This window comes from Pseudomonas sp. 44 R 15 (assembly GCF_900004965.1).
Classification (GTDB): domain Bacteria; phylum Pseudomonadota; class Gammaproteobacteria; order Pseudomonadales; family Pseudomonadaceae; genus Aquipseudomonas; species Aquipseudomonas orientalis_A.
In genome coordinates this window covers 1-53,807 of record NZ_CVTU01000081.1, presented here as the reverse complement: position 1 = coordinate 53,807, position 53,807 = coordinate 1, and the positions used below count along the sequence as shown (strand labels likewise).

The 53,807-nt window shown below is 61.4% G+C and carries 23 protein-coding genes; 8 read left to right on the top strand and 15 right to left on the bottom strand.

Annotated features, from left to right (window positions below; all coding sequences use genetic code 11):
* Nucleotides 1-2,711: RHS repeat-associated core domain-containing protein (locus BFP93_RS10225; protein WP_141687963.1), on the top strand; the 2,711-nt coding region annotated here is incomplete at its 5' end.
* Between the two features lie 6 nt (nucleotides 2,712-2,717).
* Complete coding sequence (locus tag BFP93_RS10220) at nucleotides 2,718-3,137, top strand: hypothetical protein (RefSeq protein WP_065892984.1); 420 nt, start codon at nucleotides 2,718-2,720, stop codon at nucleotides 3,135-3,137.
* Between the two features lie 54 nt (nucleotides 3,138-3,191).
* On the opposite strand, the gene BFP93_RS10215 is transcribed toward BFP93_RS10220, so the two are convergent.
* The 5 genes from BFP93_RS10215 to BFP93_RS10195 all read right to left on the bottom strand — a co-directional run bounded on the left by BFP93_RS10215 (nucleotide 3,192) and on the right by BFP93_RS10195 (nucleotide 7,390).
* Nucleotides 3,192-4,421: a M20/M25/M40 family metallo-hydrolase gene (locus BFP93_RS10215; RefSeq protein ID WP_065892983.1), complete on the bottom strand. Its 1,230-nt coding sequence runs from the start codon at nucleotides 4,419-4,421 to the stop codon at nucleotides 3,192-3,194.
* Between the two features lie 48 nt (nucleotides 4,422-4,469).
* On the bottom strand, nucleotides 4,470-5,528 hold the full coding sequence (locus BFP93_RS10210; RefSeq protein WP_065892982.1) for a diguanylate cyclase: 1,059 nt from the start codon (nucleotides 5,526-5,528) through the stop codon (nucleotides 4,470-4,472).
* A gap of 78 nt (nucleotides 5,529-5,606) precedes the next feature.
* Nucleotides 5,607-6,239, bottom strand: coding sequence for a LysE family translocator (locus BFP93_RS10205; RefSeq protein WP_057721872.1), 633 nt, complete (start codon nucleotides 6,237-6,239; stop codon nucleotides 5,607-5,609).
* 71 nt (nucleotides 6,240-6,310) lie between these two features.
* Nucleotides 6,311-7,180, bottom strand: coding sequence for a sugar phosphate isomerase/epimerase family protein (locus BFP93_RS10200; protein WP_065892981.1), 870 nt, complete (start codon nucleotides 7,178-7,180; stop codon nucleotides 6,311-6,313).
* Nucleotides 7,181-7,207: 27 nt separating this feature from the next.
* Nucleotides 7,208-7,390 carry a rubredoxin gene (locus BFP93_RS10195; protein WP_065885035.1) on the bottom strand — a complete coding sequence of 61 codons (183 nt, stop codon included), beginning with the start codon at nucleotides 7,388-7,390 and terminating at the stop codon, nucleotides 7,208-7,210.
* Nucleotides 7,391-7,548: 158 nt separating this feature from the next.
* On the opposite strand from BFP93_RS10195, the gene BFP93_RS10190 reads away from it, so the two are divergent.
* The gene (locus BFP93_RS10190) at nucleotides 7,549-8,961 is read left to right on the top strand and encodes an aminotransferase-like domain-containing protein (protein WP_065892980.1); all 1,413 of its coding nucleotides are present in this window, start codon (nucleotides 7,549-7,551) and stop codon (nucleotides 8,959-8,961) included.
* A 6-nt stretch (nucleotides 8,962-8,967) separates the two neighbouring features.
* On the opposite strand, the gene BFP93_RS10185 is transcribed toward BFP93_RS10190, so the two are convergent.
* Nucleotides 8,968-10,389 (bottom strand): M10 family metallopeptidase C-terminal domain-containing protein, encoded by a 1,422-nt coding sequence (locus BFP93_RS10185; protein ID WP_083205645.1) that lies wholly within the window; start codon nucleotides 10,387-10,389, stop codon nucleotides 8,968-8,970.
* 343 nt (nucleotides 10,390-10,732) lie between these two features.
* Between BFP93_RS10185 and BFP93_RS10180 the strand changes: the two genes are divergently transcribed.
* Nucleotides 10,733-11,404 (top strand): LuxR C-terminal-related transcriptional regulator, encoded by a 672-nt coding sequence (locus BFP93_RS10180; RefSeq protein ID WP_122463985.1) that lies wholly within the window; start codon nucleotides 10,733-10,735, stop codon nucleotides 11,402-11,404.
* Between the two features lie 355 nt (nucleotides 11,405-11,759).
* Here the strand turns inward: BFP93_RS10180 and BFP93_RS10175 are convergent, their stop codons facing one another.
* Together BFP93_RS10175 and macA are read right to left on the bottom strand one after the other, a co-directional pair.
* On the bottom strand, nucleotides 11,760-13,718 hold the full coding sequence (locus BFP93_RS10175) for a MacB family efflux pump subunit (RefSeq protein ID WP_065892977.1): 1,959 nt from the start codon (nucleotides 13,716-13,718) through the stop codon (nucleotides 11,760-11,762).
* 3 nt (nucleotides 13,719-13,721) lie between these two features.
* Nucleotides 13,722-14,873, bottom strand: a complete 1,152-nt coding sequence (macA, locus tag BFP93_RS10170; RefSeq protein ID WP_065885031.1) for a macrolide transporter subunit MacA — start codon at nucleotides 14,871-14,873, stop codon at nucleotides 13,722-13,724.
* Nucleotides 14,874-14,875: 2 nt separating this feature from the next.
* Here macA and BFP93_RS28860 point away from each other — a divergent pair, with 2 nt between their 5' ends.
* On the top strand, nucleotides 14,876-15,196 hold the full coding sequence (locus BFP93_RS28860) for a hypothetical protein (protein WP_065892976.1): 321 nt from the start codon (nucleotides 14,876-14,878) through the stop codon (nucleotides 15,194-15,196).
* Nucleotides 15,197-15,353: 157 nt separating this feature from the next.
* Here the strand turns inward: BFP93_RS28860 and BFP93_RS10160 are convergent, their stop codons facing one another.
* From BFP93_RS10160 to BFP93_RS29200, 6 genes are all read right to left on the bottom strand, one after another.
* Nucleotides 15,354-29,825, bottom strand: a complete 14,472-nt coding sequence (locus BFP93_RS10160) for a non-ribosomal peptide synthetase (protein WP_065892975.1) — start codon at nucleotides 29,823-29,825, stop codon at nucleotides 15,354-15,356.
* Entirely contained in the window at nucleotides 29,822-42,775 is a 12,954-nt protein-coding gene (locus tag BFP93_RS10155; protein ID WP_065892974.1) for a non-ribosomal peptide synthetase, read from the bottom strand. The genes BFP93_RS10160 and BFP93_RS10155 overlap by 4 nt, the downstream gene beginning before the upstream one ends.
* 284 nt (nucleotides 42,776-43,059) lie before the next feature.
* Nucleotides 43,060-43,356, bottom strand: a complete 297-nt coding sequence (locus tag BFP93_RS28340) for a hypothetical protein (protein WP_141687962.1) — start codon at nucleotides 43,354-43,356, stop codon at nucleotides 43,060-43,062.
* Nucleotides 43,357-43,842: 486 nt separating this feature from the next.
* A complete protein-coding gene (locus tag BFP93_RS10140) occupies nucleotides 43,843-44,250 on the bottom strand; it encodes a hypothetical protein (protein ID WP_065892971.1) in 408 nt (135 codons plus the stop codon).
* Between the two features lie 13 nt (nucleotides 44,251-44,263).
* Nucleotides 44,264-45,190: an RHS repeat-associated core domain-containing protein gene (locus BFP93_RS29205; RefSeq protein ID WP_256095195.1), complete on the bottom strand. Its 927-nt coding sequence runs from the start codon at nucleotides 45,188-45,190 to the stop codon at nucleotides 44,264-44,266.
* Nucleotides 45,187-48,927, bottom strand: a complete 3,741-nt coding sequence (locus BFP93_RS29200) for a hypothetical protein (protein WP_256095194.1) — start codon at nucleotides 48,925-48,927, stop codon at nucleotides 45,187-45,189. The genes BFP93_RS29205 and BFP93_RS29200 overlap by 4 nt, the downstream gene beginning before the upstream one ends.
* A 703-nt stretch (nucleotides 48,928-49,630) precedes the next feature.
* Here BFP93_RS29200 and BFP93_RS10125 point away from each other — a divergent pair.
* Together BFP93_RS10125 and tal are read left to right on the top strand one after the other, a co-directional pair.
* Entirely contained in the window at nucleotides 49,631-49,882 is a 252-nt protein-coding gene (locus BFP93_RS10125; protein WP_065892970.1) for a DUF6124 family protein, read from the top strand.
* Nucleotides 49,883-50,162: 280 nt separating this feature from the next.
* On the top strand, nucleotides 50,163-51,086 hold the full coding sequence (gene tal / locus BFP93_RS10120) for a transaldolase (RefSeq protein WP_065892969.1): 924 nt from the start codon (nucleotides 50,163-50,165) through the stop codon (nucleotides 51,084-51,086).
* Nucleotides 51,087-51,294: 208 nt separating this feature from the next.
* On the opposite strand, the gene aqpZ is transcribed toward tal, so the two are convergent.
* Nucleotides 51,295-51,999, bottom strand: a complete 705-nt coding sequence (gene aqpZ / locus BFP93_RS10115) for an aquaporin Z (protein WP_065892968.1) — start codon at nucleotides 51,997-51,999, stop codon at nucleotides 51,295-51,297.
* Between the two features lie 620 nt (nucleotides 52,000-52,619).
* On the opposite strand from aqpZ, the gene BFP93_RS10105 reads away from it, so the two are divergent.
* A protein-coding gene (locus BFP93_RS10105; protein ID WP_122582746.1) for an IS3 family transposase occupies nucleotides 52,620-53,767 on the top strand; the annotation gives its coding sequence in 2 pieces (ribosomal slippage) (nucleotides 52,620-52,875 and nucleotides 52,875-53,767; 1,149 coding nt in all).
* The last annotated feature ends 40 nt before the right edge of the window (nucleotides 53,768-53,807 follow it).

Below are 53,807 nucleotides of genomic sequence, written 5' to 3'. Positions count from 1 at the left end.
ACGGTGCCCGGCATTTCAAATCCTACGACGACAAGGGCCGACTGACCGTCGAGCAGGACCCGCTGGGCGCGGTGACGGCGTATCAGTACGACGACGCCGGACGCTTGGTCGCGCTGTTTCCGGGAGATGATGAGCCGACGTCCTACGAGCATGACAATGGTTTCGTACGGGTCGTGCGGCGTGGTGAGGCGGTTTGGAAATACGAGCGTAATGAGCAAGGCGATGTCATCCGCAAACTTGATCCGGACGGCGACGCGACGGATTACAGCTACGACAAGCGGGGACAACTGACCGGGGTCTGGTATCCCGACCACAGTTGTCATCGGCTGATGTGGAATGAGCGTGGGCAGCTTGTTGAAGAACAGCTGCCCAATGGCGGGATCAAGCGCTATCGCTATGACGACCTGGGGCGGCAGGTTGCGCGGGAGGATGAATACGGCGCGCTGACTCAGTATCAATGGGACGCTGTAGGACGCTTGACTCGCTGGGTACTGCCGGACGGCGCTACGCGGGAATTCAGCTACAACCCCTACGGAAAAATCATCGCCGAACGCGATGAACTCGGCCACCTCACCCGCTACGAATACGCCGACGGCTTGCACCTGATCAGCCGCCGCATCAATGCCGACGGCACCCAGGTCAAGTACCGCTACGACAACGCCCGCCTTTTGCTGACCGAAATCGAAAACGAAGTCGGCGAAACCTACCAACTGGACTACCACCCCAACGGCCTGATCCGACAGGAAACCGGCTTCGACGGCCAACGCACCGCCTACGCCTACGACCTCAACGGCAACCTGCTGGAAAAGACCGAACACGGCGACGATGGCAGTCAGCTTGTTACCCGTTACGAGCGCGACCACGCCGGTCGTCTTGTAAGAAAAACCTTGCCCGATGGCAACACGGTCGACTACATCTACGACCGCCAAGGCAACCTCCTCAGCGTCGAAGACGGCCACTGGGCGCTGGCCTACGAGTACGACAAACAAAACCGCCTCACTGCTGAGCACCAGGGCTGGGGCACTTTGCGCTACGGCTACGACGCCTGCGGTCAGTTAAAAGACCTGCGCCTGCCCGACAACAACCGCCTGACCTTCAACCACGACAAAGGCGGCCACCTGGCCACCGTCGAGCTGAATGGCGCACTGCTGACCTCCCACCTGTTCCACGCCGGTCGCGAACACCAACGCCAACAAGGCCAACTGCTCAGCCACTACCACTACGACGACCAAAACCGCCTGCACGCCCACGCCGTCACCCAGCAAGGAAACCACCTTTACCAACGCCAATACGACTACGACAAAGCCGGCAACCTCGCCCGCCTGCTCGACACCCGCAAAGGCGAACACCTTTATCGCTACGACCCACTCCAGCGTCTGACACGGGCGGATCATTCGCAGGATGTGCAGGAGCGTTTCGGCCACAACCCCGCCGGCAATTTGCTTATGCAAGACAGGCCGGGGCCCGACATCGTGGCGGGCAATCGCCTGATGATCCAAGGCGACCACCATTACGACTACGACGCCTTCGGCAACCTTATCCGTGAACGGCGTGGCAAGGGCCAGCAACTCGTCACCGAGTACCGCTACGACTGCCAGCACCGGCTGATCGGCGTCACCCAACCCAACGGCCAAACCGCAAGCTATCGCTATGACCCGTTTGGTCGGCGCATCAGCAAAACCATCGAAGAGAAAACCACGGAGTTCTTCTGGCAAGGCGACAAGCTGATCGCCGAACACCATGCCGATCAACATCGCAGCTACCTCTACGAACCCGACAGCTTCCGTCCGTTGGCACTGCTGGAAGGCTTCGGTCCAGAAAACGTAAAGCCCTACTACTACCAACTCGACCACCTCGGCACACCGCAGGAACTCACCACCCCCGAAGGCGACATCGCCTGGTCCGCCCACTACCGCGCCTACGGCGAAATCAGCCGCCTCGACGTAGGCAAAATCGACAACCCTCTACGTTTTCAAGGCCAGTACTACGACCAGGAAAGCGGCCTGCACTACAACCGGCATCGCTACTACCATCCGGATATTGGTCGTTACCTGACGCCTGATCCGGTGAAGCTGGCGGGTGGGATCAATGCCTACCAGTACGTGCCCAATCCTACGGGTTGGGTGGATCCGCTGGGATTAAGTTCTTGTCCGGAATCCGCTGAATGCAGACCAGCCTATAAAGCCCAAAGTCCTTTTGATTCCGCTAGAGTTGACTCCGGTGAGCCACGAACTCCCGAGCCGCGGCTGACAGCTAGACAGGCCAGGATTGAGGAACTTACCGAGGCCAATGCGAAGCGTCGAATCCTGGAGTACGAAGAAAAGTACGACATGCATATGGTCGGCAAGCACGGCCCGGAGGTAGAGCATCACAAGGTGGAAAGGCGATCGTTTGATGGAACAGACCCAATAACGGGTAGAACACCAATAAATAGAAGGGGCGTCCCGAGTTCGCAATTTAACAGTTGGAAGTTTCAGCTTCAGGCATGGACAAAAGCCACCTCGCGGACAGAGCGGGGGCTACCGCGCTACACCGGCGTTGATGACAACAGAAACGATATTGTACGTTTAGAATTACCAGGAGCTGGACGAGGCTACAGGCCAAACAGAAGAGACCCAACCAACCCAACCTTTAACCCATCCATGAATGCTGTAGAAATGAAATTTCGAGAAGACGGCACACCTTTCACCTTATTCCCCATTAAGGAATGACAACACATGTTATATCACCCCGGCTCCGACACCGTCCCATTCGACGCCAGCCTTTACTATTTCGTAGGAGTTTTTGATATTTATGACAGGGAAGAAACCAAGGGAAAAGAACTCGCTCGCTATAACCCGAATGACAGTAAAGACAGAGAAAATCTCATACTAAAATATTGCTTAGACCCATACAAAAGACTCTCCTATCGACACAGATACAAATTAATAGAAAGCTTATCCTTCGCCTTAAACAGCGTGAATTTCAACTTCCAATCTTACTTTGAGGACGATCCAGACAAATACACTACGATGGCCTGGGATGAAACAGAAATAGTCGACCTTCGAGGTTTCTTCGCCGACATCTACCGACTCGCCAATGAAGTCTGGAAAGACGACCTCCAAAAAGCCAGCCGCGAAGACCAATCAACTTGGTAACCCACCGCCTGTGGCGAGCGAACAAACTCCCTCGCCACAAGTGCATGACCTACTTCAACGCTTGGCCAACTCCATAATCATCCGACTCAACAAATAAACCCGAGGCACCACACTCTCCACCTCGGCGTACTCCTCCGACGTATGAATATTCCCGCCCACGATCCCAAACCCATCCAGCGTCGGCGTCCCTACCCCGGCCGACAAGCTTGCATCCGCGGCGCCGCCGCTGCCTTCGATGGTCAGGGTCTTGCCCAACTCGCCGTAGATGCCCTGGGCAATCGCGACGAGTTTGTCCGATTCCGCCGTTTGCGGCATTGGCGGCAGCCCGCGTTGCAGGGTGGTCTTGACTTCGGTTTCGGGGATCAGTTTGTCCGCTGAAACCCGCGCCAGGTCTTTCTCGATGCGGTCGAACTCTTCCGGCAACGCCGCGCGCACGTCGGCCTTGGCGGTGGCCTGGTCGGGGATGACGTTGGTGCGGTCGCCGGCCTTGAGCACGGTGAAGTTGATGGTGGTTTTCTTTTCCTCGTCCCCCAGCTTGCCCAGTTGCAGGACCTGGTGCGCAACTTCCATGGCGGCGTTGCGCCCCAATTCGGGCGCGACGCCGGCGTGGGCGGCTTTGCCTTTGACTTCGACCACGGCGGTAGCGCTGCCCTTGCGCCAGACCACCAGGCCATCGGCCGGGCGGCCGGGTTCCAGGTTGAGGGTCACGTCATGGCCCTTGGCGGTGGTGCGGATCAGTTCGGACGCGGCGTCGGAGCCGGTTTCTTCGCTGGCATCGAGCAGGAAGGTGATTTGCGCATAGTCCTTGAAACCCTGGTTTTTCAGGACTTTCAGCGCGTAGATGCCGGCCACGATGCCACCTTTGTCGTCCATCACGCCGGGGCCATAGGCACGGCCATCCTTGATATGGAACGGACGCTCGGCGGCCGAGCCTTCCTTGAACACGGTGTCCATGTGCGCCATCAGCAGGATCTTGGCCTTGCCGGTGCCCTTGAGGGTGGCGACTACATGGCTGCTGTTGGCGGCCTTGTCCGGCACCAGCTGGATACTGAAACCCAGCTGTTTCAATTCATCCACGGCAATATCGCGCACTTTGGCCAGGCCGGGCTCGTAGCCGGAGCCGGAGTCGATATTCACCAGGCGTTCCAGCAGTTTCAGGGCGTCGGCCTTGTACTGTACGGCATCCGCCTGGATTTGCTTGTGCGGTTCGGCGCTGTAGGCCGGCAGAGCGAAGGACAAGGCCAGGGTCGCGGCCAGAAGGGTACGGGGGAAGGTGAAGGGCATGAACCGGTCCTTGTTTTTGTTGAAGGGAGATCGCCACACCCTACCCCACTAAACGGACCGCAACCAAGCCCCCTGCAGTGAGTTGACCCGGTTGCGCCCGCTGCTTTTGGCTTCGTACAAGGCACGGTCGGCATCGTTGAGCCAACTGATGGAGTCGGCATGGCCGGGGTGATACAGCGCCAGGCCGATGCTCAAGCTGGCACGCAGGGTCGGGTCCTGGGCGTACGCCAAGGCGTTGAAACGATCACGCAGGGCGTCCATCACCTCAGTGGCGCGGTTGAGCGGCATGTCCGGCAGGATCACGCAGAACTCATCGCCGCCGTAGCGCCCGGCTAGGTCGGTGCCGCGCAGGTTCTGGCGCAAGACCTTGCTCAACTGGCGCAAAACGATATCACCGGTGACATGGCCATAGGTGTCGTTGATGAGTTTGAAGTGGTCGATATCGATCAGCGCAATGGCCGCTCCCGCCGGACCACGGCGGCAACGCTGGAACTCGACTTCCAGATGGTCTTTCCAGGCGCCGTGGTTGAGCAGGCCCGACAGGCTGTCGGTGCGGCTCAGCGCCAGCAGTTCGCGCTTGTGCCGCGCCAGTGTCAGCGCCTGGCGATAGCAGATCCAGCCCAGAACCAGGGGGTACAGCATCAGGATCGGCAGGCAGGCGTACAACTGCACCTGGCTGGTCACGGCAATAAAGGCCGGCGTGAATATCAAAAGCGCCGTGGCGATACCCAGGGCCTGGGCCACCCACCCCGCCAGCATGAAGCGCGGCCCGCCGATGGCGACATTGTTCATGCTCATCATCGACAACGTGGTGACGCTGGGCAGCGGATTGAAGTGCATCGCACCAACCCAGAACCCGCCGCAGAAGGAGTCGAACAACAGGTTGCGGCGCTCACTGCGCAACGCATGGACGGCACGCAACGACGCTTGAAACGCCAGGTGCGGCCAGACAAACGCGTTGATCAGCATCCAGGCCCACACCCATGGGGACGGGTTCAGCGGATACATCGCAAACGCCACGCACACAAAGCCGAGCGTCATACCCAGGAGACGGGATTTGTACAAGCGCGAAGCGAGCGGAAGTCCATTTCCTCCGACGGCTGGCATGATAGGGGCATCCTGGGTGAATCCCTGAAGTCTATCAGGGCAAAGTCAAAACGCCACTACTGCGTGCAAGCTAATGCTTCAATGCGAAAAGCCGCGTGCCAGCATGACCGCCACGCCGAGTAGCATCACCGCCGTGATCCGCTGCAGCAGCACTCGCCGCCTGGGATTTTCCAGCACGTGCTTGATGCGCTGGCCGAAATAGCAGTACAGGCAGCCGCTGGCAAATTGCAGCAGCAGGAACGTCAGGCCGAGGATGGCGATATCCGCCGCTGAGCTGTGCTCACCCGCCCCGGCGAACTGCGGGAACACGGCGCTGAACATGATGATGGTCTTGGGATTGGAAAAGCCGGTCAGCAAACCTTTGCCGAACAGGCTGCGCGAGCCCTCCACGGCGCCGGCCTTGTCGATCGACACGCCGCTGCTGGTCCACTGCTTGTAGGCCAGGTAAAGGATGTAGGCCACGCCGACAAACTGGATGGCTTGGGTAATCGCGAGGTTGCCCTTGATCAGCTCCGAAAAGCCCACGGCAAAGATCAGGATCGAAATCAGGTACGACACACTGGCGCCGATCTGCGCCGGAATCGAACTGCGCAGGCCATCCTTCAAGCCCAGGCTCAACAGCAACAGGGTCATGGGACCGGGACTGAAGGTCATGGTGGCGCAGAACAACAGGAAGTAGAGAAACGAAGACAGCGTTAACGCACTTGTCATGGTCCGGGACCTTGAATGGAGAGAACGGCAACAACGGGGTGCACGCCACAGGCGCACACCCCTGGATGACATCAGGCGACGGCGATTTCGGTCGTCAGGGATTCGCGGTACATCAAGGCCAGGTCGGCCAGGGCCGCCTTGGCGGTCTGGTTGCGGGTTTCAAACGCCACCAGGCCTTTCCAGTTGGTTTCGACAATGGCCTGCATGACGTCGGCGTAGTCGCAGTTGCCGTCGTGAATGCCGAAGTGCTGGTCTTGCACGCCGTTGTTGTTGCTGAAGGAAATGCCCTTGATCAAGTGGTGATACTTGCGCACCACGGCCGCCGGCAGACCGTCCTCGATGTTGGCGTGGCCGGCATCGAGGAAGAAATACACGTTGTCGTGGGCTTGCAGGCGCTCGAACACAAATGCGTATTCAGCCTCATGGGTGAAGATGTAGTGGAAAGGACGATAGTTGACGTAGTTGGACAGGTTTTCCAGGTAGATGTCCGTGCCCTTGGTCGCCGCATAAGTGGCCAGTTCCTGGACTGACTTGAGGTAATGCTCCAGCGCCACTTTCTTGGCCTTGAGTACCATTTTCGGCTCGACGATGCAGCCACCGTGAATGATCAGCGGCGCGCCGAGGCGACTGGCGATATCGATCTCCTGCTTGACATAGGCCACCGCCGCCACGCGAAACGCCTCGACGTCACTGCCCAGCGGCGCCTTGAAGTTGCCATGGAACACCGGCTTGACCCCACTGGCGGCGATCTGCGCCAACAGGCTTTCGATGCGCGCATCGGTCCAGTCGTCGACCATTTCGCCGAACAGGCTGCCGTCCACATACCAATGGGTGCACTGCCCTTCGATGGCGGCTTGCAGGCCCTGTTCCGCGGCCAGGTATTTCTGGTGGGCCACACCGGTGCAGAACGGCACGGTAGGGTTGATCAGTTTGCTTTCCATGGAGCGATTCCTTTCGTTGATGGAGGATCAGGCGGTGACAGCGTCAGCGAGTTCGATGGCCATGAAATCGGCCTTGGTCACGCCGCAATCCGGGCATGTCCAGTCTTCAGGCACCTCTTCCCAAGGGGTGCCGGCGGGAATTCCGTCCTCCGGAATGCCCAATGCTTCTACGTACATAAAACCGCAGGGTGCACACATATAAGTCTTCATGAGAGTGCAGAATCCATTGCTCGCGTATAGGAAATTTCGCCAACTCCTGGCGAGATGGCGCGCAGTCTAGGGCAATGGCATTGCGCCAGGCAGGTAAAGTGATGCCTAATCCCGCCTGACTTCACCGGTAAAAGCACCGGCAAACATAAGGACGTTTCATGTTGGTATCGGCCATCGCCTTTGTGGAAGGCACACCCAAGGTCCAGCAGATCGTGGATGCGTTCAGCCAGGCCATCGAGGCCGGTGAATGGGCGCCCGGCAGCAAGTTGCCGTCGGTGCGCGAGCTGACCGAAATCCTCGGTGTCAGCAAGTTCACCCTCAATGAGGCCCTGGACCGTCTACGCGGGCGCCACTTGCTCACTTCCAGCCAGGGCCGTGGCTATTTCGTGGCGATGGACAGCGCGCGCCCGGCGTCGGTGGCCTGGGTCGACCTGCTGCCCCAGGACCTGCTCAGCGTATTACGCCGACCACTGGCCACTGCCAGTGGGGAGCTGCGCCCTGGTGGCGGGCACTTGCCGGAGGACTGGCTGAACGGCGAAGCCATCCGCCAGGCCATGCGCAGCGTGGTGCGCGCGCCGTCGCTGCGCATCGCCGGGCTCGGCACGCCGGCCGGGCTGTTGCCGTTGCGCCAGGCGCTGCAACAGAAACTCCACGGCGAAGGCCTGTCGGTGCCGGTGGAACAGATCATCACCACCCCCAACACCGTGCAGGGCCTGGACATGCTCATGCGTCTGCTGGTACGGCCCGGCGACACAGTGCTGCTGGACGCGCCGTGCTACTTCAACTTCCACGCCAACCTGGCCCTGCATGGCGTCAAGGTGGTGACGCTCGAACGCCGCCCCGACGGCTTCGACTTCACCGCCCTCGAACACCTACTGGCCGAACACCGGCCCAGCCTGTACCTGACCACCAGCGTGCTGCATAACCCGACGGGCCATTCCTTCAGCCCCAGCCAGGCGTTTCGCCTGCTGCAACTGACCCAGCAGTACCACTGCCATATCGTCGAGGATGACCTCTACGGCGACCTGCACCCCAACCCACCGCCACGCCTGGCCGCCGTCGCCGGGCTGGATCAGGTCACCTACCTGTCGGGATTTTCGAAGATCCTGAGCGCCAATGCCCGCGTCAGCTATGTGGTGGCCGCGCCACAACTGGCCGCCAACCTGACCAACATGAAGTTGATGAGCGGCGGCGTGACCTCGGAGCTGTTCGAGCAGATCGTGTACCGCATGCTCAGCGAAGGCAGTTATGCCAAGCACCGCAAGCGCATGGTCCAGCGCCTGATGGAAGCCGGCGGGCGCGTCGAGCAATGGCTCAAGCGCTGCGGCTGCGAACTGCCGATGGCTTTCGAAGGCGGCATGTTCATCTGGGCGCGCCTGCCGCCGGGGGTCAACGGCGAACTGCTGGCCCAGCAAGCCCTGAAGCGCAGCATGGTGCTGGCGCCCGGCTTGCTGTTTGGCTACGACCCGGCTCACCGGGACTTGATGCGCTTCAATGTGGCTCACAGTGATGAGCCACGGGCGCAGCGGGTATTTGAAGCGCTGCTGCGCCATCGGGTTGCGCAAGTCTGAAAAGCCTTAACTGACGATATCACTGCGCCGCACATGGCCCTCTACGACAAGCACGAAGTTCGCCTCACTCGGCTTAGCGCTGATTTCCAGGGTACTCATTTTCAGCACGGGGTTGTAAGTCACGATGGCTTCACCGATGGCGCCGGAAAATGCGTCGACGAAGCTCAGTTGCGCAACCCCCAGCGAGGCCCTGACGCCCGACACATCGACCCTGTCTTCGCCGCTGACAAAGTCCATGATCCGGTCGGGCGCGGCCTGGGTCGAGTCGCTGATGCGCCCATAGGCAAACCGGTCCCTGCCCTTGCCGCCCCACAGCGTGTCGGCCCCCCCTGCTCCATATAACCAATCATCGCCCTCTCCCCCTTTGAGTTCGTTGGCCACCTCGTTACCCACCATCAAATCGTTGCCGGAGCCGCCGATGGCATTTTCGATCGTCACGCCATAGGCAATCGAAACATTCCCCTTGAGGCCGCCGACGTCAGAAAAGGTCCCCTCCCGCAGGCTGATGCGCTGGACCTGCGTGTAACCGGAGAAGTCCAGGGTGTCATTGCCGCCACCGTCCCAAATGGCCGCTACCATTTTATCCTTGGCGGTGTTGACGCTCAGGAAGTCTCGGTCCGCATTGGCATTGAAGCCGTAGGTGGTGTTGTCTTTACGGGTGTCGTGGTTGGCGCCGTACTTGCGTTGATAGGCACTGATATCGTCAAGCTGCGGCGCCGAAGAGCGCATGCCTGCATGATTCATATAGCCGGTACGCTCGCCCCGATAACTCATGGCGCTGTGACTCTGCGAGTCCTCGTGATAACCCACCTGCTCTTGTTTGAGTATCCTGTCGTAGTCGCCGGAGTGGTCGAGCCCCAAGGCATGCCCCAGTTCGTGGACGATGGTATGGCGGCCCGCATTTCCCAATGCGGCGTCAACCACCGACCGGTCGCCTTTGTTGACGGCAAACCAGACATCACCGCTGCTGGCAACGCCTGGCGAAGGCAGCACGGCATAGCTCGTATCGTTGTAGGGCAGACCCTTGTCATCGATTCTCTGACCGAAATTGGCGAGGGTGATGTGGCCTTCGCTGCCTGCGGCTCTCGGCCCTTCGGTAAACCTGAGGTTGGCAACATCGGCAATGCTCTGCAGGCTGGCCCGCGTCTGTTGGCGCTGGTTTTCAAGAACGTGGGTGAAACCGGTTTTGTTGAACTGCCTTGCGTCCTTGTCAACGGGCGGGGTACGAAATTCGTAGGTCACGTCATGGCGGCCATCGCCGTTCTTGTCCAGCCACCCCGGGCTCTTTCGCCAGAGGTGCAAGGCCGCGTCTTCGGCAGACTTGGAGGGCAAACCGTTATGGCGGATGTCACCGCCGCGATCATCTCGGTGCCGGAAGGCTTCGATGAGCCGCAACGCATCACTGGGACGAGAGGCAACCGTATTCATACGCACACTCCTATCTGGCTGGAGTTCCATCTTGAGCGCCCTCAGCTCGACAAGCTGCCCGTTGCTTCGCCCTCCTGGATAGCCGCCTGCGGAAACTGGCTTGGGCATCGACCACTGAAGCTGTAGGCGACATCCTTGTGCCGGCCACGAAATCAGGCGCAAAGGTCGTTATGCGCTTTTAATCTGTTTTTTTTAATGATTGGATCCCCACCCTTTGGTCAGGCTGTACTAGCATACGTCTCGGCGGGCAGCACTATCACTGCAGGTTATTCGCATTGGCTAGTCTCTTAATCCCCGTCGCTATAAGACCGAATACCTGCACTCGAAACTCATGGACGAATTGATGAACTCACACCTGTTCCCACATATAGGCAAGGTCATCGCCAGCACCGGCAGTCGCCACTTCCCACGTATGCTGCATGACCTGATCCTCACCCAACTGGCAGTGGACGCCACCCATATCACGCAACTGCGAGTGAGTGCCGCCGGCCACACTCGCCGCAGGATCAGCCCGGTCTATACCGACTCGGCAGTGGCGCTGGGCGAAGAGCAACCGGCCGCCCAGCTGCACCTCACCCGCCGTAAGGACGATGTGCGGTATGTGCTGTCGGTGTACCGCTCGCACCAGTCCGAAACCTTCTCGGCGCAAGAGCGCAGCATGCTGGAGGATTTCTCCACGCTGCTGCTGCCCATGGTGGAAAACCACATCAGCGCGATCCAGCCATGCCCCCCAGGCAATACGCCGCAGGAACCACAGAACCAGGGCATCGAGACCTTGCGGCGACGCATTCAGGAGCGCCTGGTGCAATCGGGGTTGACCCTGTCCAACCGTGAACTGGAAGTATGCGTAGGCCTGCTGGCCGGGCGCACCGCGCCGGAGTTGGCCGAACAGTTGGCGCTGAAGGTCAACACCATCGAGAGCTACCTCAAGCGCGCGGCGATCAAACTGGGCATCAGCGGACGGCATTCGTTGTTGCGGTGGATGTATGCCACCGAAGACAGCACCATTCTCTAAGCCGACATCGGTCAAAAGGTGGGAGGGGGCTTGCTCCCGATAGCGGTGTGTCAGCTTGCTTATGCATGGACTGACACACTGCCATCGGGGGCAAGCCCCCTCCCACATTTGATCTCCGGCGGCCTGAACGGATCAGTCCCGAGCCAGCGCCTCGATGGGGTCCAGCCGCGCCGCATTGCGCGCCGAGATTCGTTGTTGCGGTGGATGTATTCCACCGAAGACAGCACCATTCTCTAAGCCGACATCGGTCAAAAGGTGGGAGGGGGCTTGCTCCCGATAGCGGTGGGTCAGCTTGACTATGCATTGACTGACACACTGCCATCGGGGGCAAGCCCCCTCCCACATTTGATCTCCATCAATCTCGAGCCAATGCCTCGATCGGGTCCAGCCGCGCCGCGTTGCGCGCCGGCACGAAGCCGAACACGATGCCGATCAGCGTCGAGCAGGCAAACGCGGTGATGATCGAGCCCAGGGAAAACACCATTTCCCACTCCTTCACGAACAGCGAAAACAAATAGCCGATGGCATAGGACAGCGAGATACCGATAATCCCGCCGATCAGACACACCATCACCGCCTCCACCAGAAACTGCTGGCGAATATCCGATTGCCGCGCCCCTACGGCCATGCGAATGCCAATCTCGCGGGTGCGTTCGGTGACCGACACCAGCATGATATTCATCACGCCGATACCACCCACCAACAACGAAATCACCGCGATCAATGACAACAGCAGCGCCAGCGAACGGCTGGTTTTCTGCACCGTCTGCATGATGCTGTCGAGGTTGTTGGTGAAGAAATCCTTGGTGCCGTGGCGTTGCAGCATGAGCTTATTGACGTTGTCTTCCACCACCTTGCTCGGCTGGCCGTCCTTGATGCGCACGGTGATGCTGTCCAGGTGGCGCTGCCCCAACAGGCGCCCCGCCGCCGTCTCATACGGCACCCACACGTTCAGCACCTTGCTGGCGGCGAACAGGTTCTTGTTGTCCGCCGTCACCCCGATCACCGTGCACGGCAGGTTGCCCACCAGGATCACCTGACCCAGGGGGTCAACGGTCGGCCCGAACAGGCGATGCCGGGTGTTGTGGTCGATCACCACCACCTGCGCCTGACGCCGTGCATCACTTTCGCTGAAGGCGATACCGGCTTCGAGCTTCACGCCCTTGACCTTGAAGTAGCGGTCGCTGACGCCGTTGACCTGCGCGTCCACGTCGATATTGCCAAAGCGCAGCAACAGGTTGCGCCCCACCACCGGGGTGGCGCTGTCGACGTAATACAGCTGGTTCAACGCGTCCACATCTGACGGCATCAGGGTCTCGATGGCCGAGGCGCGGCTGTCACCGAAACTGGTGCCGGAAAAGATATCGATGGTGTTGCTGCCGATGGCCTGGATGTCCTTGAGCACATAACGTTTGGCGCCCTCGCCGATGGCCGAGATCGACACCACCGAGGTGATGCCGATGACGATACCGAGCATGGTCAGCAAGGTGCGCATGCGATGGGAAATCAGCGCGACCCAGGCCATGTTGAACGCTTCCTTGAACAACCCCAGGCTCGCCACCAGGCGCCGCGCGCCGCTGCGCCGGGGCTCGAGCGGCGCTTCTTCGGGCAGCTCCAGGCCGGCACTGTCGTTGGCCTTGTCGCTGACGATCTCGCCGTCGCACACCTCGACGATACGCTGGGCATTGGCCGCCACCTTGGGGTCGTGGGTGACGATGATCACCGTGTGCCCGGCCGCGTGCAGCTCGGCGAGGATGCGCATCACCTCCTTGCCGCTGTGGGTGTCGAGGGCCCCGGTGGGTTCGTCGGCCAGGATCACCTCGCCGCCATTCATCAAGGCCCGGGCGATACTCACGCGCTGCTGCTGCCCACCGGACAACTGGCTCGGCCGATGGGTGATATGCCCCGACAGGCCCAGGCGCGCGAGCAACTCCCGCGCGCGGCTGTGGCGCTGGCCTTCCGGGATGCCGGCATAGATCGCCGGCATTTCCACGTTGTGCAAGGCACTCAAGTGCGCCAGCAGGTGGTAGCGCTGGAAGATAAACCCGAAGTAATCGCGGCGCAGTTCCGCCAGTTGCTCATCGCCCAGGGAACGGGTTTCGATGCCGTTGATTTTGTAGCTGCCGGCGGTGGCGTAATCCAGGCCGCCGAGGATGTTCATCAATGTCGATTTACCCGAACCCGAGGCGCCGATGATCGCCAGCATTTCCCCGGCGTGAATGGTCAGGTCGATGCCCTTGAGCGCGATGAATTCGCGCTCGCCGGCCATGAAACTGCGGGTGATGCCCTTGAGCTCCAGCAGAGGTTGAGTCATGGCTCAATTCCCCGCCACGGCAGGCGAGGCGTCGCCAATCACCACCTTGTCGCCCTCGACCAGGCCGTCGAGGATCTGCACCTTGACGTTGTTGTTGATACCGGTCTTCACCTCACGCACCTGCGCCCTGCCCTTGGCGTCGAGCACCCGCACTGCATAGCCGCCCTCGGCATTGCGCGCGCCCAGCGCCGCCACCGGCATCATCAGCGCAGCCTCGGCGGTGTCGAGCACGATACGCACCTGGGCGGTCATGGCGATGCGCAAGCGGTGGTCGGGGTTGGGCACATCGAACAGCGCGTTATAAAACACCGCCGTATTCTGCTTGGGCGCACCGGCGGTCTGGGTTTCGAGGAAATTCTGCGGCGCCGGTTCAGTGCCACGCAGCTTGGCGTAGTAGCGCTTGTCGGCCTCACCGAGAATAGTGAAATACACCTGCTGGCCGGGGCTGATGTGAATCACATCCGCTTCCGACACCTGGGCCTTGACCGTCATCGTGTCCAGGTCGGCCAGCTTGAGCAGCACCGGCGCCAGCTGGTTGGCGATGACCGTCTGGCCTTCCTGGGTAACGATACCCACCACATCGCCGTCAATCGGCGCATTGATACGGGTATAAGCCAGGTTGACCTTGGCCGTGTCGATCTGAATGTGCGCGCTCTTGATCTGCGCATCCAGAGACAACAGATTGGCCTGCTGCACCTGAAAGGTCGACTCGGCGTCCTCGAAATCCTGGCGCGACACCGACTCATCGGCCTGCAAGCCCTTATAGCGCTCATACACCGACCTGGCCTGCTTGACCTGCGCCGCCGTGGCGCGGCGTTGAGCCTGCAGATTCTCCTCATCGACCTGGGCCTTGCGCAGCGTGTTCTGCAGGATCAGCGGATCGATTTCAGCCAGCCACTGGCCTTTCTTGACCTTGTCACCGACCTTGACCTTGAGCGACTTCAACTGACCGGAAACCTGCGCACCCACATCGACCTGCTTGACGCCCTCCAACAAGCCGGTGGCGAGAACGGCGTTTTCAATATCACCGCGCTCGACAGTGGCCGTGAGGTATTGAGGCGCATCGGCAGGCGCCTTGACGGTGTAAATGATCAAGCCGATGGCAACCGCCAGCACGGCGAATATCCCGATTTTGCGTAACTTAGACGTCTGCATAAATGACCATAAAGTTGAGCTTTTTGATTGAGCAAGGAAATCCAAACCCTAACCACGATGCGCAGCGAGTCGCTCCTGATCTTGATCTGGCTTTTGATCTTGATCTCAGGCGCCCCGTCAAACCACGCTGGCCGAACGCAGGCTTGAATCCGTGGGTAACCCGGCAGGACGCCGGGTTAGCCGCACTGGGCCATGGATGGCCCATTGCGGCGGCCCACGGATTCAAGCCTTCGTTCGGGCACACCGAGCATGAGCGAGGTGCCGAGTGGTGGGGCAAGAGCGTTTTGCTTACTTTTGCGCTTTTCAAAAGTGAGCCGCTGTAAGAGCGGAACCCATAGCAGCCGTGTCCGCAGAAACGGATATGTACTCGGTCTAGTCCAACATCCTGGTCGGCCCAGAGGCCGCCATCGGGGGCAAGCCCCCTCCCACATTTGGCCCGAGGTGTATCAGGACCAAACCCCTTCCCACATTGGGCGGCCATCAAGACACCACCTCCCCAACCACAACCCCCTCAACCCACCACCTGGCCAACGCCGACACATTCGGCGCCTTAAGCAAAGTGAAATGATTCCCCCCGCCATACCAAACCTGCAACCCACGCCCCTGCCCCCGCCACCCCTCAATCATCAACCCCTGCTCACGCTGATTACCCGCCGCATCCAGCGCCGGGTCACGCGCCAGCACCAAACGCACCACCCCGTCATACCGCGCCTGCGGCCGATACACCGTACGCAAAGCCGCCGCATAAGTCCGCGCCGGGCCAACCATCGCATCCCCGGCAGACCGCGCCGGCAACAACCCAACCCCAACCATCCCCGCATGCAACGCCTGGCGCTGCGCCACCTCATCACTCGCGGCAAAATCCAGCGGATCGATCCCCAGGGATCTCCCGGCCGCCAACTGCATCGCCTCGATCAACCGCAACAACGCCGCCGTCGACGTATACGGCCGCCCCACCACACCATTACCCCCCGGCGACTCACTGTCGATCACCGTCAACGACGCCACCTCGCGGCCCATCGCCTGCAAGCGCAGCGCCATTTCCAGCGCGACCCAGCCGCCAAACGAATGCCCGACCAGATGCACCGGCCCCGCCGGGCACTCATGAATCAGCGCCGCGAGGTAACACTGCGCCGCCGCTTCCACCTGGCTGTGGGGCACCGCTTCACCGTCCAGCCCGCGCGGCTGCAGGCCATACAACGGCCAGTCCCGCCCCAGCGCCTCGCTCAAGCCGACGAAGCCGGTCACGCTGTCGCCCGCACCGGGCACGCAGAACAGCGGTGCATGCCCGGCCTTGCCGCCCTGGATACGCAGCAAGGGCTGATGCGTCGCCTCCATCACCGGTAAAGACTCAGCCAACGCTTGGGCCATCGCCGCGCCCAGGCTGCGGATATGCGGAGCCTGCATCATGCTCTGGTGATTGCCGGGCACTTCAATCTGGCGCAGTTGACCGGATGCCAGCGCGTCCTCCCAGCCCAACGACTCACTGCGCCGCGACAGTTCGGTCGGCCGTTCCTGGGCGCTGAACAGATGCACCGGAATCGGCAGCGGGAACAGGCTGTAATGCGCCAGCGCATGCCCATGCCCGACTTCGCGCTCGATGAAACTGATCAAGTCGGCGTCCGCGGCCGCCGCCATTTGCGGGTATAACAAACCTTCATCGCGACAACATTGCAGCAGGCCCGCAAGGTCCAGCTGTTGAGTGTCTGCTTCCAGTTGCGCCAATCTCGCCACTTCATGCGTGCCTCCTTGTACGGTCCAATGGGCCGTGCACTGCAGCAGCAGATGCCGCTTGAGCGCCTGCGGCCCTTCCCAGCGTGCCTTGCCCTGATCGGTCATGCGCGGCACGAAGGTGTCGATCAAGCCAAGGAACGCGACGCTTTCGTCCAGCCCCAACAGTTGCATGGCCACTTCATAGGCCAGCACCCCGCCGAACGACCATCCCGCCACACGGTAGGGCCCGTGCGGCTGGATCTCGCGAATCAGGCCGACCATGCGCGCCGCCAAGCCCTCCATGGTGTTCAGGTGAGCCTCGCCCAGCGCCAGGCCCGGCAGACCATAAATCGGGTAGTCACCCGGCAGGTGCTGACCCAGCGCCGGGAAATACACGTCCATGCCGCTGAACTCGTGCACCAGGAACAAGGCCGGCTGGGCACCGCTGCTGCGCACGGTTACCACCGTGGTGCAGCGCGTTGCCTGCTCGTCACGCTCGCGCAACATCGAGGCCACGTTCGCCACGCTGACATGCTCAAAAAGCTCGGCCAGGCTCACCTGCAGACCCGCCTCCTCCATCAGGCCGACCAGGCGAATGGCAAGCAAGGAATGACCGCCCAGTTCGAAGAAACTGTCATCGCGGCCGACCTGCTCAAGCTTGAGTACGTCGGCCCATAGCTGACCCAGCCTGTGCTCCAAAGCATCGCGAGGCGGTTCGAACACGCGGTCAGCCGGCGCTTGCAGCGCGGGGACCGGCAAGGCCTTGCGGTCGATCTTGCCATTGGCCGTCAGGGGTAACCGCTCCAGTGGCATATAGGCTGACGGCACCATGTAGTCCGGGAGTTGTTCCTGCAGATGGGCACGCAGGCTATCGATGCCAACAGGCTCTGCCGCCCAGGTGAAATAGGCCGCCAGGCGTTTGTCGCCCGGTGCGTCTTCACGGGCCAGCACCACCGCCTCCTGAATGGCGGCGTGGGTCGCCAGGCGTGCTTCAATCTCGCCCAGTTCGATACGAAAACCGCGAATTTTCACTTGGTCGTCGTTGCGCCCCACGCACTCCAGCAAGCCGTCCGCGTTCCAGCGACCCAGGTCGCCGGTGCGGTACATCAGGGCCTCGGGCTTGAAGGGGTCGTGCACAAACTGTTCGGCGCTCAATTGCGCACGATTCAAATACCCCAGGGCCACGCCGTCGCCACCGATACAGATTTCACCGGTCACGCCCAACGGCACCGGCTGCAACTGCGCATCCAGGACATAGACCTGAGTATTGGAAATCGGTCGACCGATCGGCACGCTGTCCGTGTGGTCGGCGAGTGCGCGCACCTCATGGGTGGTCGCGTAAGTGGTGGTTTCCGTCGGCCCGTAGCAATGCACCAGACGCAGTGCCGGTGCGCGCGCCAACAAGCTGCGGAACGCTGCCGGATCAGCGCGCTCGCCGCCGCACAGGAGGATGCGCAACCCCGCCAGCGCATCGGGTATCAGTTGCACGTACTGATTGAACAGCGCCGTGGTGACGAACAGTATCGTCGCCCCCTCCAACGCAGCGCCAAACGCCACCGGATCGAGCAATATGGAATGATCGATGACCTGCACCTGCCCGCCGTTGAGCAGCGGCCCCCACACATCCATCGTGCTGGCGTCAAAGGCCGGGTTGGAGGCGAATGCCACACGATCACCCGCGTTGAAATCCGCATAGCCGTTGTTGATGACCAGCCGGGTGATGCCACGATGAGGCACCACTACGCCCTTCGGCGTGCCGGTGGAGCCGGAGGTGTACATGACGTAGGCCACGCTGTCCGACGATTGCGACAGGTCGGGGTTGTGGTCAGGTTGCGCATCCAGGGTCAGGGTATCGAGGTCCAGGCGTTGAGCCGGGTAGTCAACGGCTATATCACTGCGGGTCAGCAGCCGCACCGCGCCGCTGTCCTGCAGCATGAAACCCTGGCGCTCGGCGGGTGCATTGATATCCAGCGGCACGTAGGCGGCGGCGCATTTCAACACGGCCAACTGGCCGACTATCAAGTCCACGCCGCGTGGCAGCAGGATCGCTACGCTGTCCCCGGTGTGCACGCCAAGGCCGAGCAGGTGATGGGCCAAGCGGTTGGCGCGAAGGTTGAGGTCAACGTAGCTCACGCGCTGCTCGCCATGCACCACCGCCAGCGCACCGGGACGGGCCCCGGCCTGGGCCTCGAACAAGCGTTGCACCGTGTGTGCGCGGGGGAATTGGCGGGCGGTGGCGTTGAAGTCCTCAAGCAATTGTCGGCGCTCGTCGGCCGGCAGAATCGACACAGCGCTGATGGCGCTGTCGACAGTGTCCTCCAACGCCGTCACCATCTGCTCAAGCGCCGTGGCCAGGTAACCGCAAAGACGCCGCGCGCCCTGACCCGCTGCGCTCAGACTGAAACTCTCGCCCAGGTCGTCCACACTCATCGACAGGCCGTAGCTGGAGCGCTCCTCGCCCTCGATCAAATAGATGCCCTGCCATGCCTTTGCGGCATCGTCATTTGGCGTGCCGTGTACCTCGGCACTGTGACGATAGTTGAACAGTACGTTGAACAACGACGTGCCTGCAGGCACGCTGCTGCAACGCTGCGCCAGCGCCAGGGGCGCGTGTTCGTGCTGGAGCAACTGCGCCAGGCGCGCATGGGTGTCGCGCAGCGCACCCCGCACCGAGTGTTCACCCAGGTCGACGCGCAGCGGCAATGTATTGATAAAGACACCCATGGCCCGTTCGGCCCCCTCCCCGCCCTGCAGGCGGCCCAGCATCACGGTGCCGAATACGACCGACTCGCGCACGGCCACCTTGCCCATGACCAGGGCCCAGGCCAGGTGCATGACGCTGGCGGCGCTCACGCCGGCCCGACGCGCCTGGGTACGCAGGCGCTGGCTCAGCGCATGATCGAGCAGGCTTTGCACCTGCTCAACCGGGCCCAGCTCGCACAGGCAGGTCGGCTCATCGACTTGGGCGAGCATGTCGCGAAAGAACGCCTCATGCTCTTCGTCGGTGATGCCCAGGCGGGTCTGGGCAACGTAATTGCGATAAGGCACCGGTGCGCTCAGCGTATCGCCTTTGCCGCCCAGGAAGGCCTGCATGTCATGCTTGAGGATGCCCAGGGTCACGTGGTCCATCACCAAGTGGTGAAACAGCAAGGTGGCCACCACGCGCTGCGGTTCCTCGGTGTAGACCAGGCGCATCACCGGTGCCTGAGCCAGGTCCAGGCGCTGCGGCAACGGCCCTTTCTCAACGTGCAGGGACGCCTCACGCCACACTACTTGCATCGGCTCTTGCAAGCCGTCCCAATGGAACGAGGAACGCAGGATGTCATGACGCCGGATCACCGCCTGCAATGCCTCGGCAAATGCGTGCAAGCGTGCCGTGCTGTCGAAGGCAAATTGCGCCTGCAGCACATACACGTCGTCCTCCTGCACCGCGCGGTGATGGTAGAGAATTCCCTGCTGCAACGGAGCCAGCGGGTAGATATCCTGCACATTCGCGGCCCCGCCGGGGATGGCGGCGACAACACGGTCGATGGCCGGCTGATCCAGGCGCGCCAGCGTCAGCATGGACGGTGTGATGGCGTCGCAATCGGCGGCGATGCCATTGGCGGGTACGGCCACTTCCCGGCTGCCACCCAGGGTTGCCGCCAGGGCCGTCAACGTCGGCTGGCTGAACAGCACGTTCATGTCCGCCGACAATCCGAGCTGGCGCAGGCGCCCCATCAGACTCACGGCCATCAATGAATGCCCGCCCAGCTCGAAGAAGTTATCCTGCCGCCCTATACGCTCCACCCCCAGCAACTCGGCCCACACGCTGGCCAAGGCGATTTCGGTATCGCCCTGGGGCGCTTCGTAGTCGCGCACGCTCACCGACTCCACGTCCGGCGCCGGCAGTGCCTTGCGATCGAGCTTGCCGTTGGGGCTCAGCGGCAACGCGTCCAGGCGCACAAACACAGCGGGCACCATGAACGCCGGAAGCTGTTGCGCCAAGTGACTGCGCAGCTCATCGATGTCGCACGCGTCGGCGGTGTAGTAAGCGATCAGGCGTTGCTCACGGGCCACCACCACCGCTTCGTTGACCGCGGGATGCTCGGTCAGTCGCGCCTGGATTTCCCCCAGTTCTATCCGCAAGCCATGGATTTTCACCTGGTCGTCATTGCGCCCCAGGTATTGGAGTGTGCCGTCGGGCAGATAACGGCCGAGGTCACCGGTACGGTACAAGCGTCCCTGGGTAAACGGGTCATCAAGGAAGCGCTCGGCCGTCAGTTCAGGACGGTTCAAATAGCCCCGCGCCACTTGCACGCCGCCAATGAACAGCTCGCCCACCACACCCAGGGGCACCGGCTGCATCTGCGTGTCCAGCACGTACATGCGCGTATTGGCGATCGGTTTGCCGATGGGCGTGTTTTCCGGCACGTCGCAAGGCAGGCAGGACCACGCCGTCACGTCCACCGCCGCTTCAGTCGGACCGTACAGGTTATACAGGTTGACCCCCGGCAGTTGCTGCTTGAAGCGCCGCACCAGGCTGCCTGGCAGCGCTTCACCACTGCACATCACGCGTTGCAGGCCCGCTACCTGGCTGACATCGCCATAGGCAAGGAAGACATCGAGCATTGACGGCACAAAGTGCAACGTCGTGATCGCTTCACCTTCGATGACCTCGCACAGGTAAGCGGGGTCCTTGTGACCGCCCGGACGCGCCATCACCAGCCTAGCACCGATGGACAACGGCCAGAAGAATTCCCACACCGATACGTCGAAGCTGAACGGGGTTTTCTGCAGGACTGCGTCGTCGCAGGTCAGTCCGTATTCGTCCTGCATCCACAGCAGGCGGTTGACCACCCCACCGTGATCGTTGATCACCCCCTTGGGCTGCCCGGTGGAGCCTGAGGTGTAGATCACGTAAGCGCTTGCACCGCGTACCGCAGGGTTGTCGTCCGGCTGGTGCTGCCAGCACGGCTGGTCCAATTCAAGCACCGCCACCTCGCCCAACAAACCACGCGTAGCGACCTGGGCAAGCACCACCTGCGGTGCACTGTCTTGCAGCATGTAGGCGATCCGCTCCTGGGGATACGCCGGATCCAGCGGCACATAGGCCGCGCCGGCCTTGAGCACCGCATACAGGGCGATAACCATGTCCAGGCCACGCTCTGCGCAGATGGCTACGCGGGCATCCGGCTGCACACCGAGCGCCAGCAGATGATGGGCCAATTGGTTGGCGCGGCTATTGAGTTCGGCATAGGTCAATTGCTGCGTGCCGGCCTTGAGCGCAATCGCATCCGGCGTGCGTTCAACCTGCGCTTCGAACAGGCCATGCAGGGTCTGGTCGAGGTTGTAGTCGACTGCCGTAGCGTTGAAATCAAACAGCACCTGCTGACGCTCGCGCGCCCCCAGCAACGGCGTATGCTCCAGCACCGCCTGGTCGTCTTCGACCATCGCCTGTAACAGACCAATCAGGTAGCCGACGTAACGCTGCACCGTCGCCTCATCGAACAAGGCCACCGCGTATTCCAACGTGCCCAGAATGCAGCCGTCGACTTCGCCCAGGCTCAGCGCCAGATCGAACTTGGCAAAGTGGCTGTTCTCGACGATCGCCTCCAGCGTCAGGTCGCCGAGGGCCAGCGCCGGTGCACTGCTGTCCTGCCAGGTCAGCAGCACCTGGAAGATCGGGCTATGTGCCAGGCTGCGCAGCGGCCGGAGGATCTCCACGACTTTTTCGAACGGCAGGTCCTGGTGAGACTGAGCCGCCAGCGTCACCGCCTTGACCCGCGCCAACAGCGCCTCGGTGCTCAGCTCGCCGCAGGTGTCGATGCGCACGGCAAGCGTGTTGACGAACAAGCCAATCAGCCCTTCCACTTCACTGCGGGCCCGGTTGGCTACGGGCGAGCCGATCACCAGGTCGTGCTGACCGGACAACCGTGCAAGCAGTGACGCCCAGGCGCTCATCACTGTCATGTACAGCGTCACCCCGTGCCTCTGGCTCAACGCCTTGAGCCCGGCGGTCAGACGCTCATCCAGGCGCACCTGGACCGTATCGCCGGCATAGCTCTGCTGCGCCGGGCGGGGCCGATCGGTAGGCAGGGAAAGCAATGGTGGCGCGCCAGCCAGGGTTTGCTGCCAGTAGGCGCTTTGGTGGTTGAGGACTTCGCCACTCAGCCAGCGCCGTTGCCACACGGCAAAATCGACGTACTGGATCGGCAGTGGCGGCAACGGGTCGGGCAGGCCATGGCTGAAGGCCTGGTACAGCGCCATCAGTTCCCGGGTGAGCACGCCCATGGACCAGCCATCAGAGACGATGTGGTGCAGGGTCAGCAGCAGCACATGGTGATCGTCGGCCATTGCCACCAGGCGTCCACGTATCAGCGGACCTTGTTCCAGGTCGAACGGTGCCGAGGCTTCGCCGTGGATCAATGCATCCAAAGCCTGCTGAGGATGCGAGTGATGCCGCAGGTTCTGCAGTTGCAGCGGCAACACCTCTTCAGGCGGTGCAATCAGCACCCGGGCGTCGTCGCCGTGCTGGGCAAAGCGGCTGCGCAGGGTTTCATGTCGCGCAACAATACGTGCCAAGGCGCGTTGCAGCGCCTGCACGTGCAACTGCCCGCGCAGTCGCAAGCCGATGGGAATGTTATAGGCGGTATTGGCGCCTTCCATCAGCGCCAGGAACCACAGGCGTTGCTGGGCGAACGACAACGGAGCGTGTTCTTCGCGATTGGCCGGCAGGATATCCGGCAAGGTGCTGCGACCGGAATGGGTCAGCACGGCGGCGACGGCGCTGAGTTCGGTATTGGCGAAAAAATCGCTCAGCAGCAGCTCTATGCCCAGGCGCTGACGCACCTGGGACACCATGCGCATGGCCAGCAGCGAGTGACCGCCCAGCTCGAAAAAGTTGTCGCGCCGGCCTACTTGCGCCACCTGCAACACATCGGCCCAAATCTGCGCGAGCACGCTTTCAAGCTCGCCCTCGGGCGCAATGTACTCACGGATAAACAGGGCCGACAGATCCGGCTTTGGCAGGGCCTTGCGATCGAGCTTGCCGTTGGCCGTCAGCGGGAGCGCATCGAGCCGCATGTACGCGGCCGGGACCATGTAGCCCGGCAGACGCGCGACCAGGTGCGCACGGATATCAGCGCCAGCCAAGGAGCCCACCGACGGGTGCGCGGTGAAATACGCCACCAGCCGCTCGTCACAGACCAGCACCACAACATCCTGGATACCCGGCAACTGGTTGAGTTGGGTTTCGATTTCGCCCAGTTCGATGCGCACACCACGGATTTTCACCTGATCGTCGTTGCGGCCCAGGTACTCCAGGGTGCCGTCGGGCAACCAACGCGCCAAGTCACCGGTGCGGTACATGCGCCCCGCATTGAACGGGTCATGCAGGAAGCGTTCGGCGGTCAGTTCCGAGCGGTTCAGGTAACCGCGCGCCACGCCTTGGCCGCCGACATACAATTCCCCGGCTACACCCAGCGGTACCGGACGCTGCTGTTCGTCGAGCAGGTAGACCGTGGCATTGGCGACAGGCTTGCCGATATGCAGCGGCTGGCCGACCTCTATCTGGCCGGAGGTGGCGACCACTGTGGCTTCGGTGGGCCCGTAGTTATTGACCAATGCGTAACGCAGCGGGCGCGTGAACTGGCGCAAGCGGTCGCCACCGATCAGCAAGGTGCGCAGCGTCGGATGCTCGATCTGCTGGCTGAAGGCGTACTCGGCGACCGGCGTCGGCAGGAAGCACACGTCCAGCGGTTGCGCGCACCACCAGGCGAGCAGCGCGTCGACATCCTCGACGCCGTCATGGGCCGGCGGCACGTGCAGGGTCGCGCCGACACACAGCGCCGGCCAGACCTCCCAGGCCATCGCATCGAACCCGAAGCCGGCGACACTGGCCGTATGGTCGCCGGCATGCAGATCAAAAGCACGACAGTGCCAGTCCACCAGGTTCACCACACTGTGGTGCTCCACCATCACACCTTTGGGCAAGCCGGTGGAGCCGGAGGTGTAAATCACATAGGCCAGATTGGACGGGCCGGCAGCGACTTCGGGATGGTGTGGCGTGGGGGTACGCCAGCCATCGCCATCCAGCTCGATTACCGGCACGTCGAGGGCCGGCAACCTTGGCAGCAGCGCGCGCTGGCTCAGCACTGCCACGGGGGCGCAGTCGCAGAGCAGATAGGCCAGGCGCTCGGCGGGATGCGCTGGATCGACCGGTACATAACACGCGCCGGACTTGAGGATCCCCAGCAAACCGACCAGGGTGTCGAGGCCGCGACGGGCGACGATGGCCACGCGGTCGTCGGGCTTGATGCCCAGGCCGCGCAGGTGATTTGCCAGATGGCTGGCGTGCCTGTCGAGTTCGGCATAGGTCAGGTGGTGCTCGCCGGCCTTGGCCGCAATGGCATTGGGCGTGCGCTCGGCCTGAGCGGCGACGAGCCCGTGCACGGTCTGCTCGACGTTGTTGGGCATCGATGTCGCATTGAAGTCCACCAGCACCCGCTGGCACTCAGGTTCCTCCATCAGCGGCACATGGGCCAGCACCGCACGGTCGTCGGCGACCATGGCCTGCAACAGGCGGGTGAAATAGCCGACGTAGCGCTGCACCGTCGCCTCATCGAACAGCGCGACAGCGTATTGCAGCGCACCACGGATCCTGCCTTGGTCTTCACCCAGGTCCAGGGTCAGCTCAAACTTGGCAAACAGGCTCTCTTGAGCAACGCCTTCAATCACCAGATCGCCCAACGTCAGGGTGGGCGCGCTGGCGTCCTGCCAGGCCAGCAGTGTCTGAAACAGCGGCGTGTGGGCCAGGCTGCGCACCGGCTGGGTAATCTCCACCACCTGTTCGAACGGCAGATCCTGATGGGACTGGGCCGCCAGCGACACCGCCTTGACCCGCGCCAGCAGCACTTCGGTGCTCGGTTCACCCGAGGTATCGATGCGCAGGGCCAGGGTATTGACGAACAGGCCGATCAGCCCTTCCACTTCACTGCGCGTCCGGTTTGCCACCGGCGAGCCAATCACCAGGTCATGCTGGCCGGACAACCGTGCCAGCAGCGCTGCCCAGGCGCTCAACAGGGTCATGTAAAGCGTGACGCCATGGCGTTGACTCAACGCTTTCAGCGCGGCTGTCAGGCGCTCGTCCACATGCACTTCGACGCTGCTGCCGGCATAGTCTTGCTGCGCCGGACGTGGACGATCAGTGGGCAGCGTGAGCAAGGCCGGCGCATCCGCCAGCACGTGCTGCCAGTAATCGCTCTGGCGGTGCAGCACTTCACCGCTGAGCCACAAACGTTGCCAAATGGCGAAATCACCGTACTGGATGGTCAACGGCGGCAGCGGGTCGGGCTGGCCGTGGATGAACGCCTGGTACAGCGCCATCAGTTCGCGGGTCAGCACGCCCATGGACCAGCCGTCGGAGACAATGTGGTGCAAGGTCAGCAGCAGCACATGATGATCGTCGGCCATCATCACCAGGTGCCCACGCAGCAGCGGGCCGCGCTCCAGGTCAAATGTAGCCGAGGCCTCGTGGCGGATCAGCGCTTCAAGGGCCTGTTGCGGCTCGGGATGACCGCGCAGGTCCAGCGACTGCAGCGGCATGGCATCGTCGGCGGGCACGGTCAGCACCTGGGTGTCATCGCCCACCTGGACAAAACGGCTGCGCAGGGTGTGATGGCGCCTGACGATGCAGGCCAACGCCTCTTGCAGCGCCTGCACATGCAATTGCCCACGCAGGGCCAGGCCTATGGGGATGTTGTAGGCACTGTTGCCGCCGTCCATGTTGGCCAGAAACCACAGGCGCTGCTGGGCGAACGACAGCGGCACATCCTCGCCACGATTGGCCGGCAGAATATCCGGCAAGGTGCTGCGACCCGCCTGGGCCAGCACGTGAGCAACCGCCGCCAGTTCGGCGTTGGCGAACAAGTCGCCCAGCACCAGCTCCACTCCCAGGCGCTGGCGCACTTGGGACACCATGCGCATGGCCAGCAGCGAATGCCCGCCCAGCTCGAAGAAGTGATCGCGCCGCCCAACCCGCTCCACTTGCAACACGTCGGCCCAGATCTGCGCCAATACGCTTTCGATCTCGCCCAGCGGCGCCTCGTATTCACGGCTGAACACCGCAGCCATATCCGGCGCCGGCAGTGCCTGGCGGTCGAGCTTGCCGTTGGCGGTCAGGGGCAGCGTGTCGAGCTTCATGAACGCCACCGGCACCATGTAGTCCGGCAGATGGGCCACCAGGTGCGCGCGGATATCAGCGACGGCCAGCGCATCCAGTTGCGGGCTTTCGGTGAAATACGCCACCAGCCGCTCTTCACGCACCAGCACCACCGCCTCCAGGATGCCCGGCAGTTGGTTGAGCCGGGTTTCGATTTCGCCCAGTTCGATGCGCATGCCACGGATTTTCACCTGGTCATCGTTGCGCCCCAAATACTCCAGGTTACCGTCGGGCAGCCAGCGCGCCAGGTCGCCGGTGCGGTACATGCGCCCGCTGCTGAACGGGTCGCGCAGGAAGCGCTCAGCGGTCAGCTCCGGGCGATTGAGGTAGCCGCGCGCCACGCCCTTACCGCCCACGTACAGTTCACCCGCCACGCCCAACGGCACCGGGCGTAGCTGTTCGTCCAGCAGGTAGACCCTGGCATTGGCGATGGGCTTGCCGATATGCAACGGCTGGCCCGCCTCGATCTTGCCGGCGGTGGCGACCACCGTGGCTTCGGTGGGGCCATAGTTGTTGATCAGCTCGAAGCGCTGCGCCCGCCCGAAATGGCGCAGGCGATCGCCGCCGATCAGCAGCGTGCGCAGGGTCGGGTGCTCGATGTTCTGGCTGAAGGCGTACTCGGCCACCGGTGTCGGCAGGAAGCACACGTCCAGCGGTTGCGCGCACCACCAGGCGAGCAGCGCGTCGATATCTTCAGCGCCGTCGTGGGCCGGAGGCAGGTGCAGGGTGGCGCCCGCGCACAGCGCCGGCCACACTTCCCAGGCCATCGCATCAAAGCCGAAACCGGCCACGCTGGCGGTATGCCGCCCGGCGCGCAGGTCGAAGGCGCTGCAATGCCAGTCCACCAGGTTGGCCACGGTGTGATGCTCCACCATCACCCCTTTGGGCAGGCCGGTGGAGCCGGAGGTGTAGATCACATAGGCCAGGTTCGACGCCGTCATGGCCACCTCGGGATTGCTCGCCGCGTGGTGGTGCCAGGTGTAGCGGTCCAGGTTGATCACCGGCACCTCCAGCTCCGGCAGGCGCTCGAGCAACGCGTGCTGGGTCAGCACGGCCACCGGGGCGCTGTCGCTGAGCAGGTAGTTCAGGCGCTCGGCCGGGTGGGACGGGTCCACCGGCACGTAGCAGGCGCCGGCCTTGAGGATCGCCAGCAACCCGGCCAGGGTGTCCAGGCCACGGCGTGCGACGATGGCCACGCGGTCATCGGGCTTGACCCCCAGCGCCAGCAGGTGATGGGCCAGCAGGTTGGCTTGCTGATTGAGTTCGGCGTAGCTCAGCGTGCGGTCCAGGCACACCGCCGCGATGGCATCCGGGGTCAGCGCGGCCTGGGCCTCGATGCGCGCGTGCAAGGTGCTGCCCTGCGGGAACACCGCCTGGGTTGCGTTGAACTGCTCGAGCAACAGGCGCTGCTCGGCCAGCGGCACCACCGGCAGCTGGTTGAGCGCGGTGTGCGGCGCCTGCTCCAGGGCGCTTACCAGGTTTTCCAGTGCGGTTTGCAGGTAGGCGCAGACGCGGTGCGGGTCGACCTGGGTGCAGGCGAGCAACCGCAAGATGAAGCTATCGCCCAGGTCATCCACGCTCAGCGTCAGCGGGTAGTTGGTACGCTCCTGCGAGCTCAACATTTCGATGCCGTTCCATGCCGCCACCGCCTCGGCCTGATTGCCGGAACCACTGTGCCGGTAATTGAGCAACGCACTGAACAGTGGCGTGGGCGCAGTCACCCCACTGCAGCGCTGCGCCAACGCCAAAGGGGCATGCTCATGGCGCAGCAACGTCGTCAGCCGTGCATGGGTGTCCCTGATGCCGGTGCGCACATCCGCATGACCGACGTCCACACGAAACGGCAACGTATTGATGAAAATCCCCAGTGCTCTGTCGGTCTGCTGACCGCCCTGCATGCGCCCCATCAACACCGTACCGAACACCACGCTTTGCTTGCCTGCCAACACACTCAGCACTTGGGCCCAGGCCATATGGAACACGCTCGCCGCGCTTACGCCCAGATGGCGTGCCTGCTCGCGTACACGTTGATTGAGCGCTGCCGACAGCGGCAGGTCCGCTTCGACGATATCGCGGCCGTCGCCCTGCACATCCTGCAGACCGAAAGGCAAGGTCGGCTCGCAGATATCGCTGAGCATCTGACGGAAAAACGCCTCGTGCTCCTGCTCGCTGACGCCCAGTCGCGCCTGCGCCACGTAATTGCGAAACGGGATGGGCTGGCCCAATTGTTCGCCACGGCCTTGCAACAGCGCCTGCAGTTCATGGCGCACCACGTCCAGCGCGCTGTGGTCCAGGGCCATATGATGAAACAGCAGCATTGCCACCACGCGCTGGCCGGGTTCGTCCCAGGTGCGCACCAGGCGCAGCAGAGGCGCCTGGGTCACGTCCAGGCGGTAATGGCGAACATCGAACAGCTGGCGCAACTGCTCTGCGATATCGCCCTCAGCCGGGTCCAGCTCAAGGGCTTGCACCGGTAGCCGGGCCTGGCGCCAGACCACTTGCGAGGGCTGTTCGAGGCTTTCCCAAACCACGCCGGTACGCAGGATATCGTGCCGATCCACGACGCTCTGCAAGGCGTTGGCAAACTGCTCGAAGCGCGCCAGGCTGTCGAAGGCGAACTGCGACTGCATGATGTACGGGTCACCCTGCTCCGTGCTCGCGTGGTGGTACAGAATGCCTTCCTGCAACGGCGCCAGTGGGTAGATGTCCTGGATATTCGCCACCCCGCCCTCGACGGTGGCGACGATCCGCTCGATCTCGTCCTGGCTCAGGGTGGACAGGGTCAACATGGCCGGGGTGATGCGCTCGGCGCCCGGGGCGATGCCGTTGGCCGGTACTTGCACCTCACCGGCTTTGCCGGCCGAGTATTCACCCGCCTTGATCCGTTCGATCAGGGCCGGCTTGTGTTCGCGCAACGCAGCGAGGATCGCCGGGTCGCTCAAGGCTTGCTTGTTGCCTTGTACGGACAGTTGCTCGCCTTTGAGCGCCAGTTGCACATCCTTCGTTTTCAGGGTTGCCAGCAATTGTTGGATGTTCACAGGACGATCTCCATTCGTTCGGTCATTGCGGCGTAGCCGGCCAGGGTCGGTTGCTCGAACAGCCCTCGCACATCGGCTTCCATGCCTTCCTGGCGCAAGCGCCCGATCAAGCTCACGGCGAGCAGCGAATGCCCGCCCAGTTCAAAGAAATTGTCATGGCGCCCTACTCGCTCCACCTTCAGCAGCTCGGCCCAGAGTCGGGCCAACAGTATTTCGCAGTCGCCTTCGGGCGCTTCGTACTCACGCACACTCAACGACGCCGTGCCCGGGGCCGGCAGCGCCTTGCGGTCGAGCTTGCCATTGGGGCTCAGGGGCAGCGCGTCGAGGTGCATGAACAACGCGGGCACCATGAAGTCCGGCAGGTGCTGCAAGAGCTGGCTGCGCAGGGCGTCGATGGCGGTGGCCGCGCCGGTGTAGTAGGCGACCAGGCGATCTTCGCAGGCCACGACCACGGCATCTTTCACCGCTGGATGGTCGATCAGTCGCGCCTGGATTTCCCCCAATTCGATGCGCAGGCCGCGAATTTTCACCTGGTCATCGTTGCGGCCCAGGTACTCGAGATTGCCGTCCGGCAGGTAGCGGCCAAGGTCACCCGTGCGGTACATCCGGCCCGCGCTGAACGGGTCCTCAAGGAAGCGTTCGGCGGTCAGCTGCGCACGGTTGAGATACCCCCGCGCCACCTGCACGCCACCGATGAACAGCTCACCGACCACCCCCAGCGGCACCGGCTGCAATTGGGCGTCCAGCACGTACATGCGTGTGTTGGCAATCGGCTTGCCGATCGGCGTGTTGTCCGGCACGTCGCTGCGTGCGCAGTTCCATGCGGTCACATCCACTGCGGCTTCGGTCGGGCCATACAGGTTGTACAACCCGATGCCCGGCAGTTGCTGCTTGAAGCGTCGCACCAGGCTGCCCGGCAGCGCTTCACCGCTGCAGATCACGCGCACCAGCCCGGCGGCCTGGCTGACATCGCCGTGGGCCAGGAATACGTCGAGCATCGACGGCACAAAGTGCAGCGTGGTGATGCGCTGCGCCTCAATCACTTCACACAGATACGCCGGGTCCTTGTGGCCGCCCGGACGTGCCATGACCAGGCGGGCGCCGGTCATCAGCGGCCAGAAGAACTCCCACACCGACACGTCGAAGCTGAAGGGCGTTTTTTGCAACACCGCATCCTGCGCGTTGAGGCCATACGCGTCCTGCATCCACAGCAGGCGGTTGACCACCCCGGCATGTTCATTAATGACCCCCTTGGGTTGGCCGGTGGAGCCGGAGGTGTAGATCACATAAGCCTGATGCCGGGCGGTAAGCTCCGGCACGCTGGGATTGGTGCTCGGCTGGTGCTGCCAGGTGTCGCAGTCCAGATCAAGGGTGGGTATATCACCGAGCAAGGCGCGGGTTGCGCCGTGGGCCAGCACCACCACCGGTGCGCTGTCGTGCAGCATGTAGGCGAGGCGCTCGTGGGGATAGGCCGGGTCAAGCGGGACATAACCGCCGCCGGCCTTGAGGATGGCGAACAAGCCGATGACCATGTCCAGGCCACGCTCCAGGCACACCCCAACCCGCGACTCGGGCCGTACGCCCAGTTCACGCAGGTGATGGGCCAGACGGTTGGCCCGCTCGTTGAGTTGCCGATAGCTCAGGCGTTGATCGCCCGCTTTCACGGCCTCGGCATCCGGCGTGCGTAAGACCTGCGCCTCGAACAAGCCGTGCAAGGTCTGGTCAAGGTTGTAATCGACTGCGGTCGCGTTGAAGCCGTGCAACAGTGTCTCGCGCTCCTGCTGCCCCAGGATCGACACGCGGCTGATCGGCAGGTGCGGCGCCTGTTCCAGCGCCTCGACCAGCCCAAGCAACGCCGTCTGCATATAACCGCAGACGCGTTGCGCTCCAATGTGCGCGGGGGTCATGACGGTCAGGCGGAAACCCTCGCGCTGGTCATCGACGTTCAAGGTCAAGGGGTAATTGGTGCGTTCTTCACTGGCCAGGGTGTGAATCCCTTGCCATGCCTGCGACACCGTCGCCTCCTGGCTGGCGCTGTGGCGGTAATTGAGCACTGCACTGAACAACGGCAGCGGCGCGGCGACGCCACTGCAACGCTGGGCCAGAGCCAGGGAGGCATGTTCATGGCCGAGCAGTGCCGTCAGGCGCTCATGGGTGCGCTTGACGGCCGCGCGTACACCGGTCTCATCAATATCCACGCGCAATGGCAAGGTGTTGATGAACATCCCCAGTGCACGGTCGCTGCCTTTGCCCCCCTGCATACGGCCGAGCAGTACCGTGCCGAAGACCACGCGGTGCTGGCTGCTGGTGCTGGCCAGCACCCGGGCCCACGCCAGATGAAACAGACTGGCGGCGCTGACACCCGAGAGGCGGGCCTGCGCCCTCAGACGCTGGCTGAAGGCCGGGGCCAGGCTCTGCTGCACCTCTTCGATTGCACTGCCGTCACCTTGGACGTCCTGCAAGCCGAACGGGAGCGTCGGCTCGTCGATGTCTCCCAGCATCTGGCCAAAGAACGCTTCATGTTCGTGCTCTTCGACGCCCAGACGCGCCTGAGCCACATAGTTGCGGTAAGGAATGGCTGCTTCAGCGATCCGGGGCTGCCCGAGCAAACTGGCTTGCATCTCCTGACGTACGCTGTCGAGTGCCGTGTGATCAAGGGCAATATGGTGGAACAGCAAAATCGCAACGACCCGCTGCTGACCGGGGTCCTCGGCATACACCAGGCGGATCAGCGGGGCCTGGGACATCGGCAGCCGGTAATGGCGCGGGTCGAAACGCTGGTGCAACTGCTCGATGACGTTGCCTTGCAGCGATACGCATTGCACGGCCAGTTCAGCCTTGCGCCACACCACTTGCAGCGGTTGCACCAGGCCTTCCCAGACCACTGCGGTGCGCAGGATATCGTGGCGATCGATCACCTGCTGCAGCGCCTGGGCAAAGGCGTCCAGGCGTTCAAGGCTGTCAAACGCCAGGTGCGATTGCAGCAGGTACGGGTCGCCCCGCTCGGCGCTGATGTGATGGTAGAAAATGCCTTCCTGCAACGGCGCCAGCGGATAGATATCCTGCACATTGGCGGCGCCGCCGGGCACTTGGTCGATCACCTGATCCAGCGTCGATTGCTCCAGCGTCACCAGCGACAGCATGTCCGCCGTGATGCGTTGGCAGCCGTCGGGAATACGGTTGGCCGGCACCTGCACTTCGCGACCACTGCCCACGGCGGCGGCCAGCGCGGCCAGGGTCGGCTGGCTGAACAGCACGCGCACATCGGCGCTCAGGCCGACCTGGCGCATGCGCTCGATCAGGCTGACGGCCAGCAATGAATGCCCGCCCAGTTCGAAGAAGTGGTCATGGCGCCCCACCTGCTCCACCTGCAGCACGTCGGCCCAGATCCGCGCCAGGCGGGTTTCCACTTCGCCCTGGGGCGCTTCGTAGTCACGGGTCAGCAGCGCGGCTTGATCGGGGGCCGGCAAAGCCTTGCGGTCCAGCTTGCCGTTTGCGGTCAGGGGCAAGGCCGCAAGTTTCACGTAGGCCACCGGCACCAGGGCCTCGGGCAGTTGCGCCTGCAGTTGCGCGCGCAGCGTGTCGATCGACAGCGCCTGGCGTTCGGTGAACCAGGCGATCAATCGGCCTTCGCGCAACAGCACCACCGCTTCCGCGACGCCGTCGAGCGCGGCCAGGCGGCTTTCGATTTCGCCCAGCTCAACCCGCACCCCGCGCAGTTTGACCTGGTCATCGTTGCGCCCCAGGTATTCCAGGTTGCCATCGGGCAGCCAGCGCACCAGGTCGCCGGTGCGGTACATGCGCCCGGGGTTGAACGGGTCTTGCAGGAAGCGCTCGGCGGTCAGGTCCGGGCGATTCAGGTAACCGCGCGCCACGCCGCGGCCACCCACATACAGCTCACCGGCCACGCCCACCGGCACCGGACGCAGGTGCGCATCCAGCACATAGCTGGTGGCATTGGCGACAGGCCGGCCGATATGCAAAGGCTGCCCGGCACGCACACGCCCGGAGGTGGCGACCACCGTGGCTTCGGTGGGGCCGTAGTTATTGATCAGGGCAAACCGTCGTTCCTGGCTGAACTGGCGCAGGCGGTCGCCCCCGATCAGCAGCATGCGCAAGGTCGGGTGTTGCAGGTTCAGGCTGAAGGCGTACTCGGCCACCGGGGTGGGCAGAAAGCTCACGTCCAGCGGCTGCGCCAGCCACCAGGCCAACAGTTCGTCGATGTTTTCATTGCCCACCTCGGCGGGCGGCAGGTGCAGGGTCGCGCCCACGCACAGCGCCGGCCAGACTTCCCAGGCCAGCGCATCGAAACCGAAACCGGCGACGCTGCTGGTATGGCTGGCAGCCCGCAGGCCAAAGGCCTCGCAGTGCCAATGCACGAGGTTTTCCACGTGGTGATGCTCCACCATCACGCCCTTGGGCTGGCCGGTGGAACCGGAGGTGTAGATGACGTAGGCCAGGTGCGCCGGGGTCAGTGCGCCCAGTTGCGGATTGCTCACAGGGTATTGCTGCAAGCCGAGGCCGTGCAGGTCGACACTGGCGACGCCGCCGAGCAGGTCGCGGGTGCAGGCTTGCGAGAGTACCGCCACCGGTGCGCTGTCCTGCAACAGGTAGGCGATCCGCTCCGCCGGGTACGCCGGGTCGATCGGCACATAGCCCGCGCCGGCCTTGAGAATGCCGAGCAGGCCCACCAGCATCTGCGGGCCGCGACGGCAGCAGATCGCCACGCGGTCATCCGGCTGCACGCCAAGCCCGAGCAGGTGATGGGCCAGTTGGTTGGCGCGTTGATTGAGCTGCTGATAGGTCAGCGCCACTCCGTCCTGCATCACCGCAATGGCCTCGGGCTGACGCTCGGCCTGGACTTCAAAGGCGCCGTGCAGGGTGTGCCCGCGCGGGAAGTCATGGGCGGTGGCGTTGAATTCGCGCAGCAGCGTGTCGCGTTCCGCCGTCGGCAGAATCGGCAGGTGGTGCAAGCGGGTGGCCGGCGCGTTTTCCAGGGCGTCGACCAGCTGCGCCACGGCGTTGTGCATGTAGTCGCACAGGCGCTGGGCGCCGATCTGCGGCAACGCCAGCACGGCCAGGGCAAAGCCTTCGCCCAGGTCATCCACACTCAGGGTCAGCGGATAGTTGCTGCGCTCTTCGCCGCCGAGCAGCTGTACGCCCTCCCAGATCCCCTGACCGTCGCGGGCCATTTCACCGGGGCTGCTGTGGCGGTAATTGAGCAAGGCGCTGAACAGCGGCGTGGCCGTCGCCACCCCACTGCAACGCTGGGCCAGGGCCAGGGAGGCATGTTCATGCCCGAGCAAGGCGCTCAAGCGTGCATGGGTGGCCTTGACCGCGTCGGCGGCAGCGGCCGCCACATCGACCCGCAGCGGCAAGGTGTTGATGAACATGCCCAGCGCACGATCCGCACCATCGCCGGCCTGCATGCGCCCCATCAGGACGGTGCCGAACACCACGTCGTCGCGCCCGGACACCAGCCCCAGCACCTGCGCCCAGGCCAGGTGCATCAGGCTCGCGGCGCTGACGCCCAAGCGGCGTGCCTGCTCGCGCACCCGCTGCGCCAGCTCGGCCGGCAGCTGCCGTGCGGCTTCTTCGATGGCCCGGCCATCGCCCTGCACATCGTGCAAGCCGAACGGCAACGTCGGCTCGTCGACATCGGCGAGCATGCCGCGGAAGAACTGCTCATGCTCGGCCACGCTGACCCCCAGCCGCGCCTGGGCCACGTAGTTGCGAAACGGCGCGGCTTCGGGCAAGTCATCGGCCTGATCCAGCATGAAGGCACGCATCTCCTGGCCCACCACTTCCATGGCGGTATGGTCCAGGGCCAGGTGGTGGAACAGCAGGATCGCCGCGACACGCTGATTGACCGGGTCCTGGGCGTAGACCATGCGCAGCAGCGGCGCCTGGGTGATGTCCAGCCGGTAGTGCCGCGCATCGAAGCGCGCATGCAGTTGTTCGATGATGCCGCCGTCGGCCGGGTCCAGGCTGACGGCCTGCACCACCAGCTGCGCCTGGCGCCACACCACTTGCACCGGGCTGTCCAGGCCTTCCCAGACCACCCCGGTGCGCAGAATGTCGTGGCGCGCCACCACCTGTTGCAGCGCGCCCATGAAAGCGTGCAAGCGCTCAAGGCTGTCGAACGCCATGCGCGATTGCAGCAGGTACGGGTCGCCCTGTTCGGCGCTGACGTGGTGATAGAGGATGCCTTCCTGCAACGGCGCCAGCGGGTAGATATCCTGCACGTTCGCCGCACCGCCCGGCACGTTGGCCACGATGCGTTCAATGGCGGCTGCGTCGAGTTGCACCAGGCTCAGCATCGACGGGGTGATGTGCGTGCAGCCTGCCGGGATGCCATTGGCCGGCACCACGATTTCACGCCCGCTGCCCACCGCCGCCGCCAACGCCGCGAGGCTGGGCTGGCTGAACAGCACGCGTACATCGGCGCTCAGGCCGACGCGGCGCATGCGCTCGATCAGGCTGACGGCCAGCAACGAATGCCCACCCAGTTCAAAGAAATGATCATGCCGGCCGACGCGCTCGAGCTTGAGCACGTCCTGCCAGATCTGCGCCAGCAGGGTTTCCACCTCGCCCTGGGGGGCCTCGTAGGCACGGCTGAGCAGGGCCTGCGGGTCTGGCGCGGGCAAGGCCTTGCGGTCCAGCTTGCCGTTGTTGGTCAAGGGTAAATGGGCCAGCGGCATATAGGCCGAGGGCAACATGTAGTCGGGAAGCAGGCCTTGCAGGTGGGCGTGTACCTCATCGATGCCCAGCGCGGCGTCGGCCCAAGTGAAATAGGCCACCAGGCGCTTGTCCCCCGGCACGTCCTCACGGGCCAGCACGGCGACGTCGCGGATGCCCGCGCAGCTCGCCAGACGCGCCTCGATCTCGCCCAGCTCGATACGGAAACCACGGATTTTCACTTGGTCGTCGTTACGCCCAAGGCATTCGAGCAAGCCGTCCACCGACCAACGCCCAAGATCACCCGTGCGGTACATCAAGGCGTGGGGCTGTTCGGAAAACGGGTCGTGCACGAACTTTTCGGCGCTCAGGTCCGGGCGGTTCAAATAGCCCTTGGCCACGCCATCGCCGCCAATGCAGATTTCGCCAGTGATGCCCAGGGGCACCGGCTGCAACTGCGCGTCCAGCACATAGATCTGCGTATTGGAAATGGGCCGCCCCACCGGCACGCTCTCCACGTCATCGGCAAGTGCGCGCACTTCGTAGGTGGTGGCGTAGGTGGTGGTTTCGGTCGGGCCATAGCAATGCACCAGGCGCAGTGCCGGTGCCTGGGCCAGCAGGCTGCGGAAGGCGGCCGGGTCGGCGCGCTCGCCGCCGCACAGCAGAATGCGCAGGCCGGCCAGTGCCTCGGGGATCAGTTGCACATACTGGTTGAACAGCGCGGTGGTGACGAACAACACCGTGGCGCCCGCCAGCTCGGCGCCGAATGCCTGCGGGTCGAGCAAGGTGGCGTGGTCGATCACCAGCACCTGCCCACCGTTGAGCAGCGCGCCCCACACGTCCATGGTGCTCGCATCGAACGCCGGGTTCGACGCAAAGGCCACGCGGTCCTGGGCATTGAAATCGGCGTAGCCGTTATTGATCACCAGCCGGGTAATGCCGCGCTGGGGTACCAGTACGCCTTTGGGCGTGCCGGTGGAACCGGAGGTGTACATGATGTAGGCCACGCTGTCGGCGGACTGTTCCCGCTCGGGATTGTCGGCCGACAGCCCGTCGAGGTTCAGCCCGGCCAGGTCGTCCAGCACCAGGCGGGCGCCGCTGTCCTGCACCATGAAGGCCTGGCGTTCGGCCGGCGCATTGACGTCCAGCGGCACGTACACCGCCGCGCACTTGAGCACGGCCACTTGGCTGACCACCAGGTCGATGCCGCGCGGCAGCGCCAGGGCCACCGGCTCGCCAGGTTGCACGCCCTGGCCGATCAGGTAGTGGGCCAGGCGATTGGCGCGGCGATTGAGGTCGCGGTAACTCAGGGACAGCTTGCCCTGCACCACCGCCACCGCTTCAGGCCGTGCCAGCGCCTGGGCTTCGAACAGCTGTGCAACGCTCAGATGCGCAGGGTAATCGCGGCGACTGGCGTTGAACTCCACCAGCAATTGGCGGCGCTCAGCCGGCGGTATGATCGACAGCGTTTGCAGCGCGGTGGTCGGCGCCTGTTGCAGGGCCGTCACCAGGTGGCGCAGCGCGGTCAGCATGTAGTCCGCCACACGCTGCACGTCCAGCGTGGCGATGCCTTGCACGGTGAGGGCGAAGCCTGCGCCCAGGTCATCGACGTTGAGCACCAGCGGGTAGTTGCTGCGCTCTTCGGAGCTGAGTACCTGGATGCCGGACGCGGCGAACGGGCTGTCACCCGGTGCTTCATCCGGTGCGCTGTGGCGATAGTTGAGCAAGGTACTGAACAACGGCAACGACGCCGGCACACCACTGCAGCGCTGGGCCAGGGACAACGAGGCATGTTCGTGACCGAGCAATTGCGCCAGGCGTGCGTGGGTGGCGCGCACACCGGCCTGCACGCCCGTGGCGCCGAGGCTGACCCGCAGCGGCAAGGTGTTGATGAACATCCCCAGCGCCCGATCGGCGCCCTCGCCGCCCTGCATACGACCCAGCAACACGGTGCCGAACACCACGTCGCGCTGGCCGGACACCTGGCTCAGCACCTGCGCCCAGGCCAGGTGCACCAGGCTCGCGGCACTCACGCCCAATTGCCGCGCCTGTTCGCGCAGGGCCAGGCTCAGCCCCGCCTCCAGCGGCAGATGGGCTTCGACGATGCCGCTGCCGTCGCCATTCACATCCTGCAAGCCGAAGGCCAGGGTTGGCTCGTCGATATCGCCGAGCATCTCGCTGAAGAAAGCTTCGTGCTGCGCCTGACTCACACCCAGGCGCGCCTGGGCCACGTAGTTGCGGTACTGCACCGCGTCGGGCAACTGCGCGCTGCGGCCGCACAGGCTGGCACTCATCTCTTGCACCAGCACGTGCAGGGCGGTGTGGTCGAGCAGGATATGGTGCAGCAGCAGGATGCCGACCAGGCGCCCCGGCTCCTCGCTGTACGCCAGGCGCATCAGCGACGCGCGTGACAGGTCCAGGCGATAGTGACGAGGGTCGAAGCGCTGTTGCAGAGACGCCAGGGCATCGTCGCCCGTGGCCTCGACCCGCTCGACCGCCAGCGGTGCCTGGCGCAGCACCACCTGCACCGGTTCATCCAGGCCTTCCCAGAGGATCGCGGTGCGCAGGATGTCGTTGCGCTCGATCACGCTGTGCAGCGCCTGGACAAACCCGTCCACCGCCGTCTGGTCAGCGAAACTGAACTGCACCTGCAACACGTAGGGGTCGCCCTCTGCGGTTGCCAGGTGATGGTAGAGAATCCCGGCCTGCAACGGCGCCAGGCCATATATGTCCTGCACATTGGCGATGCCGCCGGGTATCGCCTGGATGATGTGGTCGATGGCGGCCTGGTCGAGGTCGACCAGGGGCAGCATGTCCGGGGTGATGGCCGCGCTGTGTTCTTCAATGAGATTGGCCGGCACCTGCACTTCGTGGTGCCCGCCGACCGCCGCCGCCAGTGCCGCCAAGGTCGGCTGGCCGAACAGCACGCGCACATCGGCGCTCAAGTCTACCTGGCGCATGCGCTCGATCAGCTTGACCGCCAACAGCGAGTGGCCGCCGAGCTCGAAGAAATTATCCTCGCGCCCCACGCGGTCGACCTTGAGCAAGTCCTGCCAGAGCGTGGCGATGGTGGTTTCCACCACGCCCTGGGGCGGTGCATAACCGCGCCGGGCCAACGCGTCGGTATCAGGTGCGGGCAAGGCCTTGCGGTCGAGTTTGCCGTTGGTGGTCAGCGGGAACCGCTCCAGCAGCACAAAGGCAGCGGGCACCATGTAATCGGCCAGGCTCAGCAGCAAATGGTCGCGCAAGGCGGCCGCAGTGGGCGCACCGTCGGCAATTACGTAGGCCACCAGACGTTTGTCGCCGGGGGTGTCTTCCCGGGCAATCACCACGGCGTCGCGCACGCCGTCGGCGGTGGCCAGGTGGGCCTGGATTTCACCGAGTTCGATACGGAAACCGCGGACCTTCACCTGGTCGTCGTTGCGCCCCAGGTACTCGACGCTGCCGTCGGCCGACAAGCGGCCAAGGTCGCCGGTCTTGTACATGCGCAGGCCGGTGGCCGGGTCGTGCAGGAAGCGTTCGGCGTTGAGCGCGTCACGGTTCAGATAACCGCGCGCCACCCCGGCGCCGCCCACATACAGCTCACCGACCACACCGAACGGCAGCGGCTCGCGCTGTGCGTCAAGGATGTACAACTGCAAGTCCGGAATGCGCACGCCAATCGGGCTTACGCCGACCAACTGCGCATCGGCCGCTTCCAGCGCGCGGTAGGTCACGTGCACGGTGGTTTCGGTGATGCCGTACATGTTCACCAGTTGCGTACCGGCATTCACCGCCCGTGCATACCAGGGCTTGAGCATGCCCGGTTCCAGCGCCTCGCCGCCGAAAATCACCTGGCGCAACGAATGCGCCTGGTCGCTGTTGCCCTGGGCCGCGATCAACTGGCGGAACGCACTCGGCGTCTGGTTGAGGATGCTGACCGAGGCTTCGCAGAGCAGCGCGTAGCACTCATCCGGTGAACGGCTGACCAGTTGCGGCACGATCAGCAACTGGCCGCCGTGCATCAGCGCACCCCAGATTTCCCACACGGAAAAGTCGAACGCGAAGGAATGGAACAGCGCCCACACGTCGTGCTGGTTGAAGCCGAACCAGTGCTGGGTGGCGCTGAACAGGCGCGCCACCTGGCGGTGTTCGATCATCACGCCCTTGGGCTGGCCGGTGGAACCGGAGGTGTAGATGACATAGGCCAGGTTGGCCGGGCTCAGGTGCAGGCACGGATTGACCGTGGCCTGTTGGTGCAGGGCGTCGAGGTCGATCTGCGCCAGGTTGCCCACCAAGTGCCGGGTGTCGGCTTGCACCAGCACCGCCACCGGCGCGCTGTCGCCCAGGGTGTAGGCGATGCGTTCCTGCGGGTACGCCGGGTCGATCGGCACATAACCGGCACCGGCCTTGAGGATGCCGAGCAGGCCGATGATCATCTGCGGGCCGCGCTCCACGCAGATCGCCACGCGCGCGTCGGGGCGCACGCCCTGGGCCAGCAGCGCATGGGCGACCTGGTTGGCGCGTTCGTTGAGTTCACGGTAGGTCAGGCAGCGTTGTTCGAAACGCACGGCAATCGCGTCGGGGCGGGTGGCGGCGTGGGCTTCGACTTGCTGGTGGATCAGGACGGTGTCGGCGTAGTGCGCGGGGCTTTGGTTTACGGAGCTTTGGTTTACTGAGCTTTGGTTGAGGCGGTGCAGCAGGGTATGGCGTTCGGAGTCAGGCAGGATGTTCAGGCCGCTGAGCGGCATATCCGGTCGCTGTTCAAGCGCATCGGCCAGACTTTCCAGCGCCGTGTGCAGGTAGCCGGCCACGCGTTGCGCGCTGATGGACGCATCGACCATCACCGTCAGCGCAAAGTCTTCACCCAGGTCATCGACGTTGACCGTCAGCGGGTAGTTGGTGCGCTCTTCGGCGCCGAGCACCTGGATGCCTTCGGCCACGTCGATCACCGCGTGCATGTCGCTGGCGGCGCTGTGACGGTAATTGAGCATCGCACTGAACAGCGGTGCAGGCGCCGCTACGCCGCTGCAACGCTGGGCCAGCGCCAGGGAGGCGTGCTCGTGCTCAAGCAAGGTGGTGAGGCGCTCGTGGGTGGCTTTGATCGCGGCGCGCACGCCTTGCTCGCCGACATCCACGCGCAGCGGCAAGGTATTGATGAACATGCCCAACGCGCGCTCACCGCCCTCGCCCGCGCCCATGCGGCCGAGCATCACGGTGCCGAACACCACCGACTCCCGGCCGGAGACCACCCCCAGCACCCGGGCCAGCGCCAGGTGCATCAGGCTTGCCACACCCACGCCCAACGGACGTGCCAGGCTGCGCAGGCGCAGGCTGAGGGCATGCTCAACCGGCAGGCGCGCTTCGTCGATGCCAAGGCCATCGCCCTGCACGTCCCGCAGGCCGAAGGGCAACGTCGGCTCATCGATGTCGGCGAGCATGTCGCGGAAGAAGGCTTCGTGGGCCTGCTCGCTCACACCCTGGCGCACCTGGGCGATATAGCTGCGAAACGCTACCGGCGGCGCGGCCTGCGCCTGATTGCCGGCGAGGTACAACTGGATTTCCTCGCGCACCCCATCGAGGGCGGTGTGATCGAGGATGGTGTGATGAAACAGCAGCATCGCCACCACGCGTTCGTTGGCCGGGTCGTCGGCGAACACCAGGCGCAGCAACGGCGCCTGGCCCAGGTCCATGCGATAGGTGCGCGCATCGTAGCGTGCGAGCAGTTGCGCCAGGCGGTCGGCACCGTCCAGATGCGCCTCTTCACAGGCCAGGGTTGCCTTGCGCCACACCACCTGCAACGGCTCGTCGAGGCGCTCCCAGGCCATCGACGTGCGCAGGATATCGTGGCGATCAATCACCCATTGCAACGCCTCGGCGAAGCCGTGCAGACGTGCGCGGCTGTCGAACACGAACTGCGCGTGCAGCACGTAGGGGTCGCCCTGCTGTGCGCGAAGATGGTGGTAGAGCATGCCTTCCTGAAGCGGCGCCAGGGGGTAGATATCCTGCACATTCGCCGCCCCGCCGGGGATCGCCGCGACGATGCGGTCGATGGCCGGCTGGTCGAGCGTGACCAGGGGCAGCATGTCCGGGGTGATGCCATAAGCCGGGCTCGACCAGTCGCCGCCATGCGCCGCGACCCACTCAAGCAGTTGGGGTTTATGCGCGATCAGTTGGTCCCACAGCGCGTCATCCAGCGCGTCGTCATCGCCCAGGACGATCAGGTCGCCCTCTTCCGTCTGCAGACGGATCGCATGGGTGGAAATCGCTGCCAGTAATTCGCTGAACTGCATGGGGAAACCCGCCTGATAAGTCACGGTTGAAAAGAATGTCCGTATTCCGTTGTGCCGCTTGAATCGGCTGCTCTGCGCCCTGAAAAAACAACGGGCGCAGCCGGGGGCCTGGAGAGGCTTCCGGTAGGCTTGGAAAATTAAGGGATTTGCGGGGCGGGGGGTGACATGGGAAGCGGGGACAAGGGAAATGGGGAATGGTTCCGGACGGAGGCGCGTCGAGAGCAAATAATACACTTGTGAGGACGTGGCTTGCTCTCGTCAGGGTCTTAAGGTCGATGATGTTCTTATGCTTGGGATGGGTTATGTACACCCTTCTCAAGGATATCCGTGCCGACGGCAACCAAATAGGCACCATAAGAGGGTTCTATTTCAACGATCACGATGGAACCTTCCTCATACTCCTTGATTGTTTTATCAGAAAAGCATGACAGTTTGGTATTTTGTTGCAACTGGGTATCACTTATTTCATAAGCGTATTTTAGCAATGATTTTACCGCACTCAAACTTTCAGTAGAGTGTTCCGAATGAATAGCTTGAGCAACGTTTATTATATTGCCTTCTTTAATATCTGTGACGCGCATTTTATTGTAATCCTACCACCTGTATCTTGGTCGTATTGCCTTGCGTTGATATTTCGGTAGTCAGCGCATCATCCGCCACGGCTATCGATACCAATGTTTTGTCGTGAAACGTGCTGGACAGCATAAATATATTCACCGTCACTTACTTTATTTTTTAATCTAGCCAAACGTCATTGCTTGGCCCATGAAATCGGTACCCAAATGGTAGACCAAGGTATTTGACCAAGCCTGAACCATTGACCGCGACATGTTGGAGATGTACTGACTGCAGGTTTTCCGTATTTCCATAATAGCGATCTGTCGTGATCCACCAGGCTGACATATGTTCAGGAGATAGATAGCGGCCCCCCGCAGCCGGATCCCCTTCATAACTCCGTGTAAAATGAGGATACTTTTTTCAAAGGACGGCGCAACATAGTCTACGCCGTTTTTGGCGCATATCATGTATTGCTCTTTTTCTGCGCCATTTATGAAGTTAATACACAACTAACTTGTGACTACTTTAAAACCATCCATAATCTCAGCGTCTGACGCATGCAACATCCAATCAGTGCTATCGATTGCACGAATAAAAATTACACAATCCTGAAACTCATCATTCAACAATCTTTCCACATCCACTTCTTCAATACATGAGACCGCCACGATTAAACAGTCGACTATATAGTCAATACACTGGGAAAATCTCAATATATCCTCCCAGCCTTGAACAAGTCCTTTGGGCAGGTAACGAATACGATTCTGAAATCCGTCAATCGACTCATCATTTGGCAAATTTGCAACGCCATCAAATTCGATAATTAGCCATATCCAATCATTGGCGGGTACTTTTCTTAATAAGTCTTGTAGCTCGATACGGCTACCATTTTGTCGATACATCGGCACTTCAAACATATTCACACTCCATTCAGTTCTGTAATGGCCGAGCGGGACCGTGCTTTGGCGTCCCACCCGTAGGATTTGGCAAGTACGGATGTTCATGAGGGTTGGTATGGTTATCGGGCCTTCCGTGATCTGTAAAGTCTATATCTTTGACCGGACCTCCACTGGCGGTCCACTCCCTGCCTTGATCATACTTCCCGCGCCGACCTTCTTTCTGACCAAGTTGAGTATGCGCACCCTCAGCTTCTGGGTCTCGAATTGGATTGCCGTTTTGATCTCTCGGTAATTTGCGATCAGGAAAAGCGCTTTTCTTCCGCTCGTCTTTGGCGCTCTCATTATAGTAGGTTGTAGTACGAGGTACGTCCGACATCTGTGTGGTCGAGGCTCCTAGGGATCCGAAATCTCCTCCACCCATCAACTGGCCCCCTCCATCCCCTTTCATTGCGGTGCTCACGGTTGCGGCGGCTGCCAGTGCAGTAAGCGCATAGAAAGCAGGGACGATAAGAAAGGCGAAACGCCCATCCGGATCTACGTATTTGTAGGGATTGTTATTCGCATAGGTGTAGCGATTGAAACTGTGCAGATTGGACGCCTGAAAGTCGACCGGATCGACCCCCATAAAGCGCCCCAGCACCGGGTCGTAATAGCGTGCCCCCATATACGACAAACCCGTTGCGTCATCGAACGGTTTGCCGTGAAATCCGATCTTATTACTACTGCTTGGCGCTGATTGGTTCAGCCTCTCCCCGTAAGGCTTATAGTTTTCCTTCCACAGCAGGTTGCCCGTTGCGTCGGTAGCGGCCATCGGGCTGCCGGAAATATCGTTGTGAAAATAAGTGACAGTATCGGCCATTGCGGCGTTGTTAAGCATCAGCGCCAGTAACAGCACGCCGATTCGTTTGCCCAACTTCTTTATCGTATCCATTGAGGTAATTCCTTTACCTGTGTTCATGGGCTTACCTGCTGTGCTACACGTTTATCGCCCAAGTAGAAGTATTCGGTGAGTGTGCCCCCGTCCAGTTCGATCAATTGTTTGCCATTTGAGTCGTATATCTCGTACACCTTGCCACTGGCCTTGACCACAGCACTACGATGGTTGAGGCCGTCATAGCTGTATTCCACTTTGGCCGCCGGGCTGGCGCAGTTGATACAGACCAGATTGGGCACATCGTTATAGGTGTAGGTGCTGTCTTGACTGCTGCTGACGTTGCCGTAAGCATCGTAACCGTAACTGTCAGTTCTAAAACCGCTCACACTACTCAGCCGATTATTGGCGTCGTAGGCATAGGTCAGGCTGGCTTGGCCCAAGGTCTGGTTGATCAGGTTGCCGCCGCCATCATAGGCAATGCTGCCTTGACCCCAGAGACCGGCGACACCGGTCAAACGGTTAATCCCGTCGTAGTCCAACGTTCGGTTAAAACTCGCGTCGACATCGTCACTGACAGTTTTGAGATTACCGGTGCCGTCATAGGTATAGTTGCTGCTGAGGTGAGTCGCTGTGAAAGGCGTTTCCGTGATGAAGCTGGCTGGCCAGAGACGGCTGTTTTGTCCGTAGCGGGAGACGATACCGTTGTTATACGTAATGCTTTGGATCAGGCCAGACGGCCAGTATTGAACAGCACTGATATAACCAGAAATACTGGTAGGGCGGCCCAAGGCATCCGGGACATAGTTCACCATACGTGACGACTCTGGATAAGTGATGCTGCTCAGGTTGTCGTTACCGTTATAGGCAAAGCGTGTAGTGAACACTCGGCCATCCAGTGCCAAGCTGTCCTGAACCAGGTTGTCCGCCGCATCATAGGTAAAGCTACGATTGCCACCAGCGCTGTTACTACTGAGCAACTTGCTGTTTTTGTTGTAGGTATTGGTGATGGCCGGAGTGGCATCGGGGTAGACCGTGGAGGTCAGTCGATTGAGTTCGTCATAAGTGTATCGGGTGGTGCCCGATGCACCCACCTGCTTGCTCGTCAGATTGCCTGCGATGTCACGCCCATAGGTGGTTACGCCGGTTTCCGGATTGGACACGCTGATGAGGTAGTTGTGTGCGTCATAGCCATACGTGCGTGTAAGCCCCGCCTGGGTGACCGAGGTCATCAAGTCATTGGCGCCGCGTTCGATGGTTACGTTGACCGAATTTTCCGGTGTGGTGATGGCCATCAGCAGTTGCTGATCGGGGTCACCATATGATCGATACGTATAGGTGGTGAGGTTGCCGCGCTCATCAGTCACGGAAGCAGTAGCCGGGCCATAACTGTAAGTCTGGAACGTTCCATCAGCATTGGTCTGGCGGGTCAGACGATTGAGCGCGTCATAAAGATAGCTAGTTCCGACCGTCTCCCCCGGGTTGGACTCGAAGGTCTTACGCCCCAGGCCATCGTAGCTGAAGGTGCGGGTAATGCCGGCCAACGTAATGCCGGTAGTCCGGCCAAAGTTATCGTACTGCGTGGTCTCAACCAACGGACCGCGGGTTGAGGTTTTGCTGATGGGCGTATAGGCAATGCTCCTGGGGTTGCCAACAGGTGGAATGACCGAGGTAAGCCGGTTGATGCCATCATAGGTATAGAGAGTGGTTTTACCTTCACCATTGGTGTGTGCGCTGATGTTGCCAGCATCGTCGACCACGCGAGTGATGGTGATGTTTTCCGGAAGGGTCTCGGTTTGAGCAATGCCACGCTTGTAATTGCTGTAAGTGTAGACGCGGCCACCGGGCAGGGTTTGGCTGGCGATATTGCCTTGGGTATCGTAAGTGAAACTGACGATGACACCCTCGCGGGTTTCCGTCAGAACGTTACCATTAGCGTCGAAGGTGCGGGTGAGCGATTTACCTGGAGAGGTTTCGCTGGCGATCTTGCCCAGAATCCATCTCGCAGGATCGTTGAAGTAAGTATAGGTGGTGGTACGCGAGCCGCCATTGGGGCCGGTTTCTACTCTAGTGCCGGGATTACCATACACATCATAGTTCGAGTACGACGTTACATAAGACGCGCCGTCGATTATTGTTGTCTTCTGTGCTAAATCGGCGGACCAGACATTGTCGTCGTACACTATTCCGAGCCCAACGACTGAAGTTTTTAGTGGAACCAATACTCTTGGAATATAACCAAAATCTTGAGATTTACCCAGAGGGAAATCAACCTTGAATAACTGCCCAATTGTCCAGCCGACGTTTTGGCTCTGGTAATTTACCCCTTGATTGACTACAACGTAGCTATGACTCATAAAACTGTAGGTTGTTGTACCTTCAGGGCCAGCAACCGTAGTAGTATCATATTTCCCAATACTTCCTAAGGCGTATCCGTATTTCCATTCTGCTCCGCTCGATTGGGTTTTGCCATTAATGCGCTCGCGATAAACCTTGGCTGAGTAGGTCTGTCCAGGGGCATACATGGTGATTCGATCGGTTACCCAACTATATGAGTAACGTGTGATTCCTCCTCGGGGATTGGTCACTGCAGTAAGCTTTCTGCTTATGATGGTCGACTGATTAAGAGGAGAATAGGTATCTACCCTGCTCTTAATGGTTAAAAAGGGGCCTGGAGCATATGAAAAACTCCAAGACTCGCCACTTGGCAGTAATACTCTGTTCAAGACAGTTGAATTATTTGCATCTTGATTTAGATATTCGTAGCTCCAGATACGCGATCCGTCAGTGATCGACAAGAGTTTTTGCGTTACCGGATCGTATTGAAAGTTTATTCTACGACCATCACTTGCGACCACGGAATTTATTTTCACGTCACCGCGATCGAAGTCATATAGCGTTGATGATCCAATTCCGGGGAACCTTTTCCCTGGCACCGCGTAAGGCGTCGTCGCTGCAGGGCGATATTCGTAGGTTAGCGTATTCCCATTAACATCTTGTGCAGATTTTGCTACAAGGTAACCTTCAGCTCGATTCGGCGCCTGATAGATAGATTGGTTACTGACTAACAACACGTCGGTGTCGGCAATTATAAAATTCCCATAATAACGATCCCGATCAACGTTTCCAAAATTGTAAATTGTGCCATCTGGAGAGGTTGTTTTTATAGTTCCGCCTATACAGTCCAGTTTCCAACCGCCTTTCGAATAAGCTTTTTTCTCGCCAGCAGCATAAAGTAATTCTTGCTGACCATTTGGAAGTTCCAGAACCGGATTTTCTGAACCACCGTTCCAACTTGTCACGTCGCTGCCACGACATATACGTAAAAGCAAAGAGTCAGACGTAGATGTTTCCGCCGGATCTTCCGGGGTCTGCTGTCGAGTAATTTCGTTGTATCTGAACCTAATCCTAGGTGCGACCCCAAGACTCCAGCCAGGACCAAGCGCGGTCCATTTGTAAGACATGTTATAGGTGGAAAGCAGGCCAGCTGATGAGGACTGCATATCGTATGTTCTCCACACCTCGATATTCAATCCGCCATTACCAGGCAGAGCAAGATCTTTTTGTTGAATAGTGAGATTGCCGCTTCTGAAATCCACCTCACCCTCTTGGCCTTCAAACTCTCTATCATTTACCGGGGGTCGCTGATCTGTAGTTGCCGTGTTGAAAACAGCTGCACTTGATGCGATAGGGGAAAAACACAAAAAGATTAAATAACCGAGTATTACGGATGTCGCTGATTTAAATTTCCCGCCCACATCAGGTATAGCGTACAAAAACGTGAGCAGGCAAGATGATTTTTTCGACGAGCTTTTTTCTTTCATTATACACAATTCCATTTGTTATAAATTTTTCCGCCAGACTTGATCGCGCCCAGCTAATAGTTAAGGCGACTCGGTAATAAGTAATTTAGCCCGCTTATTGCGCTTATAACCTTCAACACCTTCGCTTACCTCCAATACGAAGAGAGTAAGTGAAATTTAAATTTAAAAAACTGAAGAACTGTTTCGTGGCACTACTAGAGCAGGATCTTCTGAGTTATTTCCGCACTCTTAAAACAACGCAGATCAGCACGTAAAATTACAGGAGGCCCAACTTTGAACAGAGTTTTACTTAGGGTAAAGTCGGACGATTCCGAGGTCTTCGTCGTATAAATCTGATGGATCGCTGACTGCCCCAGTCAGTAATCATCTCCCTTATCTGCATCGCCTGCCCGACATGTATTGTTAAAGGCCAGCAATCCATATCCCTTTAATTTGCAGGACGTTTCCTAGACAATCCTTCGGCCTTGCGCCTGCTCAATCCACTGGCTAGCCTTCGCTTCGTCGCTGCATATCAGCGATCGGGTGTGAGATCCCGTGTATGAGCAGGCGCCATGCGCTACAACCGTTTATGGCGGCTATGTGCGGGCAGACTTCGGTCTGGCCGGGTCCTGTTTTCCGGTATCTCACCCCGCACATAGCTGCCACCTTTTGACGTGTGAGATCGGCAAAAGAATGGCTCCCAATCCAAGCAGGAGCTTCACGCATGAGCAAAATTGTTCCCGATCCACCCTATCCCGTTTTTGTTGCCCACGAAGACCTGAGTTTCGAAGACGCCATCGCCAACATTTCCTCGCTGCTACGCTGCGCCGCCACCACGGCCACCGAAACCGCCGAAGGCCTCAAAGGCGCCCGACGCGACATGGCCTGTTCGACCGCGCACTTGATCGACATGGCCCGCACCCTCGCCGACCGCGCACTGGATTGCCTGCAACCCGGCCCCGCCAGCACCCCATAACCCATGTGGGAGGGGGCTTGCCCCCGATGCGGTGGGCCAGCCAATTGATCGTTCCCACGCCCCGCGTGGGAATGCCGCCTAGGACGCTCCGCGTCCCGCCGACAACTCAATGCGTACAGGTGACGCGGAGCGTCACGGGATGCATTCCCACGCGGAGCGTGGGAACGATCAAAAGCCCCCTCCCACAGTTGGCCTGTGTCGCCTGTCTGAATGCATCGATGACTGCTCGGAAAGTGGTACAACAGGGGTTTGCGCCAATCCTTATCGGAGGCCTGCACGCATGACGTCCAAACTCGAACAACTCAAGCAATTCACCACCGTGGTCTGCGACACCGGCGACCTGGAAGCCATCAGCCGCCTGCGCCCGGTGGACGCCACCACCAACCCTTCTCTGCTGCTCAAGGCCTCGGCCATCGCGCATTACGGCGATATCCTGCGTAGCGCGCTCGACCTGTCCAAAGGCGATCTGGGCCTGGCCTGCGATCAGTTTTCCGTGGCGGTGGGCTGCGGCATTCTCAAGGTGATTCCGGGACGCATCTCCACTGAGGTCGATGCACGACTGTCCTTCGATGAAGACGCGCTGTGGGCCAAAGCCAATCAGTTGATCGCCCTCTATGACCAGGCCGGGGTCGGTCGCGACCGCGTGCTGATCAAGCTGGCATCCACCTGGGAAGGGATCCGCACCGCCGAACGCCTGGAAAAAGTCGGCATCCAGACCAACCTGACCCTGCTGTTCTCGTTCGCCCAGGCCCAGGCCTGCGCCGATGCCGGTGTGTTTCTGATTTCACCGTTCGTGGGCCGCATCTACGACTGGTATCGCAAGCACACCGGCCTGGACTACACCGGCGCGGACGACCCGGGCGTGCAGTCGGTGACACGGATCTACAACTACTACAAGGCCAACGGCATTAAGACGGTGGTCATGGGCGCCAGCTTCCGCACCCTCAGCCAGATCGAACAGCTGGCGGGCTGTGATCGCTTGACCATCAGCCCCGAGTTGCTGCAAAAACTCGATGAAGACCAGGGCACCCTCGATCGTAAACTGGTGCCCGGTGCCGCCGGCGAAGCGCGCCAGTCCATCAACGAGGCGCAGTTTCGCTGGGCCTCCAACGAAGATGCGATGGCCACCGAAAAACTCGCCGAAGGCATCCGCCAGTTTGCGCGTGACCAGGAAAAACTCGAAAAGGTACTGGCTGCGCTGTGATGCCCCCTATCGCCACCGTTACCGATACAACTTCGGCGTTGCACGGGCCTGTGGCGAGGGAGCTTGCCTTGCACTGTAGGAGCGAGCTTGCTCGCGAAAAACGTCAACGATAACACGTGCATCCTGGATGAACGCGGTGTCTGTGAGTTCTTCGCGAGCAAGCTCGCTCCTACAGTGGAGAGCAACCCACTCGCCACCGTATAAGGCATCAAGCCGGCTTTTGCTCGCCCAATGTGCGAGCTGCCAACGCCCCCAAAACCCCGCCAACAATCGGCGCCAGCCAGAACACCCAGAGCTGCGAAAGGTACTCACCTGCGGCAAATAATGCTGGCCCGGTGCTGCGTGCCGGGTTGACCGACGTATTGGTCACCGGGATCAGCACCAAGTGAATCAAGGTCAGCGCCAGGCCAACGGCAATTGGCGCAAAGCCCGGAGCAGCCCCCGGTGCAGTCACACGCATAATGATGAATACGAAGAAGAACGTGGCGATCAGTTCAGCCAACAGTGCGGCCTTCAGGTCAAAGAGGCCTGGGCTCAGGGGGCCGTAACCGTTGGCGGCAAAACCACCCACAGTGAAACCAGGCTGCCCGTTGGCAATCAGGTACAGCGCCGCCGCGGCAGCAATCGCCCCAGCAACCTGCGCCGAGATGTACGGCAGCACATCACCGGCAGCGATCCGCCGCCCTGCCCATAGGCCAATAGTCACCGCCGGGTTGAAGTGCCCACCGGAGACACCCCCGACCGCGTAGGCCATGGTCAGTACAGTGAGACCAAACGCCAGCGCAACACCCACGAAACCAATGCCCAACCCAGGAAAGGCCGCCGCCAGAATGGCGCTGCCACAGCCGCCGAACGTCAGCCAGAAAGTACCGATAAACTCGGCGATCAAACGCTTTTGCACAATCGACTCCATTGCTGTTCATGCCGTCACCACGGGAGGTGGGCGGTCCCGCGAGACGGTAGCAATGGGCATTGATGGCTCCTGTAGGAATTGTCCGGTTTTAGTCAGGCGCCGGATCAGCGATGTCCGGTGTCTGGGCAAACTATCCAAATCTGTAGCACCGGTGGATACGCTGTTGGTTTTGTGTGGGAGGGGCTTGCCCGACTAGGGAGAGTCAGCAAGTGCATCAGTGACTGACACACCGCCATCGGGGGCAAGCCCCCTCCCACATTTGGATCGGGGTCGACACAAAATACCGGTCGGCTCTAAGGCCGCCGCGCTTTTGCTTTTGATCTGGGCGCCCCGTTAAACCACGCTGGCACAGCGAGCCCAGGCGAGGTGCCGAGTGGTGGGGCAAGAGCGTTTTGCTTACTTTTGCGCTTTTCAAAAGTGAGCCGCTGTAAAAGCGGAACCCTAAGCAGCCATCACCGCAGAAACGGATATGTACTCGGTCCAATCCAACATCCTGGTCGGCCCAGAGGCCGCCATCGGGGGCAAGCCCCCCTCCCACAAGGGATCTTCGCCAACTGTGAGCTGGTCTAATAGTCCCGGACACCTCAATAGGTGAAACTACACCTATTGAGGAGTATTCCATGACCAAGAAGTACAGAAAATTCGACGCCGCTTTCAAGCTAAGAGTCTGCAAGATGATTGTTGACCAAGGCCTGAGCGTGAACTCCGTTTGTACCGATTTAGACTTGAGTGACACTGCCGTGCGCCGCTGGGTCCAGCAGTACCAAGCCGAGCAGTTAGGTGGTACAGGGATTGGTAAACCGTTAACCAGCGAGCAACAGCGTATTCGTCAGCTTGAGCAGCAGATCCGCGAGCTGAAGACTGACAACGATATATTAAAAAAAGCTACGGCCTTCTTTGCCCGCGAATTGAAGTGATCCACCAATTGGTTCACCAAATGCAATGCAAGGCCTACCCGGTAATACGTATCTGCCGGGTTTTGCGGATCAGCCGTTCGGGGTTCTATGAAGCTCGTCAGCGGTCTTTTAAGCCAAAAGCTGTCTGTCCGGTTGCAGCTCAGGTCAAAGCTACGTTCATGACCAATGAGCACTGTTATGGCAGTCGTCGGGTGATGAAAGCACTGCGTAGCGATGGCGTATCCATTGGGCGGCACAAGGTCCGTCGGCTGATGAAACAACAGGATTTACGCCCGATCTGGAAGCGCAAGTTCGTTCATACCACCAACAGTAATCATAATTTCCCGGTAGCTGAGAACCTGCTCAACCGCCAGTTTAACCCCGAGCAGATCAACCAATCATGGGTTGCTGACATCACTTATATTCGCACTCGAAGCGGCTGGCTGTACTTGGCGGCTGTCATGGATTTGTATTCACGCAAGATCGTAGGCTGGTCCATGGCTCCGCATATGCGCGCAGAGTTGGTGTGCAGTGCTATGCAACTAGCCATCACACAGAGGCAGCCTAAACCGGGTCTGATCGCGCACTCAGATCGGGGCAGCCAGTATGCAGGCGCTACTTACCAAGCCATGCTGACACGACATGGCTTGCGCTGCAGCATGAGCCGCAAGGGCAACTGCTGGGACAACGCAGTCATGGAACGTTTCTTCTTGAACCTGAAGATGGAGCGTGTTTGGAGGAAGGACTATGCCAATCATGATGAAGCAATCAGGGACGTCACGGATTACATTGTGCGGTTCTACAATGAACGACGAATGCATTCATCGTTAGACTATTTGCCGCCCAATCAGTACGAGCGGCAAACAGCCTGAAAACACCGATTGAGGTGTCCGGAAAAAGTTGACCACCTCA

Coding starts and splice junctions, on each gene's coding strand:
- macA (WP_065885031.1), bottom strand. CDS start 14,873: ATGCAGACGTCTAAGTTACGCAAAATCGGGATATTCGCCGTGCTGGCG.
- BFP93_RS10200 (WP_065892981.1), bottom strand. CDS start 7,180: ATGGAAAGCAAACTGATCAACCCTACCGTGCCGTTCTGCACCGGTGTG.
- BFP93_RS10220 (WP_065892984.1), top strand. CDS start 2,718: ATGTTATATCACCCCGGCTCCGACACCGTCCCATTCGACGCCAGCCTT.
- BFP93_RS10155 (WP_065892974.1), bottom strand. CDS start 42,775: ATGCAGTTCAGCGAATTACTGGCAGCGATTTCCACCCATGCGATCCGT.
- tal (WP_065892969.1), top strand. CDS start 50,163: ATGACGTCCAAACTCGAACAACTCAAGCAATTCACCACCGTGGTCTGC.
- BFP93_RS10175 (WP_065892977.1), bottom strand. CDS start 13,718: ATGACTCAACCTCTGCTGGAGCTCAAGGGCATCACCCGCAGTTTCATG.
- BFP93_RS10205 (WP_057721872.1), bottom strand. CDS start 6,239: ATGACAAGTGCGTTAACGCTGTCTTCGTTTCTCTACTTCCTGTTGTTC.
- BFP93_RS10185 (WP_083205645.1), bottom strand. CDS start 10,389: ATGAATACGGTTGCCTCTCGTCCCAGTGATGCGTTGCGGCTCATCGAA.
- BFP93_RS10195 (WP_065885035.1), bottom strand. CDS start 7,390: ATGAAGACTTATATGTGTGCACCCTGCGGTTTTATGTACGTAGAAGCA.
- BFP93_RS28340 (WP_141687962.1), bottom strand. CDS start 43,356: ATGCGCGTCACAGATATTAAAGAAGGCAATATAATAAACGTTGCTCAA.
- BFP93_RS10140 (WP_065892971.1), bottom strand. CDS start 44,250: ATGTTTGAAGTGCCGATGTATCGACAAAATGGTAGCCGTATCGAGCTA.
- BFP93_RS10190 (WP_065892980.1), top strand. CDS start 7,549: ATGTTGGTATCGGCCATCGCCTTTGTGGAAGGCACACCCAAGGTCCAG.
- BFP93_RS28860 (WP_065892976.1), top strand. CDS start 14,876: ATGACCATAAAGTTGAGCTTTTTGATTGAGCAAGGAAATCCAAACCCT.
- aqpZ (WP_065892968.1), bottom strand. CDS start 51,999: ATGGAGTCGATTGTGCAAAAGCGTTTGATCGCCGAGTTTATCGGTACT.
- BFP93_RS29205 (WP_256095195.1), bottom strand. CDS start 45,190: ATGAACACAGGTAAAGGAATTACCTCAATGGATACGATAAAGAAGTTG.
- BFP93_RS10215 (WP_065892983.1), bottom strand. CDS start 4,421: ATGCCCTTCACCTTCCCCCGTACCCTTCTGGCCGCGACCCTGGCCTTG.
- BFP93_RS29200 (WP_256095194.1), bottom strand. CDS start 48,927: ATGAAAGAAAAAAGCTCGTCGAAAAAATCATCTTGCCTGCTCACGTTT.
- BFP93_RS10210 (WP_065892982.1), bottom strand. CDS start 5,528: ATGCCAGCCGTCGGAGGAAATGGACTTCCGCTCGCTTCGCGCTTGTAC.
- BFP93_RS10125 (WP_065892970.1), top strand. CDS start 49,631: ATGAGCAAAATTGTTCCCGATCCACCCTATCCCGTTTTTGTTGCCCAC.
- BFP93_RS10180 (WP_122463985.1), top strand. CDS start 10,733: ATGAACTCACACCTGTTCCCACATATAGGCAAGGTCATCGCCAGCACC.